General features: G+C 28.8%; 51 protein-coding genes (1 of these 51 running past the window's edge). 13 read left to right on the top strand and 38 right to left on the bottom strand.

Features of this window, described 5'->3' with window-relative positions; all coding sequences use genetic code 11:
• From L1S33_RS06265 to L1S33_RS06250, 4 genes are all read right to left on the bottom strand, one after another.
• Positions 1–295 carry the 5' end (the start) of a Glu/Leu/Phe/Val family dehydrogenase gene (locus tag L1S33_RS06265; RefSeq protein ID WP_240552164.1) on the bottom strand. Its footprint begins 1,004 nt before the window's first position, so only the first 295 of its 1,299 coding nucleotides appear in the window; the start codon lies at positions 293–295; its stop codon lies beyond the left edge, outside the window.
• 2 nt (positions 296–297) lie between these two features.
• The gene (locus L1S33_RS06260; RefSeq protein ID WP_240561691.1) at positions 298–489 is read right to left on the bottom strand and encodes a hypothetical protein; all 192 of its coding nucleotides are present in this window, start codon (positions 487–489) and stop codon (positions 298–300) included.
• A 171-nt stretch (positions 490–660) separates the two neighbouring features.
• A complete protein-coding gene (locus L1S33_RS06255) occupies positions 661–1,986 on the bottom strand; it encodes a sigma-54-dependent transcriptional regulator (RefSeq protein ID WP_240561690.1) in 1,326 nt (441 codons plus the stop codon).
• Positions 1,987–1,989: 3 nt separating this feature from the next.
• Positions 1,990–3,093, bottom strand: a complete 1,104-nt coding sequence (locus L1S33_RS06250; protein ID WP_240561689.1) for a sensor histidine kinase — start codon at positions 3,091–3,093, stop codon at positions 1,990–1,992.
• A gap of 74 nt (positions 3,094–3,167) precedes the next feature.
• On the opposite strand from L1S33_RS06250, the gene L1S33_RS06245 reads away from it, so the two are divergent.
• Both L1S33_RS06245 and L1S33_RS06240 read left to right on the top strand, forming a co-directional pair.
• Positions 3,168–3,935, top strand: coding sequence for a sulfite exporter TauE/SafE family protein (locus tag L1S33_RS06245; protein WP_240561688.1), 768 nt, complete (start codon positions 3,168–3,170; stop codon positions 3,933–3,935).
• Between the two features lie 26 nt (positions 3,936–3,961).
• Positions 3,962–4,774: a TerC family protein gene (locus L1S33_RS06240; RefSeq protein ID WP_240552159.1), complete on the top strand. Its 813-nt coding sequence runs from the start codon at positions 3,962–3,964 to the stop codon at positions 4,772–4,774.
• A gap of 81 nt (positions 4,775–4,855) precedes the next feature.
• On the opposite strand, the gene L1S33_RS06235 is transcribed toward L1S33_RS06240, so the two are convergent.
• Positions 4,856–5,326 (bottom strand): Dps family protein, encoded by a 471-nt coding sequence (locus tag L1S33_RS06235; RefSeq protein WP_240561687.1) that lies wholly within the window; start codon positions 5,324–5,326, stop codon positions 4,856–4,858.
• A 105-nt stretch (positions 5,327–5,431) separates the two neighbouring features.
• Here L1S33_RS06235 and L1S33_RS06230 point away from each other — a divergent pair, with 105 nt between their 5' ends.
• Complete coding sequence (locus L1S33_RS06230) at positions 5,432–6,373, top strand: hydrogen peroxide-inducible genes activator (protein ID WP_240561686.1); 942 nt, start codon at positions 5,432–5,434, stop codon at positions 6,371–6,373.
• Between the two features lie 48 nt (positions 6,374–6,421).
• Here L1S33_RS06230 and L1S33_RS06225 read toward each other — a convergent pair whose 3' ends face one another.
• A complete protein-coding gene (locus L1S33_RS06225; RefSeq protein ID WP_240561685.1) occupies positions 6,422–8,041 on the bottom strand; it encodes an ABC-F family ATP-binding cassette domain-containing protein in 1,620 nt (539 codons plus the stop codon).
• A gap of 196 nt (positions 8,042–8,237) precedes the next feature.
• On the opposite strand from L1S33_RS06225, the gene L1S33_RS06220 reads away from it, so the two are divergent.
• Both L1S33_RS06220 and L1S33_RS06215 read left to right on the top strand, forming a co-directional pair.
• Complete coding sequence (locus tag L1S33_RS06220; protein ID WP_240561684.1) at positions 8,238–9,593, top strand: hypothetical protein; 1,356 nt, start codon at positions 8,238–8,240, stop codon at positions 9,591–9,593.
• Between the two features lie 134 nt (positions 9,594–9,727).
• Complete coding sequence (locus L1S33_RS06215) at positions 9,728–11,572, top strand: DEAD/DEAH box helicase (protein ID WP_240561683.1); 1,845 nt, start codon at positions 9,728–9,730, stop codon at positions 11,570–11,572.
• Between the two features lie 225 nt (positions 11,573–11,797).
• Here the strand turns inward: L1S33_RS06215 and L1S33_RS06210 are convergent, their stop codons facing one another.
• Entirely contained in the window at positions 11,798–13,993 is a 2,196-nt protein-coding gene (locus L1S33_RS06210; RefSeq protein ID WP_240561682.1) for a RecQ family ATP-dependent DNA helicase, read from the bottom strand.
• A gap of 144 nt (positions 13,994–14,137) precedes the next feature.
• On the opposite strand from L1S33_RS06210, the gene L1S33_RS06205 reads away from it, so the two are divergent.
• The 4 genes from L1S33_RS06205 to lptB all read left to right on the top strand — a co-directional run bounded on the left by L1S33_RS06205 (position 14,138) and on the right by lptB (position 17,099).
• On the top strand, positions 14,138–15,109 hold the full coding sequence (locus L1S33_RS06205; RefSeq protein ID WP_240561681.1) for a KpsF/GutQ family sugar-phosphate isomerase: 972 nt from the start codon (positions 14,138–14,140) through the stop codon (positions 15,107–15,109).
• 1 nt (position 15,110) lies between these two features.
• Positions 15,111–15,935: a twin-arginine translocase subunit TatC gene (tatC, locus tag L1S33_RS06200; RefSeq protein ID WP_240561680.1), complete on the top strand. Its 825-nt coding sequence runs from the start codon at positions 15,111–15,113 to the stop codon at positions 15,933–15,935.
• The gene (locus L1S33_RS06195; RefSeq protein WP_240561679.1) at positions 15,910–16,260 is read left to right on the top strand and encodes a carboxymuconolactone decarboxylase family protein; all 351 of its coding nucleotides are present in this window, start codon (positions 15,910–15,912) and stop codon (positions 16,258–16,260) included. The genes tatC and L1S33_RS06195 overlap by 26 nt, the downstream gene beginning before the upstream one ends.
• A 104-nt stretch (positions 16,261–16,364) precedes the next feature.
• On the top strand, positions 16,365–17,099 hold the full coding sequence (gene lptB, locus L1S33_RS06190) for an LPS export ABC transporter ATP-binding protein (RefSeq protein WP_240552151.1): 735 nt from the start codon (positions 16,365–16,367) through the stop codon (positions 17,097–17,099).
• Between the two features lie 22 nt (positions 17,100–17,121).
• Here the strand turns inward: lptB and L1S33_RS06185 are convergent, their stop codons facing one another.
• Complete coding sequence (locus tag L1S33_RS06185) at positions 17,122–17,850, bottom strand: CDP-alcohol phosphatidyltransferase family protein (RefSeq protein WP_240561678.1); 729 nt, start codon at positions 17,848–17,850, stop codon at positions 17,122–17,124.
• A gap of 84 nt (positions 17,851–17,934) precedes the next feature.
• On the opposite strand from L1S33_RS06185, the gene L1S33_RS06180 reads away from it, so the two are divergent.
• The 3 genes from L1S33_RS06180 (at position 17,935) to L1S33_RS06170 (ending at position 21,230) form a co-directional block, all read left to right on the top strand.
• Positions 17,935–18,909: a YheT family hydrolase gene (locus L1S33_RS06180; protein ID WP_240561677.1), complete on the top strand. Its 975-nt coding sequence runs from the start codon at positions 17,935–17,937 to the stop codon at positions 18,907–18,909.
• A 72-nt stretch (positions 18,910–18,981) separates the two neighbouring features.
• Positions 18,982–20,043, top strand: coding sequence for a putative type IX sorting system protein PorV2 (locus L1S33_RS06175; RefSeq protein ID WP_240561676.1), 1,062 nt, complete (start codon positions 18,982–18,984; stop codon positions 20,041–20,043).
• Positions 20,044–20,048: 5 nt separating this feature from the next.
• Positions 20,049–21,230, top strand: a complete 1,182-nt coding sequence (locus tag L1S33_RS06170; protein WP_240561675.1) for a lipoprotein N-acyltransferase Lnb domain-containing protein — start codon at positions 20,049–20,051, stop codon at positions 21,228–21,230.
• Here the strand turns inward: L1S33_RS06170 and L1S33_RS06165 are convergent.
• The 24 genes from L1S33_RS06165 to L1S33_RS06050 are packed head-to-tail and all read right to left on the bottom strand — an operon-like array spanning position 21,210 to position 46,937.
• A complete protein-coding gene (locus tag L1S33_RS06165) occupies positions 21,210–22,589 on the bottom strand; it encodes an exopolysaccharide biosynthesis polyprenyl glycosylphosphotransferase (protein ID WP_240561674.1) in 1,380 nt (459 codons plus the stop codon). The two genes, L1S33_RS06170 and L1S33_RS06165, sit on opposite strands and share 21 nt — an antisense overlap.
• Before the next feature lie 49 nt (positions 22,590–22,638).
• On the bottom strand, positions 22,639–23,385 hold the full coding sequence (locus tag L1S33_RS06160; protein ID WP_240561673.1) for a glycosyltransferase family 2 protein: 747 nt from the start codon (positions 23,383–23,385) through the stop codon (positions 22,639–22,641).
• A gap of 2 nt (positions 23,386–23,387) precedes the next feature.
• Positions 23,388–24,671 carry a phenylacetate--CoA ligase family protein gene (locus L1S33_RS06155; RefSeq protein WP_240561672.1) on the bottom strand — a complete coding sequence of 428 codons (1,284 nt, stop codon included), beginning with the start codon at positions 24,669–24,671 and terminating at the stop codon, positions 23,388–23,390.
• The gene (locus tag L1S33_RS06150; RefSeq protein ID WP_240561671.1) at positions 24,672–25,682 is read right to left on the bottom strand and encodes a glycosyltransferase family 4 protein; all 1,011 of its coding nucleotides are present in this window, start codon (positions 25,680–25,682) and stop codon (positions 24,672–24,674) included.
• Entirely contained in the window at positions 25,675–26,973 is a 1,299-nt protein-coding gene (locus tag L1S33_RS06145) for an O-antigen ligase family protein (protein ID WP_240561670.1), read from the bottom strand. Before L1S33_RS06145 ends, L1S33_RS06150 begins: the two co-directional genes overlap by 8 nt.
• A gap of 20 nt (positions 26,974–26,993) precedes the next feature.
• The gene (locus tag L1S33_RS06140) at positions 26,994–28,064 is read right to left on the bottom strand and encodes a glycosyltransferase (protein ID WP_240561669.1); all 1,071 of its coding nucleotides are present in this window, start codon (positions 28,062–28,064) and stop codon (positions 26,994–26,996) included.
• On the bottom strand, positions 28,061–29,056 hold the full coding sequence (locus L1S33_RS06135; protein ID WP_240561668.1) for a glucosamine inositolphosphorylceramide transferase family protein: 996 nt from the start codon (positions 29,054–29,056) through the stop codon (positions 28,061–28,063). Before L1S33_RS06135 ends, L1S33_RS06140 begins: the two co-directional genes overlap by 4 nt.
• Complete coding sequence (locus tag L1S33_RS06130; RefSeq protein ID WP_240561667.1) at positions 29,049–30,170, bottom strand: glycosyltransferase; 1,122 nt, start codon at positions 30,168–30,170, stop codon at positions 29,049–29,051. The genes L1S33_RS06135 and L1S33_RS06130 overlap by 8 nt, the downstream gene beginning before the upstream one ends.
• Entirely contained in the window at positions 30,170–30,937 is a 768-nt protein-coding gene (locus tag L1S33_RS06125; RefSeq protein ID WP_240561666.1) for an FkbM family methyltransferase, read from the bottom strand. The genes L1S33_RS06130 and L1S33_RS06125 overlap by 1 nt, the downstream gene beginning before the upstream one ends.
• Positions 30,938–31,933: a glycosyltransferase family 2 protein gene (locus L1S33_RS06120; protein ID WP_240561665.1), complete on the bottom strand. Its 996-nt coding sequence runs from the start codon at positions 31,931–31,933 to the stop codon at positions 30,938–30,940. It abuts the gene before it with no gap.
• On the bottom strand, positions 31,923–33,476 hold the full coding sequence (locus tag L1S33_RS06115; RefSeq protein WP_240561664.1) for a glycosyltransferase family 2 protein: 1,554 nt from the start codon (positions 33,474–33,476) through the stop codon (positions 31,923–31,925). The genes L1S33_RS06120 and L1S33_RS06115 overlap by 11 nt, the downstream gene beginning before the upstream one ends.
• On the bottom strand, positions 33,477–34,610 hold the full coding sequence (locus L1S33_RS06110; protein ID WP_240561663.1) for a glycosyltransferase family 4 protein: 1,134 nt from the start codon (positions 34,608–34,610) through the stop codon (positions 33,477–33,479).
• Complete coding sequence (locus L1S33_RS06105) at positions 34,601–35,671, bottom strand: glycosyltransferase (RefSeq protein ID WP_240561662.1); 1,071 nt, start codon at positions 35,669–35,671, stop codon at positions 34,601–34,603. Before L1S33_RS06105 ends, L1S33_RS06110 begins: the two co-directional genes overlap by 10 nt.
• Positions 35,672–36,781 carry a non-hydrolyzing UDP-N-acetylglucosamine 2-epimerase gene (wecB, locus tag L1S33_RS06100; protein ID WP_240561661.1) on the bottom strand — a complete coding sequence of 370 codons (1,110 nt, stop codon included), beginning with the start codon at positions 36,779–36,781 and terminating at the stop codon, positions 35,672–35,674.
• Positions 36,782–38,179 carry a hypothetical protein gene (locus L1S33_RS06095; protein WP_240561660.1) on the bottom strand — a complete coding sequence of 466 codons (1,398 nt, stop codon included), beginning with the start codon at positions 38,177–38,179 and terminating at the stop codon, positions 36,782–36,784. It lies immediately after the preceding gene.
• 7 nt (positions 38,180–38,186) lie between these two features.
• Complete coding sequence (locus L1S33_RS06090) at positions 38,187–38,879, bottom strand: acylneuraminate cytidylyltransferase family protein (RefSeq protein ID WP_240561659.1); 693 nt, start codon at positions 38,877–38,879, stop codon at positions 38,187–38,189.
• 1 nt (position 38,880) lies between these two features.
• Positions 38,881–40,044 carry a UDP-N-acetylglucosamine 2-epimerase gene (gene neuC, locus L1S33_RS06085; protein WP_240561658.1) on the bottom strand — a complete coding sequence of 388 codons (1,164 nt, stop codon included), beginning with the start codon at positions 40,042–40,044 and terminating at the stop codon, positions 38,881–38,883.
• On the bottom strand, positions 40,044–41,039 hold the full coding sequence (locus L1S33_RS06080; protein ID WP_240561657.1) for an N-acetylneuraminate synthase family protein: 996 nt from the start codon (positions 41,037–41,039) through the stop codon (positions 40,044–40,046). The genes neuC and L1S33_RS06080 overlap by 1 nt, the downstream gene beginning before the upstream one ends.
• Before the next feature lie 2 nt (positions 41,040–41,041).
• On the bottom strand, positions 41,042–41,944 hold the full coding sequence (locus L1S33_RS06075; RefSeq protein ID WP_240561656.1) for a glycosyltransferase family 2 protein: 903 nt from the start codon (positions 41,942–41,944) through the stop codon (positions 41,042–41,044).
• A complete protein-coding gene (locus tag L1S33_RS06070; RefSeq protein WP_240561655.1) occupies positions 41,937–43,190 on the bottom strand; it encodes a glycosyltransferase family protein in 1,254 nt (417 codons plus the stop codon). Before L1S33_RS06070 ends, L1S33_RS06075 begins: the two co-directional genes overlap by 8 nt.
• A complete protein-coding gene (locus tag L1S33_RS06065) occupies positions 43,180–44,019 on the bottom strand; it encodes a glycosyltransferase family 2 protein (protein WP_240561654.1) in 840 nt (279 codons plus the stop codon). The genes L1S33_RS06070 and L1S33_RS06065 overlap by 11 nt, the downstream gene beginning before the upstream one ends.
• Positions 44,020–44,026: 7 nt before the next feature.
• The gene (locus L1S33_RS06060) at positions 44,027–44,779 is read right to left on the bottom strand and encodes a class I SAM-dependent methyltransferase (protein WP_240561653.1); all 753 of its coding nucleotides are present in this window, start codon (positions 44,777–44,779) and stop codon (positions 44,027–44,029) included.
• Positions 44,780–44,827: 48 nt separating this feature from the next.
• A complete protein-coding gene (locus L1S33_RS06055; protein ID WP_240561652.1) occupies positions 44,828–46,078 on the bottom strand; it encodes an ABC transporter ATP-binding protein in 1,251 nt (416 codons plus the stop codon).
• Position 46,079: 1 nt separating this feature from the next.
• Positions 46,080–46,937: an ABC transporter permease gene (locus tag L1S33_RS06050; RefSeq protein WP_240561651.1), complete on the bottom strand. Its 858-nt coding sequence runs from the start codon at positions 46,935–46,937 to the stop codon at positions 46,080–46,082.
• Between the two features lie 267 nt (positions 46,938–47,204).
• On the opposite strand from L1S33_RS06050, the gene L1S33_RS06045 reads away from it, so the two are divergent.
• Positions 47,205–47,672, top strand: a complete 468-nt coding sequence (locus L1S33_RS06045) for a GNAT family N-acetyltransferase (RefSeq protein WP_240561650.1) — start codon at positions 47,205–47,207, stop codon at positions 47,670–47,672.
• 64 nt (positions 47,673–47,736) lie between these two features.
• On the opposite strand, the gene L1S33_RS06040 is transcribed toward L1S33_RS06045, so the two are convergent.
• The 6 genes from L1S33_RS06040 to L1S33_RS06015 all read right to left on the bottom strand — a co-directional run.
• Positions 47,737–48,273 carry a porin family protein gene (locus L1S33_RS06040; protein ID WP_240561649.1) on the bottom strand — a complete coding sequence of 179 codons (537 nt, stop codon included), beginning with the start codon at positions 48,271–48,273 and terminating at the stop codon, positions 47,737–47,739.
• A 12-nt stretch (positions 48,274–48,285) separates the two neighbouring features.
• A complete protein-coding gene (locus L1S33_RS06035) occupies positions 48,286–50,535 on the bottom strand; it encodes a VWA domain-containing protein (protein WP_240561648.1) in 2,250 nt (749 codons plus the stop codon).
• Positions 50,536–50,556: 21 nt separating this feature from the next.
• Positions 50,557–51,078 (bottom strand): hypothetical protein, encoded by a 522-nt coding sequence (locus L1S33_RS06030; protein WP_240552121.1) that lies wholly within the window; start codon positions 51,076–51,078, stop codon positions 50,557–50,559.
• Positions 51,079–51,439: 361 nt separating this feature from the next.
• Positions 51,440–53,701 (bottom strand): OmpA family protein, encoded by a 2,262-nt coding sequence (locus L1S33_RS06025; protein ID WP_240561647.1) that lies wholly within the window; start codon positions 53,699–53,701, stop codon positions 51,440–51,442.
• Positions 53,702–53,715: 14 nt separating this feature from the next.
• Positions 53,716–54,651, bottom strand: a complete 936-nt coding sequence (locus tag L1S33_RS06020; RefSeq protein WP_240561646.1) for a PorP/SprF family type IX secretion system membrane protein — start codon at positions 54,649–54,651, stop codon at positions 53,716–53,718.
• An 11-nt stretch (positions 54,652–54,662) separates the two neighbouring features.
• Positions 54,663–57,671: T9SS type B sorting domain-containing protein (locus L1S33_RS06015; protein ID WP_240561645.1), on the bottom strand; the 3,009-nt coding region annotated here is incomplete at its 5' end.

The following is a 57,671-nucleotide window of genomic DNA, read 5'->3' as shown; positions in this document are numbered from 1 at the left end:
CTAATGCTTTTACTGCATCTATATCAATTGTTGGATGATATCTTAAACCACCTTTATAGGGTCCAAGTGCATTATTATGCTGCACTCTATACCCTTTAAAAATCTCCACATCTCCATTATCCATTCTTACAGGGAAATGTATAATTAATTCGTTATTGGTTACACTTAAAATCTTTTTAATGTTAGGGTTTAGATTAACAAAATCTGAAACGTGGTTAAACTGTTCCATAACATTTTCTAACATGCCTTGTTTAAGTTGTTCCTTTTGCTTTAATTCTTTTATTAAGGTTTTCATAATTAAATAAATTCAATTTCTTTTTCACTTTTAGTGAAGTTAAGGTTTGGTAATAAATTGGTTTTTTGATTAGTATTTTTTAATCTTTCTGTTTCAAATTCACTACAAGACCAAATAGCATTTTTATTTGATGTTAAGTTGCATGAAGCTGCATAAACACAAGTGTTACATAAACTAGTAGTATTAATTTTCATAATTATCTTTTTAATTACAATTATATGTTAGCAAGCTATATACCAACTTTAACACAGGAAACATAAAACACTGTATTACAATTACTTGAATTCAATTATTTTATATTACAAAAAAAACAGCTGAGGAAATATTCCTCAACTGCTACATAATTACTCGTTTTTTAATAAACGTTATTTTAATTTCTCTCGAAGTGTTTTTCTATCAATCTGCAAAATTTCTGCAGCTTTAGTTTTGTTATTATTTGTTGCTTGAAGTACCTTTAAAATATAGTTTTTTTGAAACTCTTTTAAAGATACTAGTTTCTGAGTCTTAGAAAAATCTATCTGATATTTTACATGTTCGGGTAAATGCTCTACATCGACAAACCTATCACTCATAATAATTGCCCTTTGTATTACATTTTCTAGTTCTCTTATGTTTCCTGGCCAATTATAACTTTTAAGAATATCCATAGCTTCTGGAGTTATTTTTAAAAATCGATCTTTATATTCTATACCGTATTTAAATAAAAACTTATTTACCAATAACGGAATGTCTGAAATTCTCTCTAACAATGAAGGAACATCAATTTGCACAACTGTAAGTCTATAATATAAATCTTCTCTAAACAGTTCTTTCTTTATAAGCTCTTTTAAATCTACATTAGTTGCTGCAACTACCCTTACATCTATTTTTTCTGGCTTTTGAGAACCTATTCTAACCACTTCTTTCTCTTGTAAAACACGTAAGAGTCTTAATTGCGTGGACAAGGAAGCATTGCCAATTTCATCTAAAAAAATAGTTCCATTATTTGCTGCCTGAAAAAAACCTTTTCTATCTTTTTCAGCTCCCGTAAATGCCCCTTTTAGATAACCAAACAATTCAGATTCTAACAAGTTTTCTGGTATTGCACCACAGTTTACTACAATAAATGGTGCAGAAGAATATTTACCCATATAATGTATAGAACGAGCTACTAACTCCTTTCCTGTTCCGCTTTCTCCATTAATAAACACTGTAGCTTTATTATTTTTTAAACGTTCTACTACAGCCGTAACTTTTTTTATTGCAGGAGAAGAACCTATTAATTCGCCATAAGGTTTATTTGCTTCAACCTCCTTTATATCTGCAATTTTGTCTTCCTTAGGTTTTGATTCTAAAGATTTAAGAATAGCCGTTTTTAATTCTTCTTTTGTAAAGGGTTTTGTAATATAATCTACAGCACCAGACTTCATAACTTCTAAAGCTCCATTTATTGAAGGAAAACCTGTGACTACTAATTTTGGAATTTTAGGATAATGCTCAGATGCATATTTTATTAACTCCAAACCATCTATACCTGGCATTTGCAAATCTGTAATTAGCAAGTCTATAGAACTATCTTTTAATATTTCTAATGCTTCTTTTACCGAAATAGCTTTGTAAGTATGATAATTTAAGGATTGTAAGTGCCTCTGAATAAGTTCTAAAATATGAATATCATCATCTACAATTAATATATTTTCTTTGTTTAGCATGGTTTAATTTTTAGGAAAACTTACAATAAAAATTGTCCCTTTAGGTAAATTTGGTTGATGAGTTATAGTTCCTTTATGGCTCTTTATTATTCCATGTACTACACTTAACCCTAAACCAGAACCATCTCCTACGGGTTTGGTTGTGAAAAAAGGATTAAAAATATTTTCTGAATTTTTTACCTCAACTCCTTTACCTTGATCAGAGATTTTAATCTGTACTGTTGTTATTTTCTCTTCAATAACAATATTAATTTCACCTTTTTCAGGAGAAAAATAAATAGCATTTATTACTAAATTAAAAATTACTTGTGTTAATTGAATTTTATCTACTTTTAAATAAATTTCTTCATCAGAATATACAACATTATAAGTTATATTTTTTTTAATAAAATTAGGTTTCAACAAACTTATTGCTTCGTCAATAACTTTTTTAATATTTATTGAAGTCATTTGCTGTGGCATTTCACAAGAAAAAAACATTAGCTTTTTTACCACTTCTCTAGAATAAATTGCACTATTTATTACTTTTTCTAGATCTTCACTTCCTTTTTTATCTTTTTTATAGCGCTCTCTCAACAATTCTGTGAATCCTAAAATATTAGCCAAAGGTGTATTTAACTCATGCGCAATACCTGCTGTAATTTCACCCAAAATTGTTAACCTACCAGCTCTTTCTATTTGTCTTTTAGTTATTTCTTCTTTTTCTTTTACCTCTTTACGTTCTAAAAAGTCTCCAATTTCAGATGCTATTTTATTTAACAATAGTTTTTCTTCTTCTAAAAAAGCATTTTTAGAAAATTTTAATTTAGAATACCCTACAGTTATAACTCCTTTAATATTTCCAAAAGGTTTTATTGCTGAAATAATAAATATTGCATCCTCTATTTTTTCTCCTTCAACTACAGTAAAATTATCAGTTTTAATCTCTACAAAAGCTTCATTTGGAAATCTTATTGCCTCTTTTAAATTTAAGGAAATCTCTTTCAATAACATCTCAATGTTATCTAGCTTATAACCTCTTATTAAAGAGCTTACATTATATAAGCAAGTTAATTCTTTTATACGTTCTTTTAACTTTTCCTCTAGAATATTTCCTTGAAAACTCATTTTTTTATAACGATTATAAATACAAATATACCACCAAGTAATAAGTTCTCTAAATAAAAATATATATTCGTTTTATGATATTAGAAACGTTAATAGAAAATTGGCACATTGTTTTATTTTTTTTTACAGTAGCTATCTTATATGCAGCTGTAGGTTTCGGTGGTGGTTCTAGTTATTTAGCAATATTAGCGCTAACTGGAATAGCTTTTACACAGATAAGAGCAACTGCTTTACTTTGTAATATTATTGTGGTTTTAGGAAATGTTTTTCTGTTTCAAAAAGAAAAATTATTTAATTGGAAAAAAGTAATTCCGCTAGTTTTATGGAGTGTTCCATTGGCTTTTGTAGGTGGTTTTTTACAAATACAACAAACATTCTTTTTTATTCTTTTAGGCTTTACGTTGTTATTTGCTGCTATTACTATGTGGATTTCTAAACGGATTATTTCTTCGGAAGAAAAACAAACCAAAATATCAACAACTAAAAATGCAGGTTTTGGCGGAATAATTGGTTTTATTTCTGGTATGGTTGGTATTGGTGGCGGAATTTTTCTTGCACCACTACTCCATTTAACTAATTGGGATTCTCCAAAAAAAATAGCTGCAACTGCTAGTTTCTTCATATTAGTTAATTCTATTGCTGGTTTAGCTGGGCAATACACAAATCCAGATTTTATAATTGATTGGAATTTGACTTCAGTTTTACTAATTACTGTCTTTATTGGCGGACAAATTGGTAATAGAATGAGTAACAAATTATTCAGTCCAATTCAGTTAAAAAAAGCGACTGCAATTTTAATTGCATTTGTAAGTATCAGAATTTTGTGGAAATATCTTTTTTGATATCTTTGAACCTCAAATAAAAACAAATGGCAGGAATTATTTTTACACTATTAATGTTAATCTTATTACAAGCAGTATTAGGGTTTGACAACTTATTATACATATCATTAGAATCTAAAAAAGCACCTTTAGCAGATCAAAAAAGAGTTCGTAAAATCGGAATTTTAATTGCTATTGTATTAAGAATTGTATTATTATTTTTATTAGTTTCTATCATCGATTATTTTCAAGAACCTTTTTCGTTTTTAACTGGTGAAATTAAAGACATTGTGAAATTTGCATTTAATGGTCACAGTATCATTGTTTTACTTGGAGGTGGCTTTATTATTTACACAGCCATAAAAGAGATTTGGCATATGATTGGTGATCACAATTTAAATCAAGATGCAGAAGGTAATGTTATAAAAAAATCTTCAAAATCTTCTAATGCAGTAATTGCAAGTATTGTTTTAATGAATCTTGTTTTTTCATTCGATTCAATTTTAGCAGCAATTGGTCTTACAAGTGAAATTGAGAGCAGCACAACTGCCTTTATTGTTATGGCAATTGCCATTGTTATAAGTGGTTTACTAATGCTAGTTTTAGCAGATAGAATATCAACTTTTTTAGCAAAAAACAGAATGTATGAAGTATTAGGTCTATTTATTCTTTTTATTGTTGGAATAATGCTGGTTACTGAAGGTGGTCATTTAGCGCACATAAAACTATTTGGAAATGAGATTGTACCAATGAGTAAAACTACTTTCTATTTTGTATTGGCTATTTTAATAATTGTAGATGTTGTACAAGGACGTTACCAAAAGAAGTTATTAGCTGAAAACACAACAACTAAAAAGTAAATTTAGCTTTAAAATATATTGATAAAAAAGGCAGTTTCATTTAAAATGAAACTGCCTTTTTAATTTACTGTTTACTGAATACTAACCTAACCAAGCATTCATCATCCATAAGGTTTTTTCTTGTTCTGCAATAAAATCACTCATCATAGAATTTGTACCTTCATCTTCTGCTTCATCTGCTAAATTTAAAATAGAACGCTCTATTTTTAATAATTCAAAAATTGAAGTAACAACTAATTGCACAGCTTCATTATCATTAGAAATGTTTTTTCCTACAGAAACAGAAGCAATTTTAGAATAATCACTAAAAGTATGCAACGGTGTTCCTTGTAATGTTAAGATACGTTCTGCAATTAAATCTACTTTTTCTTGAGCATCTGTGTAAAACTCTTCAAATTTAACGTGCAATTGAAAAAAGTTTTTCCCTTTAATATTCCAATGCAAACCTCTAACATTCTGATAATATACTTGAAAATTTGCTAGTAATAAATTTAATTCATTAACTAGTTTTGTTGATTTTTCTTGATCTAATCCTATTATATTTGATTTCATAATTTATTAATTTTTATTGTTATTCAAATTTCTGAAAAATTTACGAAGATAAACTATAATTATAATTGATAGTTTTTATATCTTTATCAGAAATTATTATATAATATGACTATAACTCAATTAAAATATGTTTTGTCTGTTGCAGAATATCACAATTTTACTGTAGCTGCAGAACATAGTTTTGTTACACAGCCAACATTAAGCATGCAAATTCAGAAATTAGAAGATGAATTAGACGCAAAAATATTTAATCGTTCTAAGAAACCTATTCAATTAACTGAAGTTGGTAAAAGAATAGTAGAACAGGCAAAAGTAATTGTTGATGAAAGTAACCGAATTTTAGACATTGTACATCAACAAAAAGGCTATGTTGGTGGAGAGTTTAAACTTGGAATTATACCAACCGTAATGCCAACTTTATTGCCAATGTTCTTAAATAATTTTACTAAGAAATACCCAAAAGTTAAGTTAATTATTGAAGAATTAACTACAGAGGAAATTGTTAGAAAATTAACTGATGGTCATATTGATGCTGCAATTGCTGCAACTCCGTTAGAAAATGAAGCTATTAAAGAAAAACCTTTGTATTACGAACCTTTTGTTGGTTTAGTTCCTGAAAATCATAGGCTTTATAACAAAAAAGAAATAACTTCTGATGAATTAGAAATGGATGACATCTTGTTATTAGAAGACGGTCATTGTTTTAAAGATAGCGTTATAAATTTATGCAGAACTCATAAGGCGGATAACAAAAAAGGATTTCAATTAGAAAGTGGAAGTTTTGATACGTTAATCAAATTATCTAAAGAAGGTTTAGGAATGACACTTCTGCCCTATTTACATACCTTAGATTTAAGTGAACTTGATAAGAAACATTTAAGAGCGTTTACAAGTCCGCCTCCAGCAAGAGAAGTAAGTTTAATTTACCATAAATCACAATTAAAAATGCAATTAATAAAAGCATTAAATGACACTATTGATGGTGTAATTAGAGGCGCAATTGCCTTTAGTGATGTGCAAATTATTAGTCCGTTGCAAAAAAACTAAAACTATTATAAAAATAAAAAAGGAAGCTAATTAGCTTCCTTTTTTTTATTATGAGTACATTTTATTTCGTAATTCTTTAATCTTTGGATCAGATAAGTAATCATCAAAAGTTGAGTATTTATCAATAACTCCTTTTGGAGTAATCTCTATAATTCTGTTAGCAACTGTTTGTGCAAACTCATGATCATGGGTAGAAAATAATACAGTACCTTTAAAATTAATTAAAGAATTATTTAAAGCTTGTATAGATTCTAAGTCTAAGTGATTTGTTGGTTCGTCTAGCATTAAAATATTTGCTCTAGTCATCATCATTCTAGATAACATACAACGTACTTTTTCTCCTCCAGACAAAACATTACTTTTCTTTAATGCTTCTTCTCCAGAAAAAATCATTTTTCCTAAGAAACCACGTATAAATACTTCTTCGCGCTCTTCTTCAGTTTGTGCATATTGACGTAACCAATCTACTAAATCTAATTCTCCATTTTGAAAAAATGATGTATTATCTGCTGGTAAATAAGATTGAGTTGTAGTTACACCCCAAGAAAACTTCCCTGCATCTGGTTCAATATTACCTGAAATAATTTGGTAAAATTCTGAAACAGCTTTAGAACTCTTAGAAATAATTGCAACTTTATCTCCTTTGTTTAAATTAATATCTACTTTAGAAAATAATGCTTCACCTTCAAAATTCTTTTCTAATCCTTCAATATTTAATATTTGATCTCCTGCTTCTCTGTCTCTATCAAAAATAATTGCAGGATAACGTCTAGATGATGGCTTAATATCTTCTACATTTAACTTATCTATCATCTTCTTTCTAGAAGTAGCTTGTTTAGATTTTGCCATATTTGCAGAAAAACGACGAATAAATTCTTCTAATTCTTTCTTTTTATCTTCTGCCTTTTTATTTTGTTGTGCACGCTGTTTTGCTGCTAATTGACTAGACTCATACCAAAATGTATAGTTACCAGAATAGTTATTAATTTTACCAAAATCAATATCAGAAATATGTGTACAAACCGCATCTAAAAAGTGACGGTCATGCGATACTACAATTACAGTATTATCATAATTTGCTAAAAAGTTTTCTAACCAAGCAATAGTTTCAAAATCTAAATCGTTGGTTGGCTCATCCATAATTAATACATCAGGATTACCAAATAACGCTTGTGCTAATAATATTCTTACTTTTTTCTTAGAATCTAAATCTGCTAATAAAGTATAGTGATTATCTTCTTTTATACCTAAGTTAGAAAGTAAAGTAGCTGCAGCAGAATCTGCGTTCCAACCATCCATTTCTTCAAACTTAACTTGAAGTTCACCAATTTTCTCTGCGTTTTCATCTGTATAATCTGCATATAACGCATCAATTTCAGATTTAATTTTATGCAATTCTTTATTTCCCATTAATACAGCTTCTAGTGCTGTAAATTCATCAAAAGCATAGTGATCTTGGGTTAAAACAGACATCCTTTTTCCAGGTTCTAAATGAACATGGCCAGAAGTTGGCTCTTGTAATCCAGATAAAATCTTTAAGAATGTAGATTTTCCTGCTCCGTTGGCACCTATAATTCCATAGCAATTACCTTGTACAAATTTGGTATTTACTTCATCAAACAAAATTCTTTTTCCGAATTGTACAGATAAATTAGAAACTGATAACATTTATTACGCTTTTTAAATTTTGGCAAAAATAGTTTTTTCGCATTGATTTTCAATGTTTTTTTTAGGTTGATTTTTCATATATATCTTAAATTTTCGTCATATTTTAAAAGTGTTTTAACAACGAATTAACATCTCCATCTTAATTTTGATAGTATTTTTGTTACGAGATAGTTTTTTTTGAATTTTAATATTTTTAATGAGATATTTAGTACCCTTTCTACTATTAATAACTGCTTTTGGTTGTAAAACCAAAGAGAACAAAGCAACCTACTTTGGTGGTAAAATTCTACATCCAAAATCTAACAGTGTAATTTTATTCGATTTTGAAAAAGCCATAGACACAATTTATCTTAAAGATGATAATACTTTTATTGGAAAAATTGATAGTTTAAAAGAAGGTTTATTCTACTTTAAACATGGACCAGAACATCAATATATTTACTTAGAACCTCAAGACAGTTTGTTATTACGCTTAAATACTTGGGATTTTGATGAATCTTTAGTTTACAGTGGAACAAGTGCCGCTAAAAACAATACTTTAATTGAATCTTTTTTACAAAATGAAAAAGAAGAAAAACTGTTTTATGATTTAGTAAAAGAAAAACCTGAAGATTATATTGAAAAGGTTAATGATTTAATAGCTTCAAAGGACAAAAAAATAGCAAACTATAAAACTCAACACCCAGATGTTTCTGAAAAGTTTTTAAAAGTTTTAGACATCAGTAATAAATATCCTATTTATACGCAAATTGAAGATTATATTATAGAAAAGGAAAGCTCTCAAGATACAGCAAAACTTAGTTCTAAGTTTTTTAAACATAGAAATGACGTTTTTATGGGATTGGATTCTATTATGTTTTTTAATGCCTATAGCGAATATGTTATGACACGTATTTATAGTAATACCTATCAGCAAGGTTATAAGAAAAATACAGATGAATTTACTGTTGCATTATTAAAAAATATTGATGCTAACATAAAAACAGAGGAATTAAAGAATGTCTATTTACGTCATGCAACAATTCGTCATTTTTACAATAAATCTAGTTGTACCTTAAATAAAGATGCATTTTACACTTTCTTTAAATTGAGCAGTAATATTGAAGACAAAAAACAAATTCAGCGTTTATTAAATGATGCCAAAAACCTTAATAAAGGAGACCGATTACCGGATTTTAAAGCTATTAGTTATGCAGGAGTTGTTGAAAACAGTAACCGTTTAATAAAAAATAAAAACTGTGTTCTTTACTTTAGAAATCCATCACACTATTCTGATGAATGGGTAGCCAAACGTATTAACTTTTTAAAGAACAATAACCCAAAAACTTCTTTCATAATAATTAATGTTACTGATAATAAAAATTATAGCATTAAAGATATTGATATTAGTAAACAATACTATTTATCTACAGAAAGTGCTGCAAAACAATTTTTAACAAGTAATTATCCAAGAACTATTTTAGTTAATAACAAAGGGATTATTGTTAATGGTTTTGGTGCTTTATCTTCTAAAAAAATCAATCAACAAATAGCTGATTTAGAAAAAAACTAATAAATTAGGGCTAACCATTAAATTTAACCTACCTTTGCGCGATTTTAAATTTCACTGTGTGAAATAAAATCACGTCGAATTATAAACGGTGAATTTACAGTTGGCATTCTGTAGATTCTACAAAAAATACAGATATGACCACATTTTTAGACTTAGGTTTACAAGAACCTATTACAAGAGCTTTAATTGATTTAGGATATCAAAAGCCTACAGTAATCCAAGAAAAAGCAATTCCACAAATTATTTCTTCTGATACAGATTTAAAAGCATTTGCTCAAACTGGTACAGGAAAAACTGCAGCTTTTAGTTTACCTATTATAGAGTTAGCAGACCAAACAAACTCTAATGTACAGGCAATAATATTGTCTCCAACTCGTGAGTTAGCAGTTCAAATTGGTAAAAACATAGAAGATTTTTCTAAATATTTACCAAACTTAAAAGTAGCTACTGTTTATGGTGGTTCTAATATAGATGAGCAAATTAGAAAACTTAAAAGAGGTGTACAAATAGTTGTTGGAACTCCAGGAAGAACTGTCGATTTAATTAACAGAAGAGCCTTAAAATTAGGTAATGTAAAATGGTTAGTTTTAGATGAAGCAGATGAAATGCTTAACATGGGTTTCAAAGATGAACTAGATAAAGTTTTAGATGCAACACCAGAAACAAAACAAACCTTATTATTTTCTGCAACATTTCCTAGAGAAGTAGAATCTATTGCAAGAAATTATATGACACAACCTGTAGAGATTACTTCAGGTGAAAAAAATTCGGGTTCAGATAATGTTTCTCATGAATACTATTTAGTTTCAGAAAGAACACGTTACCAAGCTTTAAAAAGGATTGCAGATTTAAATACAGATATTTACGCTATAATTTTCTGTAGAACTCGAAGAGAAACACAAGAAGTTTCTGACAAACTAATACAAGACGGTTATAGTGCAGATGCTTTACATGGAGATTTATCTCAAAATCAACGTGATAGCGTTATGGGTAAGTTTCGTAAAAAAACTATAAAAATATTAGTAGCAACTGATGTTGCAGCTCGTGGAATTGATGTAAACGATTTAACACACGTAATAAATCATAAATTACCAGACCAAATAGAAAACTACAACCATAGAAGTGGTAGAACAGGACGTGCTGGTAGTAAAGGTATTTCTATTGCATTAGTTAGCAAAAAAGAACAAGGAAGATTACGTTCTATTGAACGAATTATAAAAAAGAAGTTTGTACATACAGCAGTACCTACTGGAAAAGAAATTTTAAAAAATCAATTATTTCATTTAATTGATACTGTAAATACTACTGAAGTAAACCAAAAGGAAATAGCAGATTTTTTACCTGCTATTTATGAAAAATTAGAAGGTTTATCTCGTGAAGAATTAATTCAGAAATTTGTATCAAAAGAATTTAACACTTTCCTTTCTTATTATGAAAGTGCTGCAGATTTAAACGATTTATCTTCAAATAGAGATAGTTCTCGTAGAGGAGCTTCTAACGAAAACATGACACGTTTCTTTATTAACATTGGTAGAAAAGACAAATTAAATCCTGCAAGATTAATTGGTTTAATTAACGACCAAAACATTGGTAATAAAGTAGAAATTGGAGCTATCGATATTTTAGATACTTTCTCTTTCTTTGAATTAGACAAAAATTTTGAAGCTGCAACTTTAGATGCTTTCCAAGCAAACTCTCCAGATTTTGAAGGAAGAGGTGTAAACATTGAAATCACTAAAAAACGTGAAGGCGGTGGTGGAAGAAAACGCGGCGGTGGCGGCGGAAGAAGATCTTTTGGTGGTGGAGATAGAAAAAGTGGTGGTGGAAGTTTTGGAAGACGTAGAAGTTCTGAAGGATCAAGTAATTCTGGAGAAAGAAGATCATCTAGATCATCTTCTTCTAGATCTTCTGATAGACCAGACAGAGCTACAAAAGATAAAAACACTGGCGGTTTCGGAAGAAGACGTAGAGAAAGATAAAATATTTATCACATAAAAAAAACCGAGCTATTTGCTCGGTTTTTTTATTTAAATAAAATTCTAAATTTATTATAATATTTTCTTGCTTTTGAGGTAAATACCTATAACAACTGTTAAAAAAAGCATTAGGATTTGTATCCAAAAATAATCTTGTTCTTTATCAAAAATCTGAACTATAAAAACTACAATTAATGGTAAATAAATAAGTTTTTTTTTCATAAAACATTAATTAGCAACTTCATTAGTAAACTTAATTCGCATTAAACGTAATTCATCTAAATCATAATCACCATCAAATTCATCTAAAGCATCTTGAATTTTATCTGTTTCTGCTTCCATAAAATAATCGTAAATTTCTTCTTGTTGATCTTCGTCTAATAAATCATCAACAGCATACGAGATATTTAACTTTGTACCAGAAAAAATAATAGCTTCCATTTCCTTAATAAGCTCTTCTAGTTTTAATCCTTTTGCTTTAGCAATATCTTCAAGTGGTAATTTTCTATCTGTATTTTGAATGATATACAATTTTAGTCCAGAATTTACACCTGTACTTTTTACAATTAAATCGTCTGGTCTTGTAATATCATTATCTTCAACATAAGTTGTAATTAATTTTACAAAATCTTTACCAAACTTACGTGCTTTTCCTTCACCAACTCCATGAACCTTAGAAAGCTCCTCTAAATTGATTGGGTATTTTAACGCCATATCTGCTAAAGAAGGGTCTTGAAAAACAGCAAATGGTGGCACATTATGTTTTTTTGCAACTTGCTTTCGTAAATCTTTTAAAAACTTAACTAATTTTTCGTCAGTTCCTCCAGTTGCTTTTGGATTTGTAATTATGCTTCCATCATCTTTTACATTATAAGAATGGTCTTCAGTCATCATAAATGAAGTTGGATTTTTAGCAAAATCTTTTCCTTCATCTGTTAATTTTATAACTCCGTATTGTTCTATTTCTTTTCTAATTAGGTTTACAACTAATATTTGACGAATTAACGCCATCCAATACAATGCAGTTCTCTCCTTACCTACTCCAAAAAATGGTTGCGCAGTTGTTTTATGAGATTTTAGTAACGCATTTTCTTTACCAATAATGGTATTTACAATTTCTTTAGCTTTGTATTGCTGATTGGTTTTAGCAACAACATCTAAAATTGTTACAACATCATCTTTAGCTTCACTCTTTTTCTTCGGATTTCTAGTATTATCATCCATATCGGCACCAAGACCGTTAATTTCATCGAACTCTTCACCGAAATAATGCAATAAATATTTACGCCTATTCATAGACGTTTCTGCATAACCAACTACTTCCTGCAATAAAGCATGACCAATTTCTTGTTCAGCCACAGGCTTGTTAGCCATAAATTTCTCTAATTTTTCTATGTCTTTATAGGCATAAAAAGTCAAACAAATCCCTTCACCGTCATCACGTCCTGCTCTACCCGTTTCTTGATAATAACTTTCTAAACTTTTAGGAATATCATGATGTATAACATAACGAACATCTGGTTTGTCAATTCCCATACCAAATGCAATAGTAGCTACAACTACATCGCAATCTTCCATTAAGAACATATCTTGATGTTTTGCACGCGTTTTTGCATCAAAACCAGCATGATATGGCACTGCATTAATTCCGTTTACTTGTAAAACTTGAGCAATTTCCTCAACTTTCTTTCTACTTAAACAGTAAACAATTCCAGATTTTCCTGGATGTTGCTTTACAAAACGGATTATATCTTTTTCTATTTCGTTCGTTTTTGGACGTACTTCATAGAATAAATTAGGTCTATTAAAAGATGCTTTAAAAGTATTAGCATCACTCATACCTAAAGTTTTAAGAATGTCTTCTTGAACTTTTTCGGTAGCAGTTGCAGTTAACCCAATAATTGGTACATTGTCTATCTGCTTAATTATATGACGTAAATTTCTATATTCTGGTCTAAAGTCGTGACCCCATTCAGAAATACAATGAGCTTCATCAATGGCTACAAAAGATATTTTTTGCGTTCTTAAAAATGAAGCATATTCTTCTTTAATTAAGGACTCCGGAGCTACATACAATAATTTTGTAATGCCCGATGCTATATCTTCTTTAACTTGATTTACTTCTGATTTATTTAAGGATGAATTTAAAACATGCGCAATACCATGATGTTCAGAAATACCACGAATGGCATCTACTTGATTTTTCATTAAGGCAATTAAAGGAGAAACTACAATTGCCGTACCTTCTTTCATTAATGCAGGTAATTGATAACACAGAGATTTCCCTCCACCAGTTGGCATAATTACAAATGTATTTTCGTTTTTTAAAATACTTGTAATTACTTGTTCTTGTAAACCTTTAAATTGGCTAAAACCAAAAAACTTTTTTAACGGACCATATATGTCCAAAGAATCACTATTCATTTTTAAGAATTAGTTTGAGTAAAAAATGTGAAGTAATTTACAAAAAAAAAATAGATATTAAAACATCTAATTTAATCTTATATTTAAAAATAAATAATACGTATTTTTACAGTCTGATTTTTAGACACAAAACCATTCAAAATTTTGAAAGATTTCAGTTCAATATTGGCTACTGCCAAAGAAACAATTCTCTTAGAAAGCACTTCGATAGCAAATTTAACTACTTTATTAGATAGTGATTTTGAAGAAGCTGTAAAATATATTTACAATACCAATGGACGCGTTATTGTTACTGGTATTGGTAAAAGTGCTAATATTGCTACTAAGATTGTAGCTACTTTAAACTCTACCGGAACTCCTGCAATTTTTATGCATGCTGCCGATGCAATTCATGGAGATTTGGGTATTATTCAAAAAGGAGATGCTGTAATTTGTATTTCTAAAAGTGGAAATACACCTGAAATTAAGGTTTTAGTTCCATTAATTAAGAATTCTAATAATAAAGTAATTGCCATAACTGGTAATAAAGATTCTTTTCTAGGGAAAAATGCAGATTATACTTTAAATTCTTTTGTAGAAAAAGAAGCTTGCCCTAATAATTTAGCGCCAACAACAAGTACAACTGCTCAATTAGTAATGGGAGATGCAATTGCAGTTTGCCTATTAGATTTACGTGGCTTTACGAGTAAAGATTTTGCCAAATATCATCCAGGAGGCGCATTAGGGAAACGATTATATTTACGTGTTTCTGATTTAATTGATAAAAACGAAAAACCTCAAGTTGTTTCAAATGATGTGGTTGCAAAAGTAATTGTAGAGATTTCTGAAAAACGATTGGGTGTGACAGCTGTTACTACTTCCGAAGGAAAAATTGAAGGAATTATAACTGATGGAGATATAAGACGAATGCTTAATAAAACTACCAAAATTGATAGTTTAACAGCTAATGATATAATGAGTAAAAATCCAAAGACAATTAACCAAACAGCAATGGCTGTTGACGCTTTGGAAACCCTAGAAAACAACAGTATAACACAAATTTTAGTTACTGACGATAACAAAAAGTATGTTGGTGTTGTTCATTTACATGATTTATTAAAAGAAGGAATATTTTAAAATGGCTGTAGAAAAAGAAATGTCTTTTTTAGATCATCTTGAAGAATTAAGATGGCATTTGGTAAGAAGTTTTGTCGCAATATTTATTGTAGGCATACTCGTTTTCACATTTCAAACTTATATTTTTGATACAGTTTTATTTGCCCATTTGAGGCCAGATTTTCCAACGTATCAATTTTTATGTAAAGTTTTTAGTGCTATTGGAATTGATAGTAGTTTTTGCGACTTATCTTTTAGTCAAACACTACAAAGTTTAAATCCTACACAGCAATTAATGACTGCCGTTTGGACGTCTTTAATTCTTGGCTTTATCTTTTCATTCCCTTATATTTTATGGGAATTTTGGAAATTTATTGCACCCGGCTTACATAGTAGTGAAAGAAAAAAATCGAAAGGTTTTATTTTTGTTTCATCATTTCTATTCTTTCTTGGAGTACTTTTTAGTTACTATGTAATTTTACCAATGTCGGTTTATTTCTTTTACAATTATCAAATTTCTGACTTAGTTGTAAACAACTTTAAACTAGATGGTTATGTGAGCTTAATTACCAATACTCTTTTAGGTGTTGCAGTATTTTTTGAGCTACCTGTAGTAATCTATTTTTTATCAAAAATTGGTTTAGTTACTCCAGAATTCCTAAGAACTTATAGAAAACACGCTTTAGTTGTAGTTTTAGTTTTATCAGCAATTATTACACCTCCAGACGTAGCAAGCCAAATAATTGTGGCAGTTCCAATTATGATTTTATATGAAATTAGTATTTACGTTTCAAAATTTGTTATCAAAAAACAACAAAAAAATGTCGAAAAAAATCCAAGAGTTTAATGAATATCGTTCTAAAATGAACGAGAAAATTTTAGCTACAGATAATAAAGTAATAAAAAGAATTTTCAATTTAGACACTAATGCTTTTAAAGAAGGACACCTTCCTGTAAAGACAAAAGAGTTATTAGGTTTAGTAGCATCAGCAGTTTTAAGATGTGATGATTGTATTCAATATCACCTAGAATCGGCTATGGAAAATGGCGTTTCTAAAGAAGAAATGATGGAAACAATGTCTATTGCTAATTTAGTTGGAGGTACAATTGTAATTCCGCATTTAAGAAAAGCGCTAGAATATTGGGAGCTTTTGGAAGAAGAAAAACAGTAAGTGGTATTCAAAACTAAAAAAATTACAATAAAATTAAGAAGTTAAGATTATCTAATTCTTATTTTTGAATTCAATCTTTTAATATTTAATCTTTCAATAATAAAATGATTTTAAAAGCAGACAATATTCAAAAAATATATGGTAGCCGGAAGGTTGTAAAAGGTATTTCTCTTGAAGTTAAACAAGGTGAAATTATTGGACTTTTAGGACCAAATGGAGCTGGAAAAACAACTTCATTTTATATGATTGTTGGTATGGTAAAACCTAATGACGGAACTATCTACTTAGATGATGAAGTTATTACGGAAGACGCCATGTACAAACGCGCCCAAAAAGGAATTGGATATTTAGCACAAGAAGCTTCTGTTTTTAGAAAACTATCTGTTGAAGACAATATTATGTCGGTTTTAGAATTTACAGATAGAACAAAAAAGCAACAAAAAGAACGTTTGGAAGAACTTATTGAAGAGTTTAGTTTAGCACATGTTCGTAAAAACCGTGGAGATTTATTGTCTGGTGGAGAACGCCGTAGAACAGAAATTGCACGTTGTTTAGCTTCTGATCCTAACTTTATTTTATTAGATGAACCTTTTGCTGGTGTAGATCCTATTGCTGTAGAAGATATTCAAGGAATTGTTGCGCAGTTAAAAAATAAAAATATTGGTATTTTAATTACCGATCACGATGTTCAGGCAACTTTAGCTATTACAGATCGTTCTTACCTAATGTACCAAGGAGGTATTTTAAAAGAAGGAACTCCTGAAGAATTGGCAGCAGATGAAACGGTACGTAAAGTATATCTTGGTAAAGACTTTGAGTTAAAGAAAAAGAAGTTTTAAGCCAATTAAAATTAACTACTCTCTATTTTTTTATAAGTGATAATAATACATACAGTACTATTATTAGAGGAATTGCTACATAATGAAACAATACAATTAACACTACTGAAGCAATTAAAAACAAGTACTTTATTATATTCTTTTTGAATGAAAAATCTTTAAACTTTAAAGAGAATAATGGTAATTTGGCATTCATTATATAACTTAAAAGTAAGGTTACAACTATTAAAAACCATTTATTCTGAACTAATTCTACAAAGAAATTTTGTGTAGAATATTCGGCAATTAAAGGTAAAGAAATTACAAACAAACTCATTGCTGGTGTTGGTAAACCTATAAAACTTTCAGTCTGATTTTCATCTAAATTAAATTTCGCTAAACGATAACAAGCTGCTAAAGTTAACAACAAACCTAAATACGGAAAATAACTTCCTGTTAAACCCTCAGAATCTAAACCAAAGTAACCTATTGCATCTTTATCAAAAGCGTTAACAAGCATTTGCAACATTATAATTCCTGGCACAACACCACTTGTAACCATATCTGCCAAAGAATCTAATTGCTTTCCTAATTCACCCGAAACATTTAATAAACGTGCGGCAAAACCATCAAAAAAGTCAAAACCAATACCAATTGCAACTAACAATGCTGCTCCTTCAAAATCTCCTTTTACAGCAAAAATTGCAGCAACTGTTCCACAGAAAAGATTTCCTAAGGTTAGTAAATTTGGAATGTGTCTTTTAATATTCATCTTTGTTAGTTTTGCACGAAAATATAAAAAGGGATTGTCATTTTTTAAAATTTTATCATATTTGTTAAAATAATTGTTGAGAAAATGCCAATACTAAAAACTAACTTCACTCCTACACTTCCTTTTCGTAACGCTCATTTTAATACAATGTATCGTCCGTTATTTATGAAAGAATCCAATAACTATAACCGAAAAAGAATTACCACTTGGGACAATGATTTTTTAGATTTAGATTTTTCTTTTACAAATTCTGAGTCAATAGTTTTATTAATACATGGTTTAGAAGGAAGCTCTGAATCTCATTACATGGTTTCTACCGCTAACTTACTCAACAATAATGGTTTTGACACTGTTTGCTTAAACTTACGTGGTTGCAGCGGAGAAGACAACTTATTGTTACAAACCTATCATTCAGGAAAAACAGACGATGTAAAATTTACAGTAGATTACCTCGTTGAAAACTATAATTACAAACAAATTGTAGTTGTTGGTTTTAGTCTTGGTGGAAATATGACGCTTAAATATCTAGGAGAATTTGCTAAAACGCTTCCGAAGGAAATAAAAGGTGGAGTTGCTGTTTCTGTTCCTATTGATATTACAACTTCACAAGTTGAAATGAATAAGTTAAAGAATAAACTTTACATGCAAGAGTTTATGAGAACTATGAAAATTAAACTTTTAGAAAAAGCTGAAAAATTTCCTGATTATACATTAGACAAAAAACTTTTGTACAAAGCTACTAAGTTTAGACATATAGAAAAACAATTTACAGTGCCTGTTTTTGGGTTTAAAAACTCTGAAGATTATTGGGAAAAAGCAAGTTGCAAACCTTATATTCCTAAAATTAATGTTCCTTCTTTATTAATTAATGCAAAAGATGATAGTTTTTTATCAAAAGAATGCTATCCTTTTGAAGAAGCAGAAAACTCAACTTTATTTCATTTTATGCAACCAAAATATGGCGGACATGTTGGGTTTATAAATTCATTTAAAGCGCAAGAAAATTATTGGTTAGAAAATAAAATTGTATCTTTTGTAAAAGATAAATTGACAACTTAACTTGCAATAAATTCATAAAAGAGTAGTTATTTTAATAGGAATTCAGATATTTGTAAATAACTCATTTTAAATTTGAAAACAAGACTACTTTTTTTATTATTCTTACCCTTTATTGCGAACGCTCAGTTTAGAAATTATTCCAACGAATTTTTAAATATTGGTGTCGATGCAAGCGCTCTTGGAATGAGCAAAGCTGTAGTTGCTTCTAGTAACGATGTAAACGCTACATATTGGAATCCTGCAGGTTTAGTTAATTTAGAAGGTGCACAAGGTTCTTTAATGCATGCTTCTTATTTTGCTGGAATTGCAAATTATAACTTTGCTGCGTATGCAAAGCCTATTGATGATAGAAGTGCTATTGGTATTTCTATAATTCGTTTTGGTGTAGATGACATTTTGAACACTACTCAATTAATTGACAGTCAGGGAAATATTGATTACAATAGAATTAGCCTATTCTCTGCTGCAGATTATGCTTTTACGGTTTCCTATGCTAGAAATTTAATCCATAAAGATTTACATTTTGGTGTAAACGCCAAAATTGTACGTAGAATTATTGGTGATTTTGCATCCTCTTGGGGATTTGGTTTTGATGCAGGATTACAGTTTGAAAGAAATGATTGGAAATTTGGATTAATGCTTCGAGATATTACAACAACCTTTAATTCTTGGGCTATTGATGAAGAAGAATTTGAAAAAATTAAAAATGCAATTCCAGATGAAAATCAAGAATTGCCAGAAACTACAGAAATTACAAAACCTAAAGCACAGTTTGGTGTAGCAAAAAAATTTAGAGTTGGACGTTATCTTAATTTACTTACAGAAGTAGATTTAAATATGCGATTTGCTAAAACAAACGATATTATTTCTTCAGAAATTGTAAGTATTGATCCTGCTGTAGGTTTTCAATTAGACTATGATAATATAGTTTTTTTACGTGCTGGAGTTGGTAATTTTCAAAAAGTTGAAGAATTTGGAGAAAAATCTACTTCTGTACAACCAAACCTTGGAGTTGGTTTTTTATACAAAGGAATTCAAATTGATTATGCACTTACAAATATAGGAAGTGTTGGTAACTCCTTATATTCTAATATCTTTTCTGTAAAAGTAGATTTCAGCTATTTTAGACCTTAATATTGATGAAAAAAATAATTCTAGTTCTTGTTTTTCTTTTAAAAATTCAATTTAATTTCTCTCAATCCATTCAATTAACAGAAAATGCTGAAGTTAGTATTATAACTGTTGGTCCTGGTAAGGTTTTATATGAAAAATTTGGTCATTCTGCTATTAGAATTAAAGACAAATCATTAAATATTGACCAAGTTTATAATTATGGAATGTTTGATTTTAATGCTCCAAACTTTTATTCAAACTTTACAAAAGGAAGGTTAATTTATAAGCTTGCCTCTTATCCTTTTCACTATTTTGTTAAAAGTAACAATAAAGACAAACGTTGGATTAAAGAACAAGTTTTAAACCTTTCTCAAGAAGATAATCAAGCTTTTTTCACATTTTTAAATAACAATGCGAAACCCAAAAACGCAAATTATGAGTACGATCCATTTTTTGAAAACTGTGCTACTAAAATGCCCGATATTGTTCAGCAAATACTAAACAATAAAGTTTCATTTACTGAAGATTTTGTGATTAAAAATCAATCTTTAAGACAACTAATGAATAATGAAATTCATTGGAATACTTGGGGAAGTTTGGGTATAAATGTTGCATTAGGTAGTAAACTTGACAAAATTGCTACAGCAAAAGAATACATGTATTTACCGGATTTTGTATTTAAATCTTTTAAAAACGCTGAATATTTTGATAAAAATCAACCAAAACAGTTAATTTCAAAAGAAAATACAATTTTAAATTTTGAAGAAATAACTCCAGCAGCAGATGCTATAAGCCCACTTTTAGTTATTAATATCTTTATGTTAATTGGGCTTTTTGTTACATATAAAGATGTAAAAAATAATACTAGAACTAAATGGTTTGATTTTTCACTATTTTTTATAACAGGAATAGTTGGTTCCCTTGTTGTATTTTTATGGTTTTTCACCAATCATTCTACTACACCCAATAACTTTAATTTTCTGTGGGCATTTGCTCCAAATTTAATAATAGCTTTTTATCTTTTAAAGAACAATCCTCCAAAATGGATTAGGAAATATGTGTTTTTGTTACTGGTTTTACTTTTTATAATTCCAATTATTTGGATTGCAAAAATTCAATTATTTGCACTTAGTTTACTACCAGTATTTATTTTGTTTGGAGTAAGATACTTTTTCCTTCAGAAAAACTTATTGACCTTTCATAAATAAAACCGTAGAAATCGTTTTAATTATAATTTTAAAATCTAAAAAAATACTTCTTTCTTTTATATAATAAATATCGTAGCGTAGCTTTTTTTCTTGTTCTTCAATACTTGCTGCATACGGAAAATTAACTTGTGCCCAACCAGTTAAACCTGGTCTTATTACATTTCTAATTGAATAGAAAGGTATTTTCTCTTCCAAACTACTAATAAAAAAAGATTGCTCTGGTCTTGGACCAATTAAGCTCATATCTCCTTTTAAAATATTATAGAATTGAGGAACCTCATCAATACGTGTTTTTCTTAAAAACCTTCCAAATGAAGTAATTCTATGGTCATTTTTTGTTGCCCAAACTGGTCCATCATTTTTTGAAGGTACCATAGTTCTTAATTTCAGAATCTCAAAAGGTTTACCACCTTTCCCAACTCGTTCTTGTGTATAAAAGAAAGTACCTCTATTACCTAAGATGTTACCTATAAATATTAGTGGCATTAATAAAATAAAGAAAACAACTCCAATTAAAGAAATAAATACATCTAATGCTCTATGAACAAAAAGATATAATCTATTATCACTATTTGTACTAAAATTAATATGCTTATAAAAATCTTCTGTCAAATACTCCTTTGGAACAGAGTAAGTTATCTCTTCATAAAAACTTTCAAAGCTCTTAATATTTATAGATTCTTCAAAAAGGTGAATTAATTGTAGTTTAAGTTGTGATGTTATTTCAGGAGAAAAACCTTTTGTGGAAATAATCATTTCTTTTACACCTTTTTCAATTAAAACATTTTCTAAAACAATATCATCAATATTTATGAAATTGTCAAATCCATCTATTTTTTTATCTGAAACGTATCCTGCAATTTTATAAAACCCTTTCTTTTTAATTGTATTTAAAAGGTATTCCATTTTAGAAGAATGACCTACTAATACAATAGATTTAAACAGTGTTTCAGAGAAAAATAATGTAGCATACAATAACCTCCAAATTACTAAAGGAACAGTAATTAAAAAGAAAAAATATAGTATTTGAAGTCTGTTTTCTGGTAAAGAAGGTGTAACGTAAGGTGTTAAAATATAAAATAATGTTGTTGCTAAAGTTGCTAAAATTAAACTTCTAACAGTTTGAAACTTATTGTTTGAAATGTTTAAGTTGTAAAGTTGGAATATTTCTCCAAAAAGGAAAAAATAAATGACTAATATAAAAAGCCATTTTGTAACTTCTTTGGAGTTTAGAAGAATATACTCTGTATTAAAGAAATGATTACCCAATAATAGACCTAAAACTATTACAAAAACATCAACTACCCTTAATAGTATTTTACGTTCTGAAATATCAATATAATTCGTTTTTTTACTCATTAATTTTAGTAGATTGGTTAAATCAAAAGTAAAAATAATTTATTAGTATTTATTGATATTTCTTAAAACCTTTATAAGCCCAAATAAGTATATAATAAGTTGAATGTAGTATTGATAATTTTGCTACTTTTCTATAAAAATTCCATTGAGGTTTTAATAGCCTTTTTTTATTTCTTGAATGAGATTTATCTCTGATTCTATAGGATGCTAGAATTTCTTTATTTCCATAAGCATATTCTATTTTTTTTAAATATTTTAACCACAAACCCATATCTTGCCTATAAGTAATGTTTGGCATAATTTCTTTACCTAACTTTTCTATATCTACAAAAGCTGTTAAACAACTTATAGAGTTTGTTTTTAAAATATCATAATAAGTTACTCTTTCTGGTACTATAAAATCCTTATAAACTGGTTTTAATGTTTCTTCATGTACTCGTCTATATGAAGAAAAAACAAAACCTTCAGATTTAGCTATTTTACCAATTGAAGTCTCTAAAAACTTCGGAAACCATAAGTCGTCACTATCTAAAAAGGCTAAATACCTTCCACTTGCTTTTTTTATAGAATTATTTCTTGCAATTGCTGGGCCAGAGTTTTCTATTGAAAAAAGTTTAATTCTTTTATCGGTTTTAATTAATTCTTTAATAATTTCTACCGAATTATCTGTAGAACCATCATCAGTAATTAACATTTCCCAATTTATATGGGTTTGATTCTGAACACTATTTATAGTTTCCAAAATAAATTTTCCAGAATTATAACACGGTGTAATTATTGAAACTAAATTGTTCATTTTTAGGGAATTTCTGAAACAAAACTTTTCATTTTTTTTCCTTCTGATAATAGATTTTGATTATCTATAATTATAAAATCTATATCATTAGTAAAATATTTCTCTATTTCTTTTCTAAGTAATTCTGCTTCAAATTTAGGTAGTTTTTGTTCAACTTTAAAAGTTAATTTCCCTTTTTCTTTTTGAATAACCTGATAATTGAGCTGAATCTTTTCTTTCTTATCTAAATTCTTGAAAATATAATAAAAGGTAAAACTTGGATACACATTTTCTTTACCATAAACATCACTACCAATTCTACCGGTAACTTCGTCCAAAATTTGATGCTGCATACCACAATTGCACTCTTTTTCTCTGGAAGCTAATCTTATATAATCTCCTAATTTATATCTTATTACAGGGAAAGAATGCATTTGTAAATTTGTAATAATCAACTCATTTTCAACTTCTTCAACCAAAACACCTTCCATATTAACATGCATGTTTCCATACTTACATTCAAAAGCAATTATACCAGATTCTGTTGCGCCATATTCGCTAATCATTTTAACTCCAAACGCTTTTTTAATTTCTGTTTGATAGGAATCAAAAATCTTTTCAGAAGTACCTTTTACCATTTTAATTCCACTAGGTTTAGGTATGTTTTTTTGGTTGATTAGTTTTGCAGTATGATAAATAGCTGATGAATATCCATGAATATAACTAGCTTTATCTAACTTTTTAACAAACGTATTGAAGGTTTCTTTTTGATAATTAAAAATGCGAAATCTATTTTGTAAATAATCTTTAAATGTTGTTTTAATTTTATCTTTAAATGAAAAATTAAAACCCCAAAAATATCCATTTTTATCCCAAGGCTTAACGTTATACCAAGAATAACCTCGCATTACTGAAGCTCTATTAAAAGAATCCGCACTTTCTTCTCTATAAAAAGATAATGACTTACCTGTACTTCCTGACGTTATTGCTTTAAAACGTTTTTTAAATCTTTTATTAGTGTGAATTTCTTTATTAAGTTTTAATAGTTCATCCTTTTCTAAAATGGGTATTTTAACAATATCCTCTAACGTAGCTATGTCATTAGTTTTTAAATTATTCTTATCAAAAATAGCTTTATAATAGTCTGAATGATTATATGCAATTTCTACTAATTCTTTAAGCTTTTGAAATTGATATATTTCAAGTTCCTTTATAGTCCATTTTTCTGAGTTCTTCAAAAAAAAATACCATTTAGAAATTGATGGATTTCTATACTGCTGCCCTATTTTATAAAGCCATTTAAACATTTATGATAGTGTTTTTATCCATTCTTTTCTAATTTCTTTCCAAGCAAAACTCTCTGCTTTTTTTCTTGCATTTATAGCAAGTTCTAAATTATTTTTTTTTATTAAATTTATAATAGCATTAGCCATTTGTTCTGGATTATTTTTCTCAACCAAAATACCATTAACAGTATTATTAATTAAATATGGCAAGCCACCAACATTTGTACTAATAACGGGTAAACCTAACGCCATTGCTTCCATTACACTAACTGGTGTATTATCTACATTTGTTGTATTTATAAAAACATCAAATTCAGTAGATCTTTTATGCCATTCTTCTTTTGGTAAAACACTTGTAAATTCTATATTTTCTTCTAAATTATAACTTGCTACCAATCCTTTTACTTGTTTAATTGAACCATCTTTATCTGGCCCAACCATACATAATTTAACTTCTGGAAAAGTTAGTTTTAATATTTTTAAAACTTCTATTGCCAATTTAGGATTATAAATTTCAGCAAAAGCTCTAACCCAAAGTAATTTTGGGGTTATTTGTTTTCTTAGCTTAAAATTGTACAATTCTATTTCTAAAGAATTTGGAATATATTCAACTTTATAATTTCTTTTTTCAAATTCACTTTTTAAGTAATTTGAAGGCGCTATATTTTTATAAGAATTATTAAATAGTAGTTTAGATAATCTTGGAGATTCTTTTATTCTATAAGGAAGATTTCCTCCATGTAAAATAGGTATGTATTTTAAGTTGAATAACCTTGCTAATTGCGATGTTAAAAAAGCATAGTAAAATGCAGAAGTACTAAATGTATCAATTAAAACATAATCTACCTTGTTGCTATTTTTTACAATTGAAAAACACATGTTAATCAATCTTAATATTTGATTTCTTTTAGACGAAGATTTAATTATTACATATCCTTCAGTAATTAATAAACTACTTAAGGTTTCCATTGCAGAATTGTATTTGGAATTCTTAGCTAAATCATTACCAATATAAAGAATTGTTTTATTCATCATCATCAGTTATAACAATTAAACTTAAGGCATATATAAAACTTGGAAAAGCAACTCTCATTGCGGAATGACTTATGGTTAAAAACCAAAAAGCTAAAAAGGAGAGTAAAAATGCTCGTTGAAAATTATTACTTTGATAAATATGAGTTAAAGGTGGAACAAATAAAATAATCAAAATAATTATTCCAATTAAACCATGCTCTTCTAGTAACCTACTAACCTCATTATGTGAAGCTAATGCAATATTAATATCTAATTCTTCTCTACTATATTTACCATTACCAACTCCAATACCAAAAATTGGTGAGTCATAAAAATTTTGCAGTTGAAGTGAAAGTATTTTTCCTCTTCCAGATGTAATATCTTTTTGCATTCCTATTGAGTTTTTACCCAAATACCTGTTATTTATCATTCCACCAGTTATACCAGAAGTATAAATCCAAATACCAATAGTAAACAAGAAAATTAAACCCGAATACTTTAGGACTTCTTTTCTTGTAAAGTTATTATACAAGAACATGAAACCCAAAAAGAGTATAATAGCTATTACTCCTGTTAAAATTCCTCCTCTAGAAAAAGTTAGCAAGCCTCTATAAGTAAAATATACCAAAATTATTGCATCTAAATATAGATACCCTGTAAGCTTGGTTTTTAAGAATAGAAAAACTGTCATAATAAAAATACCTAAGCCTAATATTGTAGCTACTTGATTTGGTCCAAAACCACCGGACGTATAAAAATTTGCATCTGTACCAAAAACCAATTCACTTAAATCTGGAGTTCGCAAATACATGAACGAAACCATAGAAATAATTGGCAATGTCATGTACTTTAATGCGTTTAATAGTGTACTAATTGAAATATTTTTTTGGTAAAAATATACAGTACAAATACCTAAAAGAATAGGCCCACTTAAATTAAAAATAATAGCTTTCCTTACGGACTCTCCAAACGGAACTTCAGTTAAAATTATACCTAGAAATAACAGCATTATATAGAATATATAGGCAACTGGAGCAGTTTTTTTTTCTTTTCCTACAATTATTCCTAAAATTAAAAATAATGCTACACCATACTTACCAATCTCATATGAAATACTTCCGCCAGTCATTCTCAAAAAAACTTCAGCTCCAACTAGATAAGATGCGAGCATAAATGCTTCTTCATTTTTATTTTTTGTTCTTAGTAAAACAAAAAAACCAACAGCTATAATTAAAACATTATACAGTTTAGAAAACAATGAAAAAGTAGCTAAAAATCCAATAGCAATATGGATTATTAGCAATAACATATTTGTATTTGATAATCTTTTTAGCACAAATTTTTATAAATATGAATTAGTTCGGTTGTAAAGCTTTCTTTAGAAAATTCTTCTCTAACTTTTAAATGCAACGCATAAGATATTTTTTCTCTTAATAATTTATCTATTATTAATTTATTTAATTTTTCTGAAAATAGAAGATGATTTTTGGGTGCTACTAAAGATTCTGAATTAGTAATAACCTTATTGCACTCACCAACATCAGTTACTAAAACTGGTAATTTTGCTAAACCATATTCTAACAAAGCAACTGGTAAACCTTCCGATTTAGATGATAATACTCCAATTGTAGCTTGAACTAAGATGTTTTTTATATCTGATTTAGCATCGTACATAAAAATAGAATCAGTTAAATTATTGTCTTTAATAAAATTTTGTATCGATTTAGAATATGAATCATCATAAATTTCACCAACAAGATGCAATGTCCATAACGGATTTCTCTCCTGTACAATTTTAAATGCTTTTAATAAAGTTATATGATCTTTTTGGGCTCTAAAACCAGCAACATGAACAATTCTTCTACCTTCTTCTCCTTTTAACTTGGTTAACTTTTCTTCTGTATTAAAAAAAGCAAAGTTATTTAGCATAAGGTTTTCTTTAGCAAATAGGTTTTGTTCTGCCCATTCTTTTAATTTCAAGTTTACCGATATTATAACTTGGAAAAATCTTGAAAAGAGACTCAACGGAACGGTTTTTCTATATTCTAAAAATTCACTATTTCCATAATGATCGTGCCAAACAATTTTAACTTTAGGATATATTATTTTTACACAAAAAGCTATAAATGATGATGTAGCATGGGAATGAATAATTGAAATATTATTTTTCTTAATATAATTTTTCAATTTTAAAATAGCCTTAACATCAAAAGTAGATTTTCTGTTTAAAAAAATGTAATTAACGTTCTTAGAAACCTTCTCTTTTAATAAGCCTTCTTTTCTAGTTACACATAAATGCGAATCAATGTTTTCTTTTGCTAATAAATTAGCAATATTAACCGCCAGAACTTCTGCTCCGCCAGTATCTAAAGAATCTATGAGTTGAATTGCTTTTATCAATTTAATAACCAGTTTTTAAAATCTAAAAAGTTCCATTTTAAAGGACCTCTAATATTCAACTTTTTTTTGTTATTTATCTTTTTATTTCCATCAAAAACATAATACCAATTATTTTCAATTTTTTGTAAATCTATATGATGCATTCCAAAACTAAATTCATCTATAGTATCGTTTCTTTTTAAGAAAAATGGTTTCATTGTTTTAAATGAATATTTATTATTCTTATCAAAATCTAATTCATACAAAGAAACTCCATAACCATAACCATGCGTTGAGTTCTGTATAGGAACAACTATTTTACCTTCATCATTTTCAATAATTCTTCCTCCTGGCCTAGCCTCCGTTCCTAAGGCTACAATAGGTTCTTTGTGTAGCTTCCAATCTTCAAACAAAGAATTAGATTGATACATAAACAGGTTTAAACTATCATCTGAAGCAACAAAGAAATTTAATGAATCCGATAAATAAATAGACGGATCTTTTAATCTTACATTTTTAACCAAAGTATCAACAATTTGCCAATTATAAGGGAAATTTAATGCTTTGTATAACAAAATATTATTTGCCGACTTTGTTTCTGGCAACATATAAAATTCATTTTTATGTTTAAAAACATTTGGATAGGATAAATGAAAAGGTTCATCTAAAACAGTTCCTTTGTAGGTGTAATTAATTCCGTCTGATGAAATTAATAAGGCAATTTCTGCATTGTCTGTTTTCTTTTGATGTTCAAAAAACAGGTAAAACGTATCTTTTTCTTTGATGAAAAATGGATCTGCTAAAAAACGAGTATCAGGATTCTCTTTTTCTAATTTTTGGTGCGAATATATTTTAGCATTTTCTAAAACATTTAATTCATTTAAATTTTTCGAAGAAGAACCAAAACCAACAGACCAACTGCCACCATTATATGAATAAAACGGGGTTCTATAATTAATTACCAATAAGAGTAATACAATTATTAACGCTATTATTTTTGTTAGCTTATTCATCCAGTAATAATTTCTGAATACTATTAGAAAACTTTTCTAAAGTATATTTTTGAGACCATTTTTTTGCTTCTTCAACTTTAAATTGATATGTTGTTTGGTTCTTTACTAATTCTTTAATTTTTGAAACTATTAAATTTACGTCGCTTTCAACTAAAATACCTCTATTTCCATAATCTAGCATAAAAGGCACACAAGAAACCGCAGATGAAACTGGTAAGCAACCAAAAAACATAGCTTCTGCAACTACTTTTGGCCAACCTTCAGATTTTGATATAAAAAGAAGGAAGTGTGCTTTTTTATAGGCTTGTTTTACATCTTCTTTAGATTTATTTCCATGTAAAAAAACTGTATTAGTAAGCGATTTGTTTACAATGTATTCTTTTACAGTAGTAAATTCATCTCCAAAGCCATACATGTTTAGTTTAACATTAAACCCTTCGCTTTTTAATTTTTCAACTGCTTTTACACTTAACAGTGGTTGTTTCCCTTTACTAAATGCACCAACATACATAAAGTTAATTTCATTATTCAAGTTTTTCTCTTGAATTTCTACTATCTCACTTTCATTATAGGAAGCTGTAAAAAAAGGAACTATATTTTTTGATTGATTTTCCCATTCTCCATACACCAAAACTTTACAGTTTCTAGTTAAAAAAGTATTTGATAGCATCCATTTTTGAAGACGATAACTTAAAGGTTGTTTACTTTTAGGATCCCAATTACCTGCGTATTTTGTTGTTTTAGGTTTATTTGGGAAAAATATTTGAACAAAACACCCTAATAAACCTATATTTCCTGGACATCTTAAATGAATATGGTCTGCTTTATTAATAACAGAAAAAATTCTCCAAACTATTATAGGGACTATAAAAATTGATTTAATAATATTTTTTAATGAAGTAATATTAAAAGCAGGTATCTCAATAAATTTAACTTTTGGGTGTTTGTAAGCAACCTCAATTGGGTTAATTTCAGCCAATGTTTTTGGTGCTAATAAAATAAATTCATCTACATGTTCTCCCCATAAGTTCATTTCTCGAACATAAGGTTCATAAGCAAAATGTTCTTGATTTTGCTTTTTATGTAAAACATGTGTGATTATGGCAAACTTCATTATAAATTTTCTCCTGCAAATGTTATTATTTCTCCATCTTTATAAAACACAGTTTTAAATGGGTATGATACTTCAGAAAAAAACTCCTCGACCTTCTTATAAGTATATTCCTCATTTACAATATGGTAACTTGCAATAGCAAAATTAGGCTTATACTTTTTTATTACATCAACGCAACCATCAAGAGCTTCAATCTCAGCTCCTTCAATATCCATTTTAATAAAGTCTAATCTCTTTAAATTTTCATTTTTAGCAAAAGTATTTAAGGTAATTGCGTTTCGTTTTACCTTTTTTGCTCCATCTACTTTTATATGAACTGAAGAAGCAACATTACCAGCTTCAAAAAAGTCTAGCTCAGTATTAATATTCCACAATAAATCTTTAAAAATTGAGATATTATTTGTTTTTGCGTTCAATTGAATATTATTATTCATTTCCAAAATATTAATAGAATCTGGTTCGAACGCAAAAACAGCACCATTCTCTTTTACTTTCTTTGAATAATAAATTGATAAATATCCTTCATTTGCACCTGCATCTATTACTACATCACCTTCTTTTATAGTATAAAACTCTTCATATTTATGAATATCATTTACAATAAAATACATTGGTTTTTTAGAATGTAGTGTAATGCCATTTTTAAAAAGAGTATTATAAATATCCTTAGTTCTACTAAATTTTTCTTGGGTAAATAAATTATAATAAATCTCTTTCGAGCTTTCTTTTAAAGACTTAGGCAAAATATTATATATATTTTTTATCATCTAATGTTCTATTTTGGGCTTATTAAATAGTAAAGAAAACCAACCAGAGATTCTTCCTAAAGTTTCTGTTAATGCTTCCTTTTTATTTGGTTCTGTTAAAATATTAGTTGCTCTTATTAAAGTTAAAAGTAAAGCTGTTGCATTCCATTTAATTCTAGATTTAAAAGAAGGGTTTGCATATTTTATGCGCCAAACATACCAACCGTTTCTCAAAACCATTTTACCATATTTAAATTTATTGGGCCTTCCTTCTTCTGCATGATAATGCGCTAATTTAGCATTTGTATTAATGTATATTTTTCCGATTTTAGAAAGTCGAAGTGTAAAATCTGAATCTTCATACAAGCCATAACCTTCAAAATAACTTGAAAACGATATTTTTTTAAATATATCTTTTTTGTAGGAAGTAATTCCTCCCATCATTTGTTCTACTTCATATGTTTTTCCTGAAGGAGGAAGAAAATTTCCATAACGTCCATTTGCTGCTAAAGGCATAAAACCTGGTTTAGTATTATCTATTAAACCTAACATTTTACGAATTCTGAATCTAAATGGCTCTTTACGAAACCATCCATCGTATATAAATTTATTTTTTAACTTTTTATTACTGCTTCTACTCCACTTAACTTCATTAGTAATATAACCGCAAACTGCTAAAGCTTCTGGTTTATCAATATAAGTTTTAAGAAGTTTTTCAAAATAATCTTTTTCTAAAACAATATCATCATCTAAAAAACAAACAATTTCGGAATCTTTCGCAACTTTAGATATTCCAAAATTACGTTGATTTGTTAATCCTCTATGCTTTTCTTCAATTAAAAAATACCTGATATTTTTAAATATTTTACTTAAAAATAAATGTTGCGTATCTTTATTAATAGAACCATCTACAATAATTATCTCATTAGGATATAAGGTTTGTTCCTTTACTGAGTTTAGTAATGTTATAATTGCTTTTGGGCGCATATATGTACAAACTATTAAACTAAACTTCATTCTTTAATAGTTTTTGAGCCCAATTAACACTTAAATTCCACCTTTTTTTCATTGAATAAAAATAGGTTATTGGGTTTTTAATTAACTGCGACTTTGATCTATAAAATTTAATAAACAGATTTGTTTTATAACCCAACAATTGCTGTTTAGTATAATGTTTAAAATGATGTGCCATTATTGTTGGAGATGGTTTAGGTTGATCACATTCCCAAGCTAAAATTGGTTTATGTCTAAAGCCTCCAACTGGTGCTTTTAAATGTAATAGTTGTATTGTTGGCACTGATAAAATAGTTACTCCTAAATTACGTAATTGCATACCAAAATCAGCATCTTCTCCATAACCTAATTCATGTTCAGTTTTAAAACTACACTTTTTAACAAAAGAAGATTTTACAAGACTTGTTCCTGAACCAAACGTTGTTGCTAAAGTTGTTGTTAAAAATTCTGGATTTTGTCCTTTCTGCAAACATGAAAACACAATTGCTTCTGATTGAAACTGGTTAAATTCTTTAAATGATTCTTCAAGGACATCATTTTTAAAACGAATATCATCATCTGCAAAAAACACAAAATTAGAGTTTACCTTAGACAATCCAATATTACGTGCATTACAAGCTCCTAATTGATGAATAAACGTATGATCTATTTCAAAATTCCACTTATCCTTTAAATAATCTAAACTAGAAACTGCTGTTGTATCAGGATTTTGTTCAATGATAATAACTTTTTCAGGTAAAAATGTTTGCTTATTTAAATCTAACAAAACATCTTTCAAATATTTTTCTCTTCCTAAAGTTGGAATTAAAACATCTACTGAAAAAGCTTCCTTTTTTATTTCTTCTTTAATAGATTGAACTTTTATATCATCGAAACTTAATAGTTTTTGTATCTTTAATTTGATAAAAAAACTTGATACAAATGAAACAATTGGAAATATTTTCTCATACACTACCAAGTTAAAAAAAAGTAAAAACAACCATCTTGTTTTATAACTACTTTTAACAAAAGAAAACAATTCTTTAAGTGTAACTTTTTCTGATAAATCGTTTGCTGTTTTTTGATTTTTATTAATTAATAATTTAGGTTCAGAAGAACAAATTAATCCTTTTTGAATTCCTTGTTTTGCTATAACATTTAAAAATAGTTTAAATGATTTATAATTTCTTAAATCCTTATATTTATTAAGTACTGAACTGTTAATCCCACCAACATTGGTAGACATAAACCAAGTTGAAAAACGCACATTATTTTTAACATTGATAAAAACACTTTGCTCAACATAACCTATTTTAGAATTAAAAACTACATCAGAAACTGCATAAGAAGCCATTATTAAATTATGGTGAAAAACAGTGTTTAAAATTGCTACATTTAAGTTGGTCTTCAATTCGTAATTACACCAAATAATAAATTTATTTGTATGTAAATCACTTAATAAAAACATAGTTTCCACAATACTTTCGGTTACAACAGAAATTGTAGTATTCGATTCTAAATCTAGAATCTCTTTAACCTTATTTTTATGATGATATATAATTATCATTTAAATTAGTTCTTTGTAAAAATCAATATTTTCTCTTGTTTTGTCTACCAAATTGAACGTCCTTATTATTCTTTTTCTAGCGTTTATTTCCATTAATTTAGAATTAGTATCATTCAATAAACTCAATATCTTATCTACAAATTCATTATGATTTTTTGGATCAACCATAAAACCAGTTTCACCGTTAATCATCAATTCTTTTGCCCAACCAATATTAGAAGTTATTAGTTTTTTTTCTAAAGCCATTGCTTCTAACCAAGTCATTGGAAAAGCTTCAGCAAAACTTGGTAAAACTATAATTTCTGACTGGTTAATGTATTTTTTTACTTCATAATAAGGAACAGAACTTATATACCTAAAATTCTTTTTTGCTTTTTCTGATAACTCCGTTTTAAAAAGTTTTAGAGTAGACTCTTTTTTTAAAATATCAACAGTATCTCTTCCTAAAAAAGTTAATTGTATTTCTGAGTCTTGAGCAACCAATTTATTAAAAACATTGGCAATTTCTAAAACACCTTTTTTACGAATAATTGTTCCGAAATATAACAATGTCTTCTTTTGAATATTTTGATGATTTGGCGTAAAAAAGGCTGTATCCATAGCATTATGAATAACTTTTATTTCCTTTTTTATATTGAATAATTCTTTTGTTTTTTCAGCAACAAACTGACTTACACCAACAATCTTATCAGCTCCTTTTAAAGCCTTTTTTTCAAAATAAAAATTTTTGAACTTTACTTTTCTGTTATCTAAATTACAGAAATAAGTGTCAGATCCATGAAGCCTTAAAACTAAAGGAATATTAAACTTCATAAAAGCTGTAAAACCTGTCCAATCAGACGCTTCAAGAACATCAATATTATTATCCGCTACAATTTTATTAATATAATTTTGAGTATGTTTTCTATTAGTTAACCAGGTTAAAAAAGGAAACTTCTTTTGTGCTATTAGATAAACAGTAATTCCATTTTCTTTAAAAGATTTTGTTTCATTTTGGCTGTACAAGAAAATGGAAACCGTATGCTTATTTAAGACCAATTGTTCTGCCAAACTTTTGGTAAACGTACCAATACCACCAATAGCTTTTGGGTTGTCTTTATATTGATATTCTGGTGTAATAAAACCTATATGCATGGAATAAGTTTTAGGTGTTCTACAGCCATTTTCTCTATATAAAACTCATCTTCAATAAGCTTACTTACATCAATCGTAATTTTTTCTTTTCCAGATAAAATAGCAGTTAAAATACTTGCAAGTTTTGTATAATCTTTAGGTTTAAAAATATAACTATTTACTTGGTCTTTTAAAACTTCTAAATTACCACCAACTGTAGTTGCAATAACAGGAACATTTGCCGATAAACTTTCTAAAATAGACAAGCTAAAACATTCCATATATGTTGGCTGAATCATATAACTATAATTAGCAAATAAAATATTTAATTCAGAAGAACTTCCTTTAAAATTTACAATACTTTCTAACTGAAAGTCATTAGTCAATGTCTTTAATTGATGCTCAAATGGACCTTCTCCATAAATATCAATCTGTGTGTTTTTTAATAGGTTTTTATCTATTAAACTTAATGCTTTTAATAAATCTTGAATTCCTTTATTGTAAGTTAAATGTGCAACAACTATAAAATTATGTGCTAAGTCTTTATCCTTTTTCTTAAAAACTGTAGTATCTATTCCGTTATAAATAACCTGAGTTTTTTGTTTGAGATTTTTTCCGTAATCTTTTAAAATATGATGAAAAGTGTATTTAGAGACTCCAATAAATTGATTAATATACTTTGAATACAAAAGACCGTCAATGCGTTTCTTTATACTTTTCTTTAACGAATACCCTTTTAAAGGTCTTGCATTGTGGTCCACAGCAATTGTATAAGAATTAGGGTGTAATTCTTTAAATTGTTTATAATACTTAGTACAAAGTTGCGTAAAATGTGTAATTATCACATCATAGTTTATGTTTTTTTCTTTTGAAGAATCTATAAACTTTTGTTCAACAGAAGTCCCTTCAGAAGAAATAATAGACAATCCTTGATAAAAATTAAACTCTTCATAATGAGAGAAATACCAATCAACTTGATGATTAACCTCTAAACATTTTTTATTAAATAACTTATAGAAACGATCCATCCCTCCAATTCTATTGGGCTTAAGTACGTAATTACAAATAATTGCTATTTTCACTTAAAATGATTTTAAAATTTCTACTATTTTAGATGAAGCTGTTCCGTTTCCGTAAGGATTTTCTTTTGATATCATCTTAGAATAAATCTCCTTATTCTCTAATAATTTTACAGCTTGGGTAACTATTACTTCTTTAGAAGTACCAACTAACTTTACGACACCACTTTCTACCGCTTCTTGCCTTTCTGTAACATTTCTAGTAACCAAAACTGGTTTTTTTAATGATGGTGCTTCTTCCTGTATTCCACCACTGTCTGTAATAATTAGATACGATTTGTTTAGTAACCAAATAAATGCTTCATAATTTAGCGGGTCAATTAAATGAACATTTGTATTGTTTTTTAAAATTTGATGAACTGTCTTTTGTACATTAGGATTTAAGTGAACAGGATAAATAATTTGAACATCTTCTCTTTGTGATAACTCTTTTAAAGCTTCACAAAATGATTGAAATTTATCACCAAAACTTTCTCTTCTGTGGCCGGTAACAACAATTAACTTTTTTGTTGAATTAATTACTTGCTGTAATTTTTCAATTTCAACATTACTTTCATTTATGTTTTTTATTCCCCATAAAAGGGCATCAATTACAGTATTACCTGTTACAAAAACATCTTTCTCGGAAACTTTTTCTGATAATAAGTTTTGAGCAGAAGCTTCTGTTGGCGCAAAATGAAAATCGGCTATTCTACCGGTAATTTGTCTATTTATTTCCTCTGGAAAAGGAGCTTGTTTATTATACGTTCTTAATCCGGCTTCTACATGACCAACTTTAATTTCTCTATAAAAAGAAGCCATAGCAACAACAGAACTAGTTGTTGTATCTCCATGTACTAAAACAATATCTGGTTTAAAATTTTCTAAAACAACATCTATTTCAGTAAAAATCCTACCACTTAATTGGTTTAGACTTTGATTGGGTTGCATTAAGTTTAAATCGAAATCTGGTATTATTTTAAAGAAACTTAATACTTGATCTAGCATTTCTCTATGTTGCGCTGTTACACATACTTTTACAGTAAAAGAACTTTCTTTTTTAAGTTCTTTTACTAAAGGAGCCATTTTAATAGCTTCAGGACGTGTACCAAAAACAACTAATATTTTTTTCATTTAGAATGATTTTAATGCTTCGACTATTCTATTACTTGTTCCTTCTAAAGGTTTACCAATCTCTAAGTTAATTAGGTTTTTTCTATAATTTTTTCTTAAATCCGTTAGAGTTAATGCTTCATCAATTTGCTCGTGTAACTCTTCTTCATTTTTAGCAATGGTTACTGCCTTACTGTCAATAACATATTTATAATGTACATAATTTAAAAACTTCTGATCATCATATAAACCATTACTACTATTACCAAAAACAGTATTAATAACAGGTTTATCAAATAACATAAAATCTAAACTCATTGTTGAGCACATATTAATATTTAAACAGCAATACTGTAAAATTGATTTTAAATCTATAACATCTTCTCTTGTTGGTAACCTTTGCGACCAACTTTCAACATGCTCTTCTCTTGTTTGTTCCCATTTTGGAAAATTCCAAATAGCTTTAGGTGTATCTTCTTTTAATTGCTTAAACCTACTTCCATCTTCGGCTGGAGATGTTCTTATTAGTAATTGTAAACTCTTATCTGGATTATTTATAATGTATTTATAAACACTTCTTATATGAATTTCATCATTAGCACCAATACCTGCATCTGCACAAGAATAACAAATAATATTTTTTGTTATGTCTAAATTAAACTTCGTAAAAAAAGATTTCTTATCAACCTTAAAAATATCCATAACATAAGGTTCAAATTGAGGAGTACCAACAACTTCAACTTTATTAGGTTTAGTTTTTGGATAAAAATATAATAATTCATCTTTCATTAAATCACTCCAAACTAAATAATTATCAAACTCTCCTAACATTCTTCCTTTTGAAGCTAAATTATCCCAAGAAAATATAAATGATGTAGTTTTAATTAATAGCTCTTTAGAAGCGACCAAAAATGGTGCTAAAAATGGAGGTCGTTGATGTGTAAAGAAAACCATATCTGGTTTATTATCTTTTAAAATTGATACGTATTCTTTATACTTCGAAGACTTTTTAAATGAAGAAAACTGAAGGCTTTCAAAAAAAGAAATATTTTTTTCTGAATTAAATATTGATGTTATAAAATAAACTAACTTTATTAATAAAGATCTCTTAGAATTGTTTTGAGGATAACCTCTTCTTAAATTACTATTAATTCCATAAAAAGACTTATGTTTTTGCATATGAGCAACTTCCTTAAGTTTTCTAAAAAACCAAACGCTATTTGTTTCTTTATAAATTGGTAGTTCGATTAAAGTAATATTAGGTAGAGAAACATCCTTAAAAGTGTGTATTGGCAAGCCAGAATAAACAATTACATGTTTAAATGTTAAAGATGCTTCTTTTAAAAAATTACTTAAAACAAAATTTCTATAACCTACTCCATCAGTAATTACAATTCCTAAAGTTTTATTTTTCTTCATATTGTAACTACAAGTTTTTTACTATTTTTTCTGCTCTTTCCCAATCTTCTACCGTATCAATATTTACATGATTTTCTTTTGAGGATTCTATATAAGAAATTGAGTCTCCAAACAATGTATTTTGTTCTTTTAAAACTGATGTTTTTGTTATATAAATACTACCATCTCTATAATAAGCTTTTGGTAATTTTTGTCTTTGAGGAATAATAGTTTTATCCCCAGTAGCTATTGATAAGTTACCTTCTTTTGTTTCTGTAAATGCCCAATGCGGATTATATTCATGAGGAATTTCTAATACAGAAATTAACGAATCTGTTTCTTTTTCTATAAATGTTTCAATTGCTTTTTCCACAAACGCTAATGTTCTAAACGGACTTGTAACTTGTAATAAACAAACAGCATCAAAGTAAATACCTTTATTTTCAAAATGTTCTAATGCGTGTAAAATTACGGGTAAAGTTGGCGATTTATCTTCTGCTAAATCTGTTGGTCTAATAAAGGGAACTTCTAAACCTAACTTTTTCCCTACTTCAATAATTAACTCACTATCTGAACTTAAGACAACATTTTTTAAGTTTTTAGATTTTAAAGCAACTTCAGAAGTGTATTGTAATAACGGTTTTCCACCCAACAACTTAATGTTCTTATTTGGAACTCCTTTAGAGCCACCACGAGCAGGTATTAATCCTAAAATTCTCATTTTAATATACAATCGTTTTATGAAAACTTAAATTTGTGTTTGCAAGAGTTTCTGCTATCTTTTCACCTGAATTTCCTGTTCCATAAATATTTTGTTTAATTATATCAACAGAACTTATACGTGCTAAAACTGCTTCTTTTATTTCTTGTTTATCATAAGAAACATCTACCACATTTGTACCTCTTTGTCTTCTATTTTGACGTGTACCAATATTTACTGTTGGCACTCCAAGGTAAGAACACTCCCTAATACCAACACTAGAATTACCAATTAAACATTTACTATTTACTAACAAACTAAGAAAATCTTGTGGTTCCATATTTTTGAAAAAATGAATATTCTTAGGTTTCATTCTTTCTCTAAAAGATCTAATACCTCCAGAAGTTCCATCTGAACCAGCATCTACATTTGGCCAAAACCAAAATGTTGGAATATCTAGCTCGTAAATTGCTTTTAAGGTAGTTTCAACATCTTTTCTAGCAGAATCATATTCAGTAGTTACAGGATGTTGCATAACTACTAAATAGCCATTTTTAAAATCAATATTTTCTCCAACACCTCCATATTTTTCAATAGGATTAAAATTTAACTTTGGGTTATTTAAAACCTCATCAGCTAAATCTATTGAAGGGCAACCAGTATTAAAAACCATTGCAGGGTTTTCTCCCATTTTTATAACACGTTCTTTTGCCTCTTCCGAAGCAACTAAATGTAAATCTGCCAATTTAGTATTTGCATGACGTACTTTTTCATCTATGTTTCCTGTAACTTCTCCTCCTTGAATATGGACTAACGGAATATTTTGATAAGAAGCGGCAATACTAGTTGCTATAGTTTCAAACCTATCTGCAATTGTTACTACAGCATCTGGTTCTAATTTATAAAAAACATTGGCAAGTTCCATAACACCTAAACCTGTAGTTTTTGCCATTGAAGTAGGATTTTCTCCTTCTAAAACCATAAAAACTTTTTCAGAAACTGTAAAGCCATCTTTTTCAATATACTCTACCGCATTACCGTACCTTCCTAATAATGCAGAACCTGCAATAACCAACTGTAACTCTAACTTTGGATGATTTTTAATAGCTGTTAATGCCGATTTTATTCGACTATATGAAGGTCGTGCAGTAATTACAACACATATTTTTTTAGGAATTTGTTTCATTATGTAATATCTGTTTCATTTAAAAAAGACCACTGTTGCAAATCTTTTTTAAGTTTTTTACCAATTACCTTTTGATAATTACTTGCTAAAATACCAAATCCTTTAGGTTTTTTAGTTTCTAAATCAGAAAAAGATAAGACATGTCCTTTTGGTAAATCTTTATTTATTGCTAATGATTTTTCAAAAATCTGTTTTAAATCAGAAAATTGTGAGTTGTCATTTTTATCAATCGGATTTTTAAGTGCTATATCAATATTATTTACAGCTTTAACTAACATCGAAACCTCATCAAAAGTTAAAGATGAAGTTGCATCGGGTCCTTTAGAATTCTTATCAAAAACTACATGGAATTCTAATATCTCAGCTCCCAAAGCTGTTGCAGAAATACAAGCTTCTATAGTTGATGAATGATCTGAAAATCCAACAGGAACATTATATTTATCTTTTAATTCTTGTAGTACATTTAAACCAAATTGAATTGGTTTTGTAGGATAAGACGTTGTACATTGTAAAATTGAATATGCTACATTTCTTTCTTTTAAAAACTGAACCGTAGCATCTAACTCTTCAAAAGAACTCATTCCAGAAGACACTATTACTGGTTTACCTGTTTGTGCAATTTTTTCTAACAACACAAAATTATTTACTTCTCCAGATCCAACTTTATAACGTTTAACACCAACTTCTTCTAATAAATCTACTGCTTTATTACTAAACGGAGAACTCATAAACTCTAATTCAACATCATCACAATGCTGCTTCAATTCTTTCCATTGCTCTAAAGAAAACTCCATTCTCTTCCAATAATCAAAACGTGTTTTATCTTCAGAAAAACGAATTCTAAAAGGCTCATGAATACTGCTTTCTGCTGATGCAATATGTGTTTGAAATTTTATAGCACTACAACCGGTTTTAGCTACAGCGTCTATATATTTATGAGCTAATGCAATACTACCTTCGTGTGCTTGTGCTATTTCTGCTATTGTAAAAATCATAATTATTTTTCTGGAGACCAATAAATCTTTGTTGTCGATAATTTTTGATACTCTTTTAATTCCTTTTTAGTAAATCTATTTTTAAGTTTATAAATATTAGGCAAGTTAAGAAACAAATCTACTTTTGCTTGTAATAAGGCTATTAATACTCTAAAATCTCCCTTAAAAATCTTAGTTTTAAACTGCATATAAACTGAGTATAAAATCTTTTTAGGGATTTTTGATATTGGATAAAAAAGGAAATACAAATACCATCCTGATCGAATAGACCTCCTTAACCTAACATTATAATCTTTTGCCTTTTTCCTTGCTTTATTATCTACTCTATGATGCACTAATATTTTTGGTACATAATGAATTTCAATATCCTTTTTAAACAATTGATAGGATGCAAAGTCTTCTTCTCCATAAAACTGAAACCAAGCAGGATACTCTGGTATTGATTCCCAACTTTCTTTTCTCCAAACATGTCCACAACCTACAAAACCTTTAACTCTTTCTGGTGTGTTTTTACTTGCTGTTTTAATAGGCAAATTTTTGCTCCAAAAAATTCTACAAGCTATAACACCACATTCTAAGTTTTTTAGAAAATAATCTTCTATATTTTCTAAAACATTATCGGATAAAAAATTAGCATCATCATCTAAAGAAATAACATAATTGCCTTTAGATAAACTATTTAAAACATTTCTATTATAGATTAAACCAAGGCTTTTATCATTAAAAATTAAAGTGTGTTTTTTATAGGATTCTTTTAAAAATTCTTGAGTTCCATCTGAAGAAAAATCATCTACAATTAAAAGTTCCACATCTTCTCTTTCTAATAAACTATTAAGAGAATTTAAAGTGAATTTTAAATCGTTAATTCGGTTTTTGGTAGTGATTACAATAGAAAACTTAATCATTAATTATAGTTTTAAGTTGTTTGTCTAAAAATTGAACATCTACATAATCTTCTAAATCTTTTCTATTTAATTTTTGATTTTCGCCTTTTAACCAATTTAAGTATAACGTTTCAATGTGTTGCGCTATTACCTCAACATTATCTGCTTCTGATACAAATTTATATTGATTTCCCATTAAGCGTTTCGTTTCACTATAATGTGGCCCCAATAATAATATTGGCTTGTTTGCTGAAACACAGTGCGGAAATTTACCTGGTAAAAATGGACTAATTTCCGATTTTGATTCTAAAATAATATTTACAGATACGTTCTTTTGAAGTTCATTTATAATTTCAAAATCTACATATCCATCTATATAAATTGTATCATTTTTTATTGTGCTTAAATATTCTTTATGATAACTATTTGGGCCAATTAATAACAATTGAGAAGTATTATTAGCTTCTTTATTTTTTCCTAAAAATTTTAAATACCCTTCAATTAATCCTTTTGGGCTTCTTTGTTTCATTAAATTACCCGCATGTAATAATGAAAACTTAGTAGCATTAAAATGATTTGGTAAATTGATATCAGCCAACTTATTACTTTCTATATTTTGGTGTGGTATAATAAGACCTGTATTAAGAAAGTTTGAATAATAACTTCCCATCCATTCTTTTAATAACAAACTTGGAAATGCAGAATACTTTGCTTTTACTGATACTTCCCTAAAAAATGCTTCTTTAAATTTATATCCTTTTTCTACCCAATTATAAGGCCTTGGATAAAAATGAAACGGATAAGGATCATGCACATAAGCTAACCATTTGTTTTGCAGCGTTGGTAACTTTAACATTGCATAATGTGGTCTAAAACTTGCGCCTTTACTTAATGTGATAATTAAATCTTCTGAGTTATAATGTTCTTTTAAAGCCTTAGAAATACTTTTAGTATCATTAAAAAAAGTAAATGAATGTCCAAATATATTTTCTAAAAAATTAGACATATCAACTTTTAAAACCCTACTTATAACTCTTTGCGTTCTGCTTAAAAGATAGTTTATAGAAAACTTTGTTTCTTTAATATTTACACATTCAATATTGTTGGCTAAACGTATTTCTTTCCGAGAATAATGTAAAACTTTTACCTTATAGCCTAATTTATAAATATTGTTAATTAAAGCAACATTGACTTTTGAGCCACTGCTATCATTAACATCTATAGATTCAGATAAGATTAGAACTGATTTCACTGTATTATTTTTCATTAAAATACAACCTTTTTAATGAAACTATTCTAAACAAAAAACCTTTGAACAAGCCTTCTGTTATACTGTAATATATTGCTTTACTTTTTATAAATTGTTTTCTAAACCTTAAATTTCTTGCAGTGTCTTTATTAGAACCCTGACTTATATGCACAATTTCTGCTTTTGGTTCAATCATGCACTTAGTATTTGGTAACTTTTGTTTTATTCTAAAACAGAGTTCCGTTTCTTCAAAGTATAGGAAAAAACGTTTATCAAATACACCAATTTTATCTAACACTTCTTTTCTGACAAAAAAGTCTGCACCAGATACATAATCAACTTCAATAGAAACCTTAGGAAGTCTAGGTATATTTTTTATACTTCTAGGTTTCTTATATTTATATAAGTATTTTAATAATGAGTTATTAATGAAATTTTGGTAATCTGGAAAGTTACCTGCAAAAACATTTGTTTCTAAATTCTGTTTAAACAACATACCTCCTACAACAGCAACATTTTTATTTTTAGCACTCTCCATAAAATCAAATAAAATCTTAATAGCATTATTTAATAAATACGTGTCTGTATTTAACAAGAAACAATATTTACCTTTTGCAATTCTAAGACCAACGTTATTTGCTCTACCAAAACCTTCATTGGTTTTATTTTCTATTAAATTTATAGATGGAAAACTTTCAGATATAAGGTTTACAGAATCATCTTTTGAGTCATTATCTACAACAATTATTTCATATAAAATACCTGATGTGTTTTTTATAACAGAAGCTATTGCTTGGCAAGTAAGTTTTGCTGTATTATAATTAACAAATATTATACTAACATCCATACAGAATTTATAAAATTTTTTTCTGAAAAGATTTATAACTAATCAAGTTTAAGCTTTCTTTTCTGTTTTCATTAAAAACATTAAATTCAAAATAAGGGTTATTTATTTTGGTCGGCTTACCTAAATTTAAACTTTTTGATATCACACCAATACCCCAGTCAGAATCAATACAACAAGAATAAGTTTCTTTACTTTGTCTTTGCTTAAAAAAAGCTTTCCAAGTAGTACCATTCCAATAACCTTTTGCTGGTGACAATTTATAATTATGATTTTCACTTGCATGAAACTCTGATGGTGGATTACAGTCATGCATAACTATATAACCGTCTTCTTTTAAAAATGATAAAGAATTTTTTATATCCCTTTCAACCTGATCTGCTAAATGCAAACCATCTATAAAAATAACATCAAACAAAATATCTTCTTGCAAGATTTTTCCTTCTCTCACATCTTCAAAAAAAACATCACTTGTTACTTTAAAATCTACAGGGTTTTTAGGGTTCTCATAACCTGGATCTACACTATATTTTTCTTTAGAAACAATCAAATCAAAATTTTGTTGAGGAAACCTAACACCTATTTCAAGGTATTTAGTTTCTCTATTCAAAAAATTTAGTAAAAAATTAATAAGTTCATATCTGTATGGTGACTTTTTATGTTCCATTGTAATTATTCGTTCACCCTCTTTATGAAACTTATTATTTATAACTCTCTTACCTAATTCATAAATATTTTTCTTTCTTTTTAAGTATGCTTTCATCTTTTAATAACTTTTAGCTTCCTGATGTTTTTAATAACTGAAAAAGACTTACACCCAAGTATAATTACCAAATACTGCTCCATGGTTGAAACCACCATGAACAATAAAAGGTGAAATATCATCTATAACATCAAATGAACATATGGAAGATAATGTATCATATCTTTTTGTATTTGGAATATGTAAATAAACATCCAATATATAATTCCCTTTAGTTAAAAATAATTTATCAATTCGTAATTTATAAATATACTTATCATCCTCAATTAACTTTTCTGCTGAAAATATACGTGATTCATTATTTTTCATTACCATAATAAATAATGAGCTATTCATTACTTTTGAATTCACACCGATTTCAACTTCTATATTAATATTTTCAGAACAAACATATGTTTCTTTCGTTTTATTTTTATCATCAAAAACTCTAACTGATTTAAAATAAAGATCAGTTTTTTTCATTTTAAAAAGCTCATCCTTAGTTTTTATGAAAACTGGAGGCTTATCAACAAATAAATAATCATCTATAATTTCACTTGTACTACCAATTTTGGAAACTTTACCATTATTTAATAAAATACATTTATTACAAAGACGTTTTACAGCTGCCATATCATGGCTCACAAACAAAACCGTTCTACCTTCTCCTTTAGAAATATCTTGCATTTTACCAATGGCTTTCTTTTGAAATTCTGCATCTCCAACAGCTAAAACTTCATCAACCACTAAAATATCCGGTTCTAAATGCGCTGCTACGGCAAAAGCTAAACGCACTTTCATTCCGCTAGAATACCTTTTCACAGGAGTATCTACATAACGTTCACAACCAGAGAAATCTATAATTTCATCTAATTTAGACGCTATTTCTTTTTTGGTCATTCCTAAGATTGCCCCGTTTAAAAAGATGTTTTCTCTCCCAGTCATTTCTGGATGAAAACCTGTACCAACTTCTAATAAAGAAGCAATTCTTCCTTTAGACTTTATACTTCCAGTAGTTGGTCCGGTAACTTTAGATAATATCTTTAAAAGTGTAGATTTACCAGCACCGTTTTTACCAATAATTCCTAAAACTTCTCCTCGTTTAACATCAAAATTAATATCTTTTAATGCCCAAACATATTCTGAGCTTGCCTTGGAACTTCTATCATTAGCATCCCCAACTCTTAAATACGGGTCTTCTTTTCCTCTAATTTTTGCCCACCATCTATTTAAATCGTGACTTATAGTTCCTGTACCAACAGTTCCTAAACGATATTGTTTAGATAAGTTTTCAACCTTTAAAATAACGTCATCTTTCATCTTAAATAGTATCTATAAAGGTTTTTTCTGTCTTGTTAAAAATTACCAATCCAACTAAAAACACAACTACTGCAGTGGCTAGTAAATACAAAATTTGCATTACAGAAACCGAACCAGTTCCTAAAATAATGTTTCTAAAGGTTTCTATAACAGTTGTCATAGGATTATACTCTACAATCCAAGCATATTTAGGCATTTTCACTTTTACAATTTCTAACGGATACATTACTGCAGACAAATACATTAATAGTTGTACACCAAATGAAACTAAAAAGGTTAAATCTCTATATTTAGTTACCATAGAAGAAATAATCATACCCAAACCTAAACCTAACATTCCCATAGAAATAATTAAAAAAGGTAAATATAAAAGGTCTACAGAAAGCTGAACTTCCATTCCTTTAAAAGCATATAAAATATAGAAAAATATAAAAATTATAAGTTGAATTCCGAATTTTAATAAATTAGAAACTACTATAGACATTGGCATTATTACTCTTGGAAAATAAACTTTTCCAAAAATATTTTCATTCTTTTTAAAGGTATCTGAAGTGTTTGTTAAGCAATCTCTAAAATAACTCCACGCTGTAATACCTGCTAAATTGAATAAAAAAGGAGGTATTGTTCCTGTTGAAATTTCAGCAATATTATTAAATACTAAAGTGAAGATTATCGAGGTAAATAAAGGCTGAATTATATACCAAAGTGGTCCTAAAATAGTTTGTTTGTAAACCGTAATTACATCTCTTTTTACAAACAAAAAAAGCAAATCTCTATACTGCCAAACTTCTTTTAGATTTAAATCTAATAAGCTGTTTTTAGGCGTAATTTCAAAAAGCCAATCATTTTTTTTCATCATTATCTAGGGAATAATAATCTAATTTTAGAACATTAATCACAAATATAATTTAAAATCCCAATTAGCAATATGAATTGATACTTAATTCAGTCGATTTTTTTTACATTTGAATTAGAAATAATTCCTTTTTTAAAGATAACAATTTAGTAAGTTTAGTCTAAACATTTTAGCGTCACCACAATAAAAAAATTGTGGTCGGGCTTTACACTATATCTTTTGCAAAAACAAAAGGATGCCGTTTCAATCCCTTACGCAAGCTAACTTATTATGGAAAATAACAATTTGGAAATTATAGCATTTCAACCAAAATACGCAAAAGCGTTTTACGATTTAAATGTAGAGTGGTTAGAAAAATATTTTTATGTAGAACCTTATGATAAAAAGGTTTTAAGCAATCCGCAAGAATATATTATTGATAACGGTGGTTTTATTTTTGTTACAAAGTATAACAATGAAGTGGCCGGTGTTGTAGCATTCATCAACCAAAAAAACTTTTTTGAATTAAGTAAAATGGCAGTTCTCCCAAAATATCAAGGTTTAAAAATTGGGCAACAATTAATGGATTTCTGTATAAATTTTGCAAGAGAACAACAATGGAAAAGTGTTACTTTATATTCACACAGAAGTTTAAAAGCAGCAATAAACTTATACCATAAAGTTGGCTTTAAAGAAATTCAATTAGAAAAAGACTCTCATTATGAGCGTTCCGATATTAAAATGCTTTTAACTCTTTAGCTAAAAATTAATAATAAAAAAGGGAGCACAATTGCTCCCTTTTTTATTATTAATTTTTAGTTTTTTAGAATCTATAACCTAATCCAACTTGAAAAATATCAAACCTAACTGATACTCCAGATAATAAAGGATCATTAACTTTTAATCTATCAGATAATCCAAAAGAATATCTTCCAGTAATAAATACTTTGTCTGTAAAATCATACCCTATACCTGCTCCTAGACCAAAACCAAAAGTATTAACATCATCTTCACTTTCATCTAAGATAAGATCCATAACAGGACCTGCTTGAAAGTTAAGCTGATCAGTAACATAATACTTAAACATAACAGGAATGATTAAACTATTTCCTTCTCCTCCATTTTCAGAAACTCTAGCATATTGTAATTCTGGTTGAATTTTCATTTTTTCAGAAATAGAAATATCTGCAAGAAATCCTAAATAAATACCAGATATGCCATCGGAAGCAGAAGCTCCATTTGCACTTGCTACTGCTATTAAATTATGATATCCAGCCTTAATACCAAAACTTGTTTCTTGAGCATTTAATTTTCCATAACCAAACAATAACATTATTGCAATAAATAATACATTTTTCATTTTTATTTTTTTTTAAATTTTATTGTTTGGGGTAGAATCATTATCGTCTTCGTTATCTAATATTATTTCTGCATTATTAGAGAATGTTCCTGATCCATTAACAGTAACTGCCAAAATTAGTTCAACAATATCACCATTTGCAACTGTAATATTCTTTAAATCCCAAATACCTGAAGTATTATTAAAAGTTGTACCTGTTGGAATTGTAGATCCTGTTCCATTATATGTTAATCCATTAGGAAGTGCATTTAAAACTTCTATTCCGTTTGCATCAACTGGCCCATCATTTTTAAGTTTTAAAGTATAAAATATTGTTTCTCCAACTTTTGGTAACGCATTATTAACACTTATATTTAAACTTAGATCTGCAATACAGGAAACACTAATATTTTGTGTTGCCGAAGTACTGTTTCCGCTAGAATCTGTAAATGTCCAGGTAACAACTGTTGTTCCTTTTGTTGTAATTGGAAAAACAGTAGTTGTTGTTCCTGTGATTATTCCTTCACAGACATCATTTGTTGTAGGTGCTGTTGGCGTTGCACTACAGTTAAAAGATTCGTCAGAAAGTATAGGTTTAGTTGGAGCTAAAATATCTTTAGCAGTAACTGTTATCGTTTTTTGAACCTCACAGTCATTTTCGTCAGAAATAGTAACTGTATAGTCCCCATCAACTAAGCCTGTTCTGTCTTCTGTATTTGGTCCATCGCTCCAAGAATAAGTGTAAGCACCTTCACCTCCTGAAACAGATATATTAATTTCTCCATCATTAGTTCCTGAACAACTTGCTTCAGTTATGGTTTCAGAAATAGATAATAATGCTGGTAACACAAGAGTTTTCTCATCACTTGCTGCTTCAGCTGGACAGTTAGACTCATATAAACCATTATAAACTAACTCTGCTTTAAAATTTCCTGTAAAATCGTCTGAACCAGTATAAATAAACGAGCCAGATTCTGTGTTTGATGTTCCAATTTGCACATCGTTTAAAAAGAATTTCCACGAATAATTATTTGTTGTTGGTGTACAACTTAACTGATTAATTGTAGCCGAATAGTCTATTGTATTACATCCATTTCTTGTTAGGTTTGCAGTTGCTTCTGGACATGGAACACAAACTTGTGGGTTTTGAAATGTTTCTTCTACAACTTCACATTCAGAATTTTGATACTTCATAGTTGAAGTTCCTGGATCAGTAATTCCACACTCGTCTTCAGTTGCAACTATAGAGTACTCTAAAGTTACCGTTTCGTTTAAAACTTTATCTATAAACCAATCTATTTTTTGACCTGTAACTGTATAAGAACCTTTACTTGTTAATAAGGTATTTGGTACAATTGAAAAACCATTAGGGATTTGATCACTCACAAGTGACTCTCCATCTACAGCAGTTGCTGCAGCTAATAATTGACCTAAGATTGTGTTATAAATAGAAGTTAAATCGGCTGCATTGTTAGTATAAAATGCACCGCTATTTTCAATTGTATTTAGAGTGTGTTGAGATACGGCAAGTTGCGCACTCGATAAAGTTCCTGTAAAACCAACAGTAAATATTTGTTGATCATAAGAATCTCCATTTACAGTAAAATTTTCTACATCAGTAGCTGCTGTAAACGCTCTAGTTTGACAAGCAGTATCAATTGTTGTATCATTACATTGTCCATTTCCTGTAACATTAGTACCTAAACCATTATGCCATCTTGCAACACCATCGGTTAATAAAATAATACTTCTAGATGTTGTACAGTCAAAAGTAGCCTGTGGTGCTGGAGGAGATAAAACTTCTTTTGCTTTAATTAAAGCATCTTCCATATTTGTTGAACCTCCAGATACTATACTATTTATTTCATTAATTATAGTTTGCTTAGAGCTTCCTAAAGTTAAATTAATTTCTGTATTTGCAAATGAATTATAACTTACAATAGCAACTCTGTTTTTCCCAAATGGATCATTCGAAGAATCAAAAATATTATTTACAAAGTCTACTGCTGCTTCTTGAGCAAACTGTAATAATGTTTTGGTTGTACCGTCAACTGTTACTTGATCTGCCATACTCCCTGAATTATCAATAAGTAATACAACTTCTTGCGGTTTAATGGTTGGCGAACCTTCAATAGATAATTTAACGTCAAACTGCCTACAATTTATAGTGTTTTCTATAATTTCTTTTTCAATTACAATTTCCTGACTAATAGTTAATTGAGTAAAAAAAACAAAGGCAATTATAAGGCACGCCTTCAGGTTAAAAAAAAATTTCTTTTTCATAATAAAGTCTTTTAATGCAGATTACCTTAATTCTGGATTAGGTATAAACGTTTTAAGAATAGTAGAAGCAATAATTTCTTTACATTCTAGAGAATAAACTTTTACTTTTGTTAAATTCCAAGTATTAAAACTCTTAGTATCAATTTTACTTAATAACACATTAAAAGTGTATTTTTCTCCAGGATTTAAAACAATTTCATTAATTGATTTATTCTTACTATTTAAAGTTATAGCTTTTAAACTAGAAGTTTTAATTGTTTTTTTAGATTTAGAAAAACGGCTTTTTAAGTTTTTTAATTCCTCCTTTGTATTTTCCATTTCTACTTTATAGCTAGTTTTTTTATTAGAAGTATTAGTAAGTATTAACTTATATTTTAAATCACTTTTAAAAATTGATTTAGAATTTCTATTCTTCTCTACCTCTAAAATAGCTGTACAGTTGTTTAAAGTATTACTTTTAGGAAAAACCTTGTTAGTTTTAGTTAAAGATAGATTAACTAAAATTATAGATATAATACTTATATATTTTATTACTCTTTTCATTATTATTTTTTTAAAAAAAATTACAAATCTTATGCCATTTTTTGGAATTAGATTTAATAACTAACTTTTAGACACAACTATGCCTTTAAAGTCACATAAATGGGGTGTAAATGAAGAGTTTTTTTTATTTTATAGAAAAAAGCTAAGAAATAGCATTTAAAATGTGTAGGGAATTTCTTTTACTGAGTGTAAATATATAAATAAAATTTAAAACATATTTTATTTTACTATAGTTTACAAAATAGTACAAACAGAAACTTCAGCCTAATTGGCTGAAGTTTATTGACATAAAGTATAGGTATTAGAGGGCTGGGAACTAATTAAGGAAATTAAATGAGGGAAAATACCTTGCTTTATGATTTTATTTTTTTTGGTTTTTTACATCTATATTTTTTCCTCCACTTACTATATAGAAATAAGATCGTCTATTTTCTTGATGTTCTTCCTTAGAACATCTAACTCCGTCTGAACATTTATTTAATAATTGATCTTCTCCAAAACCTATTGCACTTTCAATTCTGCTAGCACTTATACCTCTAGAAATAATATAGCTTCCTGTAGACTTTGCTCTTCGGTCAGATAATAATCTGTTGTATGCTTTTTTTCCGCGACTGTCTGTATGCGCTTCAATTTTAATAACCATTTTGGGATTATTATTCATTACCGTTACAATGTTTTCGAGCTCAAAAGCTGCATCTTCTCTAATGTTATACTTATCGTAATCAAAAAATATTGGATTAATAACTATTTGATTACCTACAATTAAAGCAGTTAACACTAAATCTACGTCGTTACTTTTATCGTCTTCTGTAGTTGTGTAAAGAGAGTTTTGATCTGATCTATAATCTATTTTGCTTCCTTGTACTGTTAAGCTAGTTTTACAAGGTGCATTACTAAACATGTAATTTCCTTTACTATCACTTGTAGTTTCTTCAATAATTCTTCCTGAACTTTCAATAAGTTTTACCGTTGCTCCAGCTATTATTTCTCCAGTTCTTTTTTCTGTAACAGTACCTGAAATACTTTGGCTACATAACAATGATTTAAGTGGTATATTTAAAGTATTTTCTGCTCCATCTTTTCCTGAAGTTCGATTTGTTTTTTGATTGGGTGCAAAGGTTTCTTTTGATGCTTTAACAGTGTAACTTTCTCCACAATCTGCTTCTAAAAATTTGTACTTTCCGTTTTCTTTAGTAATAAATTGATCTACTTTTTTCCCGTTAGTATCAATCATTTCAACCAATGCTCCCGAGATTGGATCACCCGTTTTTAGATTTGTTATAACACCGGTTATATTTTGTGTACAACTTGCTACTATAAAACTATAAATATCATCATCTCCTTTCCCTCCTTTTCTATTGGAAGAGAAAAAACCTTTATTTTTTTCTTTATTGGTAGTAAAACCAAAATCATCCATTTTACTATTAAATGGCGCGTGTATATTTTTTACTTCACTAAAACCTTTATCTTTTGTAAGCTTTGTTTCGAATATATCTAAAGCTCCTAAACCTAAATGTCCATCAGAAGAAAAATACAAAACACTGTCTTTACTCATATAAGGAAACATTTCTCTTCCTTCTGTGTTAACATTTTTCCCTAGATTTTCTGGTTCTCCATACGTATTTCCATTAATTGAAACTTTATATAAATCTGTACTTCCATAACCATTTGGCATATCTGAAATAAAATATAGTTCTTTTTCATTAGGACTTAAAGCCGGATGACCAATTGAAAAATCGTTACTATTAAAAGGTAACTCTGTAATATTATCCCATTTTCCATTTATTAAACGAGCTTTATATATTTTTAGAAATACTTCTCTATCTTTATTCTTTCCTAGTTTTTTACCATTGTAATTATCTCTGGTAAAGTACATTGTTAAACCATCTTTTGTTAGTATTGCATTGGCTTCATGAAACTTTGTTTGAACAGGTTCATCTAAAACTACCTTATCAGTTAACTCTAATACTTTTCCTTTATCTGTACCTCCTTCTAAGGTTTGCTCTTCTTTTTTAGCTATAAAAATATCTAAATATGGCTGTTCATTCCATCTATAAATTCTATTATTAGTTCCTTCACTTGGAGCTGAAGAGGAGAAATAGAAATTATCTTCATATATAAATCCACCAAAGTCTGAGTATTTTGTATTTAAGGCTACATTATGTACATTAATAACTTCTTTCTTTTTTTTCTGATACACTGTATCTGAATAAACATTTACATAGTTTGGAGTTAATTCTAAATTCTCATATCTAGTATCCTCTGGCTGCAACTTTTTAAAGGCTTTCATTGCATCATCAGATTCTTTATATTTACCATTACTTTTTAAAGTTTTGGCATATTTAAATAAATATTCAGGCTCAACATAACTCTTATAATTTGTAATTAACTTTTGATACCATTTTTCTGCTTTATCCATTTCTGAATTAAAGTAATATGAATCTGCTAATCGTTGTAAAACTCTTTTTGTTGTGTCTCCATCTTGTATTAATTCTTTATATAATTCAGCAGATTTTACATAAGCAAAATCCTCAAAATATCTATTTGCTAAATATCTACGCTGACCAAAAGATTGGATTGTAATAAGTAAAGCAAGAGTTAATAGTAATTTTGGTGTTTTCATATCTTGATTTTTTTTTAAAAGAATCTTGGAGATTTAACTGGTCCTTCTCTAAATATCTCATAACGTAACATTACCTCATGAGTTCCTGAGTTATAATTACTGTAGTTTGATGTTGTTAAATCATAGGCATAACCAATGTTTAATCCATCACTTACTTGAAAGCCTAATAATGCACTTATTGAATCGTCCCATCTCCAAGCTAATCCTGCTCTAAACTTTTCATTAAACAAAAAGTTTGCTGAAATATCTAATGATAATGGTGCACCTTGTACTCCTTTTAATAATGCGGCTGGTTTAAACTTAATGCTTTCATTTAAATCAAAAACATAACCTGTTATTAAGAAAAAGTGCAAACGCTCTACAGCTACACTTTCTATATTATCATCGTAATGATCTGTTCTTATAAAGTTTGGTACCGCTAATCCTACATACCACTTTGGTTTGTGGTAATAAGCTCCAGCTCCTAATGTTGGTAAAAACTTGTTGTTTATATTGGTATTAAATCTTGGCTCTGGACTCTGAAAAGTTCCTCTACTCCAATCTACATTTAACAAACGCCCCCCTATTTTTAGACCTAAAGCTAAATTCCCTTCATTTCCAGTACGAATTGTATAAGATATATTAGCATCTAAATAAGTCTCATGTGATGGTCCTAATTTATCATTTACCAAGTTGATTCCTAATCCAACTCCAGAATAGCCTAAAGGTGTATCATAACTTAATGTTTGAGTATCTGGTGCTCCATCAAAACCAACCCATTGAGTTCTTCCCAAAGCGGTTATTGTTGTATGACCGCGAGATCCTGCATAGGCAGGATTCACGCTCATTGTATTATACATATACTGTGTAAACTGTGGATCTTGTTGTGAAAATCCTTCTACTGATATCAATAATAAAATTAATATAGAAACATTTATTCTTAGGATGTCAATATTTGATATTGTTTTCATAACTTTTTCTTTTATTGTCCTCTACTTATTGTTAACCACCCTTTTTTAAGAGGAGAACCATCACCTAAATCTATAATATACATGTAAGTTCCATCTGGTAAACCTTTATTTCTACCTACAACACTACCACCATTAGATATTCCTGTCCATTTATTATCATAGTTTTCTGCTTTAAACACTAAACGTCCCCATCTACCATATACCTGTAATTTATTATTAGGATATTTATCTAAACAATCTATTTTAAAATAATCGTTAACTCCGTCTCCATTAGGACTAAATATATTGTAAACAGTTAAACAAACTGGTTTAGTTTCTGCTGTAGCAGTATTATTAACATTAACAAAATCTTCTTGATCTACTCCGATTATAGTAGTTGTATTTATATAATCTCCACTTGGGTAATCTGCAAACTCATTAACTTGAACAGTTAATAATAATGTTACAGTTGTGTTTCCTGGGACTGTTCCAATATTCCATTCTCCACTCATATCATTATAAGTGCTTCCAGGAACATCTGTTGTATGAGAAACATAAATATAACCTTCCGGTAACAAGTCTTCAACAATTACCCCAGTTGCTTCCATGACAGTAGGATTTGTAACAGATATAGTAAACATAATTTCATGATTTACAATAGGATTTGCATCATCAACAGTTTTGGTAATCCTTAAATCTATTGGTAATCTTAATTGAAAACTATCGTAATCATCTTCCGTAACAACACCATTATTTGGTGTACTATTTGGATCAAAATTTATACTACGTGTTACTTCAGCTTCAACAAAGTGTTCATTATCTAGAAGTTGAGGTGTTAGAACTGTAACATCTATTTCTAATGTTTTTGTTTCATCAACTTCTATATCTCCTATTTCCCAAATTCCATCTTGTAAGTTATAGTTTCCATTTCTATGAATGATATATTCCAATCCAGATGGCAGAAGACTTTTTACTCTTACATTTGTACTTCTATTTGGTCCATCATTAGTTAACTCTAAGTTATAAACTACAGTTTCTCCAACATCTGCAACTTCTTTATTCGTAGTCATAACTAATCTTAAATCAGATACAAATTTTACTTTTGGATCTGCAGAATCGTGATCATCTTCAGAAAGAATTCCATTATTTGGTGTAGAATCTGGGTCAAAATTATCACTTGCTATAACTTCTGCAAAATTAGTGAATGGCCCGTCTGGGTTTATTGTAGCTAACAGAGTTAAAACTACAGACTCATTAATATTTAAAGTAGGAATTGTCCACTCTGTATCAAAATAGACTGTACCTGTTGTTGTGTTAGAATTTACCATTGTATAACCTGCTGGTAATTCATCTTTAATCACAATACCTGTTGCTTTATTAGGGCCGCTATTTGTTACAGTTATTTCAAACTCTACTGTATCAAAAGGTGTTGGTCCACCACTACCATCAGCATCAGTAATTAAAACTACCTTCTTATTTAAACTAATGTCTGATACTGGCTGAACTCCTTCTTCGCCTGGCTCTTCTCCATCGCCATCATCTTCATCGTCTGGATCGTTTTCTACGTTTCCATCACCGTCTGTATCTACACCATTATTTGGTGTTGAATCTGGGTCGAAGTTATCACTCGCTGTTACTTCTGCTAAGTTGGTGTATTCTCCACTTGCGTTAATCGTTGCTTCGATTACTAAGGTTACCGTTGCTTGATTCGCTATCGTTCCAATAGTCCAAACGCCTGTGTTTACATCGTAACTTCCTTGACTTGGTGTGTTATTTGTTAACGTGTATCCTGTTGGAATTTGATCTGTTACAACAACGCCTGGTGCTTCATTCGGGCCGTTGTTGTTTACAGATATTGTAAATACAACTGTATCATTTGGTGTTGGTGTTCCACTATTATCTGCGTCTAATGTTACTTCAGAAGTCTTATCTAAACTGATATCAGATACTGGCTGAACTCCATCTTCGCCTGGCTCTTCTCCATCTCCATCATCTTCATCATCTGGATCGTTTTCTACGTTTCCATCATTGTCCGTATCTACGCCATTATCCGGAGTAGAATCTGGGTCAAAGTTATCACTTGCAGTTACTTCTGCTAAGTTGGTGTATTCTCCACTTGCGTTAATCGTTGCTTCGATTACTAAGGTTACCGTTGCTTGATTCGCTATCGTTCCAATAGTCCAAACGCCTGTGTTTACATCGTAACTTCCTTGACTTGGTGTGTTATTTGTTAACGTGTATCCTGTTGGAATTTGATCTGTTACAACAACGCCTGGTGCTTCATTCGGGCCGTTGTTGTTTACAGATATTGTAAATACAACTGTATCATTTGGTGTTGGTGTTCCACTATTATCTGCGTCTAATGTTACTTCAGAAGTCTTATCTAAACTGATATCAGATACTGGCTGAACTCCATCTTCGCCTGGCTCTTCTCCATCTCCATCATCTTCATCATCTGGATCGTTTTCTACGTTTCCATCATTGTCCGTATCTACCCCATTATCCGGAGTAGAATCTGGATCAAAATTATCACTTGCTGTTACTTCTGCTAAGTTGGTGTACTCTCCACTTGCGTTAATCGTTGCTTCGATTACTAAGGTTACCGTTGCTTGGTTCGCTATCGTTCCAATAGTCCAAACGCCTGTGTTGGTGTCGTAACTTCCTTGACTTGGTGTGGTGTCTGTTAACGTGTATCCTGTTGGAAGTTGATCTGTTACCACAACACCTGGTGCTTCGTTCGGGCCATTGTTGTTTACCGATATGGTAAATTCAACTGTGTCTCCTGGACTTGGTGTGGTGCTATTATCTGCATCAACTGTAATGGCTGATGTTTTGTCTAAGCTGATGTCCGAAGTTGGTTGTACACCATCATCACCTGGCAATTCTCCATCTCCATCATCTTCATCATCTGGATCGTTTTCTACGTTTCCATCGTTGTCCGTATCTACACCATTATTTGGGGTTGAATCTGGATCAAAATTATCACTTGCTGTTACTTCTGCTAAGTTGGTGTACTCTCCACTTGCGTTAATCGTTGCTTC

The sequence above is a fragment of the Tenacibaculum aquimarinum genome, from assembly GCF_022478115.1.
GTDB classification, from domain to species: Bacteria; Bacteroidota; Bacteroidia; order Flavobacteriales; family Flavobacteriaceae; genus Polaribacter; species Polaribacter aquimarinum_A.
Note: the sequence above shows the minus strand (reverse complement) of the source record. Positions and strands in the feature narration are given on the sequence as shown.

What these genes read in the sequence shown, in the direction of transcription:
- L1S33_RS06115 (WP_240561664.1), bottom strand. Translation starts at nt 33,476, where the DNA reads ATGATAATTATATATCATCATAAAAATAAGGTTAAAGAGATTCTAGAT.
- L1S33_RS06035 (WP_240561648.1), bottom strand. Translation starts at nt 50,535, where the DNA reads ATGAAAAAGAAATTTTTTTTTAACCTGAAGGCGTGCCTTATAATTGCC.
- L1S33_RS06225 (WP_240561685.1), bottom strand. Translation starts at nt 8,041, where the DNA reads ATGTTATCAGTTTCTAATTTATCTGTACAATTCGGAAAAAGAATTTTG.
- L1S33_RS06045 (WP_240561650.1), top strand. Translation starts at nt 47,205, where the DNA reads ATGGAAAATAACAATTTGGAAATTATAGCATTTCAACCAAAATACGCA.
- L1S33_RS06260 (WP_240561691.1), bottom strand. Translation starts at nt 489, where the DNA reads ATGAAAATTAATACTACTAGTTTATGTAACACTTGTGTTTATGCAGCT.
- L1S33_RS06155 (WP_240561672.1), bottom strand. Translation starts at nt 24,671, where the DNA reads ATGTTTAAATGGCTTTATAAAATAGGGCAGCAGTATAGAAATCCATCA.
- L1S33_RS06055 (WP_240561652.1), bottom strand. Translation starts at nt 46,078, where the DNA reads ATGAAAGATGACGTTATTTTAAAGGTTGAAAACTTATCTAAACAATAT.
- L1S33_RS06215 (WP_240561683.1), top strand. Translation starts at nt 9,728, where the DNA reads ATGACCACATTTTTAGACTTAGGTTTACAAGAACCTATTACAAGAGCT.
- L1S33_RS06070 (WP_240561655.1), bottom strand. Translation starts at nt 43,190, where the DNA reads ATGAAAAATAATACAGTGAAATCAGTTCTAATCTTATCTGAATCTATA.
- L1S33_RS06250 (WP_240561689.1), bottom strand. Translation starts at nt 3,093, where the DNA reads ATGAGTTTTCAAGGAAATATTCTAGAGGAAAAGTTAAAAGAACGTATA.
- L1S33_RS06080 (WP_240561657.1), bottom strand. Translation starts at nt 41,039, where the DNA reads ATGATTTTTACAATAGCAGAAATAGCACAAGCACACGAAGGTAGTATT.
- L1S33_RS06145 (WP_240561670.1), bottom strand. Translation starts at nt 26,973, where the DNA reads ATGTTATTGCTAATAATCCATATTGCTATTGGATTTTTAGCTACTTTT.
- L1S33_RS06245 (WP_240561688.1), top strand. Translation starts at nt 3,168, where the DNA reads ATGATATTAGAAACGTTAATAGAAAATTGGCACATTGTTTTATTTTTT.
- L1S33_RS06125 (WP_240561666.1), bottom strand. Translation starts at nt 30,937, where the DNA reads ATGATAAAAAATATATATAATATTTTGCCTAAGTCTTTAAAAGAAAGC.
- L1S33_RS06135 (WP_240561668.1), bottom strand. Translation starts at nt 29,056, where the DNA reads ATGAATAAGCTAACAAAAATAATAGCGTTAATAATTGTATTACTCTTA.
- L1S33_RS06170 (WP_240561675.1), top strand. Translation starts at nt 20,049, where the DNA reads ATGAAAAAAATAATTCTAGTTCTTGTTTTTCTTTTAAAAATTCAATTT.
- L1S33_RS06160 (WP_240561673.1), bottom strand. Translation starts at nt 23,385, where the DNA reads ATGAACAATTTAGTTTCAATAATTACACCGTGTTATAATTCTGGAAAA.
- L1S33_RS06110 (WP_240561663.1), bottom strand. Translation starts at nt 34,610, where the DNA reads ATGCATATAGGTTTTATTACACCAGAATATCAATATAAAGACAACCCA.
- L1S33_RS06255 (WP_240561690.1), bottom strand. Translation starts at nt 1,986, where the DNA reads ATGCTAAACAAAGAAAATATATTAATTGTAGATGATGATATTCATATT.
- L1S33_RS06075 (WP_240561656.1), bottom strand. Translation starts at nt 41,944, where the DNA reads ATGATTAAGTTTTCTATTGTAATCACTACCAAAAACCGAATTAACGAT.
- L1S33_RS06150 (WP_240561671.1), bottom strand. Translation starts at nt 25,682, where the DNA reads ATGAATAAAACAATTCTTTATATTGGTAATGATTTAGCTAAGAATTCC.
- wecB (WP_240561661.1), bottom strand. Translation starts at nt 36,781, where the DNA reads ATGAAAAAAATATTAGTTGTTTTTGGTACACGTCCTGAAGCTATTAAA.
- L1S33_RS06195 (WP_240561679.1), top strand. Translation starts at nt 15,910, where the DNA reads ATGTCGAAAAAAATCCAAGAGTTTAATGAATATCGTTCTAAAATGAAC.
- L1S33_RS06235 (WP_240561687.1), bottom strand. Translation starts at nt 5,326, where the DNA reads ATGAAATCAAATATAATAGGATTAGATCAAGAAAAATCAACAAAACTA.
- lptB (WP_240552151.1), top strand. Translation starts at nt 16,365, where the DNA reads ATGATTTTAAAAGCAGACAATATTCAAAAAATATATGGTAGCCGGAAG.
- L1S33_RS06165 (WP_240561674.1), bottom strand. Translation starts at nt 22,589, where the DNA reads ATGAGTAAAAAAACGAATTATATTGATATTTCAGAACGTAAAATACTA.
- L1S33_RS06180 (WP_240561677.1), top strand. Translation starts at nt 17,935, where the DNA reads ATGCCAATACTAAAAACTAACTTCACTCCTACACTTCCTTTTCGTAAC.
- L1S33_RS06095 (WP_240561660.1), bottom strand. Translation starts at nt 38,179, where the DNA reads ATGAAGAAAAATAAAACTTTAGGAATTGTAATTACTGATGGAGTAGGT.
- L1S33_RS06120 (WP_240561665.1), bottom strand. Translation starts at nt 31,933, where the DNA reads ATGAAGTTTAGTTTAATAGTTTGTACATATATGCGCCCAAAAGCAATT.
- L1S33_RS06130 (WP_240561667.1), bottom strand. Translation starts at nt 30,170, where the DNA reads ATGAAGTTTGCCATAATCACACATGTTTTACATAAAAAGCAAAATCAA.
- L1S33_RS06240 (WP_240552159.1), top strand. Translation starts at nt 3,962, where the DNA reads ATGGCAGGAATTATTTTTACACTATTAATGTTAATCTTATTACAAGCA.
- neuC (WP_240561658.1), bottom strand. Translation starts at nt 40,044, where the DNA reads ATGAAACAAATTCCTAAAAAAATATGTGTTGTAATTACTGCACGACCT.
- L1S33_RS06020 (WP_240561646.1), bottom strand. Translation starts at nt 54,651, where the DNA reads ATGAAAACAATATCAAATATTGACATCCTAAGAATAAATGTTTCTATA.
- L1S33_RS06230 (WP_240561686.1), top strand. Translation starts at nt 5,432, where the DNA reads ATGACTATAACTCAATTAAAATATGTTTTGTCTGTTGCAGAATATCAC.
- L1S33_RS06210 (WP_240561682.1), bottom strand. Translation starts at nt 13,993, where the DNA reads ATGAATAGTGATTCTTTGGACATATATGGTCCGTTAAAAAAGTTTTTT.
- tatC (WP_240561680.1), top strand. Translation starts at nt 15,111, where the DNA reads ATGGCTGTAGAAAAAGAAATGTCTTTTTTAGATCATCTTGAAGAATTA.
- L1S33_RS06220 (WP_240561684.1), top strand. Translation starts at nt 8,238, where the DNA reads ATGAGATATTTAGTACCCTTTCTACTATTAATAACTGCTTTTGGTTGT.
- L1S33_RS06030 (WP_240552121.1), bottom strand. Translation starts at nt 51,078, where the DNA reads ATGAAAAGAGTAATAAAATATATAAGTATTATATCTATAATTTTAGTT.
- L1S33_RS06065 (WP_240561654.1), bottom strand. Translation starts at nt 44,019, where the DNA reads ATGGATGTTAGTATAATATTTGTTAATTATAATACAGCAAAACTTACT.
- L1S33_RS06025 (WP_240561647.1), bottom strand. Translation starts at nt 53,701, where the DNA reads ATGAAAACACCAAAATTACTATTAACTCTTGCTTTACTTATTACAATC.
- L1S33_RS06060 (WP_240561653.1), bottom strand. Translation starts at nt 44,779, where the DNA reads ATGAAAGCATACTTAAAAAGAAAGAAAAATATTTATGAATTAGGTAAG.
- L1S33_RS06040 (WP_240561649.1), bottom strand. Translation starts at nt 48,273, where the DNA reads ATGAAAAATGTATTATTTATTGCAATAATGTTATTGTTTGGTTATGGA.
- L1S33_RS06185 (WP_240561678.1), bottom strand. Translation starts at nt 17,850, where the DNA reads ATGAATATTAAAAGACACATTCCAAATTTACTAACCTTAGGAAATCTT.
- L1S33_RS06050 (WP_240561651.1), bottom strand. Translation starts at nt 46,937, where the DNA reads ATGATGAAAAAAAATGATTGGCTTTTTGAAATTACGCCTAAAAACAGC.
- L1S33_RS06090 (WP_240561659.1), bottom strand. Translation starts at nt 38,879, where the DNA reads ATGAGAATTTTAGGATTAATACCTGCTCGTGGTGGCTCTAAAGGAGTT.